57 protein-coding genes and 1 pseudogene (1 of these 58 cut by a window edge) are annotated in these 55,316 nt (G+C 71.2%); 36 read left to right on the top strand and 22 right to left on the bottom strand.

All coding sequences use genetic code 11. The annotated features are described in order from the left end of the window. Positions 1–81: 81 nt before the first annotated feature. The 4 genes from ABD999_RS08775 (at position 82) to ABD999_RS08760 (ending at position 4,017) form a co-directional block, all read left to right on the top strand. Positions 82–2,052, top strand: a complete 1,971-nt coding sequence (locus ABD999_RS08775; RefSeq protein WP_271278840.1) for a hypothetical protein — start codon at positions 82–84, stop codon at positions 2,050–2,052. Between the two features lie 14 nt (positions 2,053–2,066). Then, positions 2,067–2,609 carry a hypothetical protein gene (locus ABD999_RS08770; protein ID WP_271278839.1) on the top strand — a complete coding sequence of 181 codons (543 nt, stop codon included), beginning with the start codon at positions 2,067–2,069 and terminating at the stop codon, positions 2,607–2,609. Continuing rightward, a complete protein-coding gene (locus tag ABD999_RS08765; protein WP_148034108.1) occupies positions 2,602–2,916 on the top strand; it encodes a hypothetical protein in 315 nt (104 codons plus the stop codon). Before ABD999_RS08770 ends, ABD999_RS08765 begins: the two co-directional genes overlap by 8 nt. Before the next feature lie 150 nt (positions 2,917–3,066). Next, positions 3,067–4,017 (top strand): NAD(P)-dependent oxidoreductase, encoded by a 951-nt coding sequence (locus ABD999_RS08760; protein ID WP_271278838.1) that lies wholly within the window; start codon positions 3,067–3,069, stop codon positions 4,015–4,017. On the opposite strand, the gene ABD999_RS08755 is transcribed toward ABD999_RS08760, so the two are convergent. Then, entirely contained in the window at positions 4,012–4,446 is a 435-nt protein-coding gene (locus ABD999_RS08755; RefSeq protein WP_271278837.1) for an ATP-binding protein, read from the bottom strand. The two genes, ABD999_RS08760 and ABD999_RS08755, sit on opposite strands and share 6 nt — an antisense overlap. A gap of 321 nt (positions 4,447–4,767) precedes the next feature. Between ABD999_RS08755 and ABD999_RS08750 the strand changes: the two genes are divergently transcribed. Then, positions 4,768–5,595 carry a helix-turn-helix domain-containing protein gene (locus tag ABD999_RS08750; RefSeq protein ID WP_271278836.1) on the top strand — a complete coding sequence of 276 codons (828 nt, stop codon included), beginning with the start codon at positions 4,768–4,770 and terminating at the stop codon, positions 5,593–5,595. After that, the gene (locus ABD999_RS08745) at positions 5,586–5,792 is read left to right on the top strand and encodes a DUF397 domain-containing protein (RefSeq protein WP_271278835.1); all 207 of its coding nucleotides are present in this window, start codon (positions 5,586–5,588) and stop codon (positions 5,790–5,792) included. Before ABD999_RS08750 ends, ABD999_RS08745 begins: the two co-directional genes overlap by 10 nt. Positions 5,793–5,947: 155 nt before the next feature. Here ABD999_RS08745 and ABD999_RS08740 read toward each other — a convergent pair whose 3' ends face one another. Further along, entirely contained in the window at positions 5,948–6,691 is a 744-nt protein-coding gene (locus ABD999_RS08740; protein WP_271278834.1) for an MBL fold metallo-hydrolase, read from the bottom strand. Positions 6,692–6,995: 304 nt separating this feature from the next. Between ABD999_RS08740 and ABD999_RS08735 the strand changes: the two genes are divergently transcribed. From ABD999_RS08735 to ABD999_RS08725, 3 genes are read left to right on the top strand one after another with little or no spacing between them, the layout of a single operon-like run. Beyond that, entirely contained in the window at positions 6,996–8,120 is a 1,125-nt protein-coding gene (locus ABD999_RS08735; protein ID WP_271278833.1) for an acyl-CoA dehydrogenase family protein, read from the top strand. Next, positions 8,117–8,956, top strand: a complete 840-nt coding sequence (locus tag ABD999_RS08730; protein ID WP_271278832.1) for a phosphate/phosphite/phosphonate ABC transporter substrate-binding protein — start codon at positions 8,117–8,119, stop codon at positions 8,954–8,956. The genes ABD999_RS08735 and ABD999_RS08730 overlap by 4 nt, the downstream gene beginning before the upstream one ends. Further along, on the top strand, positions 8,953–10,152 hold the full coding sequence (locus ABD999_RS08725; RefSeq protein ID WP_271278831.1) for a ferritin-like domain-containing protein: 1,200 nt from the start codon (positions 8,953–8,955) through the stop codon (positions 10,150–10,152). Before ABD999_RS08730 ends, ABD999_RS08725 begins: the two co-directional genes overlap by 4 nt. Positions 10,153–10,159: 7 nt before the next feature. Here the strand turns inward: ABD999_RS08725 and ABD999_RS08720 are convergent, their stop codons facing one another. From ABD999_RS08720 to ABD999_RS08700, 5 genes are all read right to left on the bottom strand, one after another. Then, the gene (locus ABD999_RS08720) at positions 10,160–10,546 is read right to left on the bottom strand and encodes a TraR/DksA family transcriptional regulator (RefSeq protein ID WP_271278830.1); all 387 of its coding nucleotides are present in this window, start codon (positions 10,544–10,546) and stop codon (positions 10,160–10,162) included. Positions 10,547–10,641: 95 nt separating this feature from the next. Next, complete coding sequence (locus ABD999_RS08715) at positions 10,642–11,754, bottom strand: winged helix DNA-binding domain-containing protein (protein WP_271278829.1); 1,113 nt, start codon at positions 11,752–11,754, stop codon at positions 10,642–10,644. Between the two features lie 265 nt (positions 11,755–12,019). After that, positions 12,020–12,781, bottom strand: a complete 762-nt coding sequence (locus ABD999_RS08710; protein ID WP_271278828.1) for a ComF family protein — start codon at positions 12,779–12,781, stop codon at positions 12,020–12,022. After that, positions 12,778–13,755 (bottom strand): DNA-processing protein DprA, encoded by a 978-nt coding sequence (gene dprA, locus ABD999_RS08705; protein ID WP_271278827.1) that lies wholly within the window; start codon positions 13,753–13,755, stop codon positions 12,778–12,780. The genes ABD999_RS08710 and dprA overlap by 4 nt, the downstream gene beginning before the upstream one ends. A 482-nt stretch (positions 13,756–14,237) precedes the next feature. Continuing rightward, positions 14,238–14,720 carry a DoxX family protein gene (locus tag ABD999_RS08700; protein WP_219551256.1) on the bottom strand — a complete coding sequence of 161 codons (483 nt, stop codon included), beginning with the start codon at positions 14,718–14,720 and terminating at the stop codon, positions 14,238–14,240. Positions 14,721–14,997: 277 nt separating this feature from the next. On the opposite strand from ABD999_RS08700, the gene ABD999_RS08695 reads away from it, so the two are divergent. After that, positions 14,998–16,218, top strand: coding sequence for an erythromycin esterase family protein (locus tag ABD999_RS08695; RefSeq protein WP_271279926.1), 1,221 nt, complete (start codon positions 14,998–15,000; stop codon positions 16,216–16,218). 78 nt (positions 16,219–16,296) lie between these two features. Then, complete coding sequence (locus ABD999_RS08690) at positions 16,297–16,986, top strand: DUF998 domain-containing protein (protein WP_271279927.1); 690 nt, start codon at positions 16,297–16,299, stop codon at positions 16,984–16,986. Here ABD999_RS08690 and ABD999_RS08685 read toward each other — a convergent pair. Beyond that, positions 16,926–17,615, bottom strand: coding sequence for a DUF899 domain-containing protein (locus tag ABD999_RS08685; protein WP_271279928.1), 690 nt, complete (start codon positions 17,613–17,615; stop codon positions 16,926–16,928). The two genes, ABD999_RS08690 and ABD999_RS08685, sit on opposite strands and share 61 nt — an antisense overlap. A gap of 121 nt (positions 17,616–17,736) precedes the next feature. Here ABD999_RS08685 and ABD999_RS08680 point away from each other — a divergent pair, with 121 nt between their 5' ends. From ABD999_RS08680 to ABD999_RS08660, 5 genes are all read left to right on the top strand, one after another. Continuing rightward, the gene (locus ABD999_RS08680) at positions 17,737–18,768 is read left to right on the top strand and encodes an aminoglycoside phosphotransferase family protein (RefSeq protein WP_271279929.1); all 1,032 of its coding nucleotides are present in this window, start codon (positions 17,737–17,739) and stop codon (positions 18,766–18,768) included. A gap of 191 nt (positions 18,769–18,959) precedes the next feature. Beyond that, entirely contained in the window at positions 18,960–19,565 is a 606-nt protein-coding gene (locus tag ABD999_RS08675; RefSeq protein WP_219551266.1) for a 2'-5' RNA ligase family protein, read from the top strand. 82 nt (positions 19,566–19,647) lie between these two features. After that, positions 19,648–22,464, top strand: coding sequence for a helix-turn-helix transcriptional regulator (locus tag ABD999_RS08670; RefSeq protein ID WP_271279930.1), 2,817 nt, complete (start codon positions 19,648–19,650; stop codon positions 22,462–22,464). A gap of 66 nt (positions 22,465–22,530) precedes the next feature. Further along, positions 22,531–22,659: a hypothetical protein gene (locus tag ABD999_RS08665; protein WP_271279931.1), complete on the top strand. Its 129-nt coding sequence runs from the start codon at positions 22,531–22,533 to the stop codon at positions 22,657–22,659. Positions 22,660–22,721: 62 nt separating this feature from the next. Then, positions 22,722–26,699 carry a S8 family serine peptidase gene (locus tag ABD999_RS08660; protein ID WP_345482646.1) on the top strand — a complete coding sequence of 1,326 codons (3,978 nt, stop codon included), beginning with the start codon at positions 22,722–22,724 and terminating at the stop codon, positions 26,697–26,699. Positions 26,700–26,740: 41 nt separating this feature from the next. Here ABD999_RS08660 and ABD999_RS08655 read toward each other — a convergent pair whose 3' ends face one another. Continuing rightward, positions 26,741–28,141 (bottom strand): M1 family metallopeptidase, encoded by a 1,401-nt coding sequence (locus ABD999_RS08655; protein WP_219551271.1) that lies wholly within the window; start codon positions 28,139–28,141, stop codon positions 26,741–26,743. Between the two features lie 237 nt (positions 28,142–28,378). Between ABD999_RS08655 and ABD999_RS08650 the strand changes: the two genes are divergently transcribed. Next, the gene (locus ABD999_RS08650) at positions 28,379–29,374 is read left to right on the top strand and encodes a glycoside hydrolase family 11 protein (protein ID WP_271280542.1); all 996 of its coding nucleotides are present in this window, start codon (positions 28,379–28,381) and stop codon (positions 29,372–29,374) included. A 49-nt stretch (positions 29,375–29,423) separates the two neighbouring features. Here ABD999_RS08650 and ABD999_RS08645 read toward each other — a convergent pair whose 3' ends face one another. Both ABD999_RS08645 and ABD999_RS08640 read right to left on the bottom strand, forming a co-directional pair. Further along, positions 29,424–30,314, bottom strand: a complete 891-nt coding sequence (locus ABD999_RS08645; protein WP_345482645.1) for a hypothetical protein — start codon at positions 30,312–30,314, stop codon at positions 29,424–29,426. Further along, positions 30,311–30,763, bottom strand: coding sequence for a MarR family winged helix-turn-helix transcriptional regulator (locus ABD999_RS08640; protein WP_148034062.1), 453 nt, complete (start codon positions 30,761–30,763; stop codon positions 30,311–30,313). The genes ABD999_RS08645 and ABD999_RS08640 overlap by 4 nt, the downstream gene beginning before the upstream one ends. 63 nt (positions 30,764–30,826) lie before the next feature. Between ABD999_RS08640 and ABD999_RS08635 the strand changes: the two genes are divergently transcribed. From ABD999_RS08635 to ABD999_RS08620, 4 genes and pseudogenes are all read left to right on the top strand, one after another. Beyond that, a complete protein-coding gene (locus ABD999_RS08635) occupies positions 30,827–31,948 on the top strand; it encodes an FAD-dependent oxidoreductase (RefSeq protein ID WP_271278427.1) in 1,122 nt (373 codons plus the stop codon). After that, positions 31,849–32,076, top strand: a pseudogene (locus tag ABD999_RS08630) (hypothetical protein); the annotation flags it as partial. The gene ABD999_RS08635 and the pseudogene ABD999_RS08630, both read left to right, overlap by 100 nt. A gap of 129 nt (positions 32,077–32,205) precedes the next feature. Continuing rightward, a complete protein-coding gene (locus ABD999_RS08625; RefSeq protein ID WP_271278453.1) occupies positions 32,206–32,706 on the top strand; it encodes a hypothetical protein in 501 nt (166 codons plus the stop codon). Next, entirely contained in the window at positions 32,703–33,077 is a 375-nt protein-coding gene (locus ABD999_RS08620; RefSeq protein WP_271278428.1) for a hypothetical protein, read from the top strand. The genes ABD999_RS08625 and ABD999_RS08620 overlap by 4 nt, the downstream gene beginning before the upstream one ends. A 32-nt stretch (positions 33,078–33,109) precedes the next feature. Here the strand turns inward: ABD999_RS08620 and ABD999_RS08615 are convergent, their stop codons facing one another. Further along, entirely contained in the window at positions 33,110–33,709 is a 600-nt protein-coding gene (locus ABD999_RS08615) for a dihydrofolate reductase family protein (RefSeq protein WP_271278429.1), read from the bottom strand. Positions 33,710–33,882: 173 nt separating this feature from the next. Between ABD999_RS08615 and ABD999_RS08610 the strand changes: the two genes are divergently transcribed. Further along, positions 33,883–34,356 (top strand): hypothetical protein, encoded by a 474-nt coding sequence (locus ABD999_RS08610; RefSeq protein WP_271278430.1) that lies wholly within the window; start codon positions 33,883–33,885, stop codon positions 34,354–34,356. Here the strand turns inward: ABD999_RS08610 and ABD999_RS08605 are convergent, their stop codons facing one another. After that, entirely contained in the window at positions 34,357–35,511 is a 1,155-nt protein-coding gene (locus ABD999_RS08605; protein WP_271278431.1) for a hypothetical protein, read from the bottom strand. 147 nt (positions 35,512–35,658) lie between these two features. Between ABD999_RS08605 and ABD999_RS08600 the strand changes: the two genes are divergently transcribed. Both ABD999_RS08600 and ABD999_RS08595 read left to right on the top strand, forming a co-directional pair. After that, entirely contained in the window at positions 35,659–36,813 is a 1,155-nt protein-coding gene (locus ABD999_RS08600) for a DUF418 domain-containing protein (protein WP_333485733.1), read from the top strand. 63 nt (positions 36,814–36,876) lie between these two features. Continuing rightward, positions 36,877–37,476, top strand: coding sequence for a TetR/AcrR family transcriptional regulator (locus ABD999_RS08595; RefSeq protein WP_271278432.1), 600 nt, complete (start codon positions 36,877–36,879; stop codon positions 37,474–37,476). Positions 37,477–37,480: 4 nt separating this feature from the next. Here ABD999_RS08595 and ABD999_RS08590 read toward each other — a convergent pair whose 3' ends face one another. From ABD999_RS08590 to ABD999_RS08580, 3 genes are read right to left on the bottom strand one after another with little or no spacing between them, the layout of a single operon-like run. Next, positions 37,481–38,686 (bottom strand): CoA transferase, encoded by a 1,206-nt coding sequence (locus ABD999_RS08590; RefSeq protein ID WP_345482644.1) that lies wholly within the window; start codon positions 38,684–38,686, stop codon positions 37,481–37,483. Beyond that, positions 38,683–39,834, bottom strand: a complete 1,152-nt coding sequence (locus ABD999_RS08585) for an acyl-CoA dehydrogenase family protein (RefSeq protein ID WP_148034054.1) — start codon at positions 39,832–39,834, stop codon at positions 38,683–38,685. Before ABD999_RS08585 ends, ABD999_RS08590 begins: the two co-directional genes overlap by 4 nt. 32 nt (positions 39,835–39,866) lie before the next feature. Further along, positions 39,867–40,661, bottom strand: a complete 795-nt coding sequence (locus ABD999_RS08580) for an enoyl-CoA hydratase/isomerase family protein (RefSeq protein WP_271278434.1) — start codon at positions 40,659–40,661, stop codon at positions 39,867–39,869. Positions 40,662–40,756: 95 nt separating this feature from the next. Here ABD999_RS08580 and ABD999_RS08575 point away from each other — a divergent pair, with 95 nt between their 5' ends. Then, entirely contained in the window at positions 40,757–41,554 is a 798-nt protein-coding gene (locus tag ABD999_RS08575) for an acyl-CoA thioesterase (protein WP_271278435.1), read from the top strand. Here the strand turns inward: ABD999_RS08575 and ABD999_RS08570 are convergent. Beyond that, positions 41,538–42,086, bottom strand: a complete 549-nt coding sequence (locus ABD999_RS08570; protein WP_271278436.1) for a YceI family protein — start codon at positions 42,084–42,086, stop codon at positions 41,538–41,540. The genes ABD999_RS08575 and ABD999_RS08570 overlap by 17 nt on opposite strands. 59 nt (positions 42,087–42,145) lie before the next feature. Here ABD999_RS08570 and ABD999_RS08565 point away from each other — a divergent pair, with 59 nt between their 5' ends. The 6 genes from ABD999_RS08565 to ABD999_RS08540 all read left to right on the top strand — a co-directional run bounded on the left by ABD999_RS08565 (position 42,146) and on the right by ABD999_RS08540 (position 47,781). Continuing rightward, positions 42,146–42,574, top strand: a complete 429-nt coding sequence (locus tag ABD999_RS08565; RefSeq protein ID WP_271278437.1) for a GNAT family N-acetyltransferase — start codon at positions 42,146–42,148, stop codon at positions 42,572–42,574. A gap of 75 nt (positions 42,575–42,649) precedes the next feature. Further along, positions 42,650–43,471 carry a hypothetical protein gene (locus ABD999_RS08560; RefSeq protein ID WP_271278438.1) on the top strand — a complete coding sequence of 274 codons (822 nt, stop codon included), beginning with the start codon at positions 42,650–42,652 and terminating at the stop codon, positions 43,469–43,471. A gap of 25 nt (positions 43,472–43,496) precedes the next feature. After that, positions 43,497–44,234, top strand: a complete 738-nt coding sequence (locus tag ABD999_RS08555) for a hypothetical protein (RefSeq protein WP_271278439.1) — start codon at positions 43,497–43,499, stop codon at positions 44,232–44,234. Positions 44,235–44,332: 98 nt separating this feature from the next. After that, positions 44,333–44,740, top strand: coding sequence for a DUF2267 domain-containing protein (locus ABD999_RS08550; protein ID WP_148034047.1), 408 nt, complete (start codon positions 44,333–44,335; stop codon positions 44,738–44,740). An 80-nt stretch (positions 44,741–44,820) separates the two neighbouring features. Continuing rightward, the gene (locus ABD999_RS08545; protein WP_271278440.1) at positions 44,821–47,319 is read left to right on the top strand and encodes a molybdopterin oxidoreductase family protein; all 2,499 of its coding nucleotides are present in this window, start codon (positions 44,821–44,823) and stop codon (positions 47,317–47,319) included. Positions 47,320–47,322: 3 nt separating this feature from the next. Continuing rightward, positions 47,323–47,781: a hypothetical protein gene (locus ABD999_RS08540; protein ID WP_271278441.1), complete on the top strand. Its 459-nt coding sequence runs from the start codon at positions 47,323–47,325 to the stop codon at positions 47,779–47,781. Positions 47,782–47,796: 15 nt separating this feature from the next. Here the strand turns inward: ABD999_RS08540 and ABD999_RS08535 are convergent, their stop codons facing one another. After that, positions 47,797–48,930, bottom strand: a complete 1,134-nt coding sequence (locus ABD999_RS08535) for an L-talarate/galactarate dehydratase (RefSeq protein WP_219545588.1) — start codon at positions 48,928–48,930, stop codon at positions 47,797–47,799. A gap of 149 nt (positions 48,931–49,079) precedes the next feature. Between ABD999_RS08535 and ABD999_RS08530 the strand changes: the two genes are divergently transcribed. Continuing rightward, entirely contained in the window at positions 49,080–50,297 is a 1,218-nt protein-coding gene (locus ABD999_RS08530; RefSeq protein ID WP_271278442.1) for a serine hydrolase domain-containing protein, read from the top strand. On the opposite strand, the gene ABD999_RS08525 is transcribed toward ABD999_RS08530, so the two are convergent. Further along, complete coding sequence (locus tag ABD999_RS08525) at positions 50,287–51,000, bottom strand: SIR2 family NAD-dependent protein deacylase (RefSeq protein ID WP_271278443.1); 714 nt, start codon at positions 50,998–51,000, stop codon at positions 50,287–50,289. The genes ABD999_RS08530 and ABD999_RS08525 overlap by 11 nt on opposite strands. Before the next feature lie 138 nt (positions 51,001–51,138). Between ABD999_RS08525 and ABD999_RS08520 the strand changes: the two genes are divergently transcribed. The 4 genes from ABD999_RS08520 (at position 51,139) to ABD999_RS08505 (ending at position 53,482) form a co-directional block, all read left to right on the top strand. After that, the gene (locus ABD999_RS08520; RefSeq protein WP_271278444.1) at positions 51,139–52,071 is read left to right on the top strand and encodes a hypothetical protein; all 933 of its coding nucleotides are present in this window, start codon (positions 51,139–51,141) and stop codon (positions 52,069–52,071) included. Between the two features lie 66 nt (positions 52,072–52,137). Then, a complete protein-coding gene (locus ABD999_RS08515) occupies positions 52,138–52,887 on the top strand; it encodes a MerR family transcriptional regulator (protein ID WP_271278445.1) in 750 nt (249 codons plus the stop codon). Continuing rightward, positions 52,884–53,315, top strand: coding sequence for a hypothetical protein (locus ABD999_RS08510; RefSeq protein WP_271278446.1), 432 nt, complete (start codon positions 52,884–52,886; stop codon positions 53,313–53,315). Before ABD999_RS08515 ends, ABD999_RS08510 begins: the two co-directional genes overlap by 4 nt. Before the next feature lie 2 nt (positions 53,316–53,317). Further along, a complete protein-coding gene (locus tag ABD999_RS08505; protein WP_271278447.1) occupies positions 53,318–53,482 on the top strand; it encodes a hypothetical protein in 165 nt (54 codons plus the stop codon). On the opposite strand, the gene ABD999_RS08500 is transcribed toward ABD999_RS08505, so the two are convergent. From ABD999_RS08500 to ABD999_RS08490, 3 genes are all read right to left on the bottom strand, one after another. Further along, complete coding sequence (locus ABD999_RS08500; RefSeq protein ID WP_271278448.1) at positions 53,479–54,105, bottom strand: TetR/AcrR family transcriptional regulator; 627 nt, start codon at positions 54,103–54,105, stop codon at positions 53,479–53,481. The two genes, ABD999_RS08505 and ABD999_RS08500, sit on opposite strands and share 4 nt — an antisense overlap. Continuing rightward, on the bottom strand, positions 54,102–54,713 hold the full coding sequence (locus ABD999_RS08495) for a DUF998 domain-containing protein (RefSeq protein WP_271278449.1): 612 nt from the start codon (positions 54,711–54,713) through the stop codon (positions 54,102–54,104). The genes ABD999_RS08500 and ABD999_RS08495 overlap by 4 nt, the downstream gene beginning before the upstream one ends. A 71-nt stretch (positions 54,714–54,784) precedes the next feature. Continuing rightward, positions 54,785–55,316, bottom strand: the final stretch of a protein-coding gene (locus ABD999_RS08490; protein WP_271278450.1) for a glycoside hydrolase family 9 protein. It continues 1,976 nt past the right edge of the window; only the last 532 of its 2,508 coding nucleotides appear in the window; its start codon lies beyond the right edge, outside the window; it ends in the stop codon at positions 54,785–54,787.

Raw genomic sequence — 55,316 nt, 5'->3', positions numbered from 1 at the left:
TATCGGTCGTGACCGGAGAATCCAACGAGCGGCCGACCCAGGAGTACGCTGGCCCTGCCGTCAGTGTGCATCCCGCCGTTCGTGCTGGAGGCCCGCATGAGCTCTCCGGATCCACGCCCTCATCTGGGCGGGGATTACTCCGGCATCGACCCCGGCTTGATGGACCTTTTCGAGCCGGCTCTCGGCCGTACGGGCGCGACCATCGAAAGCAGTGAACCGCAGATCAGGCGTACCCTTCAGCAGTTCGACCTGGATACTTCATACCTGACCGCGTTCAGAGAAGCCGCCAACTGGATCAGCGCGAAGCGTCCTGAATTACGCCGGCGCAAGGAGACCATCTCCGCCGAAAAGGCGGACTGGGGTGCTCCCGGCCAGGCTGTCAATGGGATGGTCGCGTTCGACGAGGCCCGCTACAGCAAGGCCTTCAACGATCCCCATGTCTACGCCGCTGTCAGCCACCTTTCCGCCGACGGCAAGATCAGCGACTCCGTCCTCGCTGCGCTGGAAAAGCGAGCGCAGGACCCGGAGTTCGTCACGAAGCTCATGCATGCCCTCGGCCCGGAGACTTACCTGGCGCTCATGCGCAGGACGGTGTCTCAAAGGGATGAGAAGCGCCTTGAAGCCGCTCTGAGCAAGGCTCTCGGCGCGGCGAGTCCCCGCCTGGGCGCCGACTGGCGGAAAAGCTTGACGGCCGACCTCGATCGGGAGGAGTACTTCGCGCTCGCGCGGGCGCTCAAACATGGGACGTTCGACCACGGCTTTCTGCTGTACGTGGCCAGGAAAGTGGATTCAGCGTCGCGGGCCGAAAAGGATCCGTGGTTCGCGGGCCGGCAGGTGAGAACGCCTTTGCCCGAGGCGATGTACCAGTCCGCGATGAAGGACGTTTTCGAGGCGCTGGGCCGGCATCCGAAAGCGGCCCAGGAATTCTTTGCCTACGACCGGTCGGCGCTGAGGTTCTACGTGATGGAGAAGCCGCTGAAGGACGGTGGTGTGGCGCTGGGCCGGGCGCTGGAGGCGGCCACGATGACGTTCCGCGACCATGCGGGCACCGCCCTGGACCCGTCGCGCGGCTACCTCTCGGCCGGACTCGCCTCCGACCTCGTGCATCTCCAATTTGAACGGATCAAGGCGGACGAGCGCCCTTCCTTGGTGGCTGCCGGGTCCATCGGGCGGATTCTGGCGGCGTACATATCCGACGTGAACCGGGTTGCCTTTGTCGGCCTCGAACAACCAGGCGTGTTCATGGAGGACTATCCGAACCTCCCAGGGCGGGAGGACTGGGGAGCACGGTTCAACAAAGGCGAACTCCGCGCCGTGATGCAGGAGGCGTTCAAGGAGGACGAGAAGGCATTCGGAGTGGTGACCTCGGCTCAAACGGCATGGAGCGACAGACTCCTCAACCATGGCGCAGGTCAGGTGGCCGCAGGTCAGGGCGCCGACAGCTTGAACACCGCAGGGCTGGAGATCGGTGCGGGATTCGGCCTGATCACCGACGCGGCCGGTCTCGCCCGTATCGAGAAGGGGCACGAGCTCGACGAGACCCAGAAACGGAACATGAAGATCCTCACGGCCGTGGTCAACACCGGTCTGGCTATCCCGCAAGCAGGGTCATGGCCCATCGGGGCGAGTGTGACGGGCGCGTGGACCGGCATGATCGAAGACGCTGTTCAGGGCAACGCGCGAAAGGAAGCCGTATTCGCCGCCAACAGCACCGTCGAACAGACTCGGTTCCTCGTCCATCAACTCACTGCTCAGGCCATGTTCGACCATGGTCTTTTCGGAGCGGCCGACCCACCCGCGAAGACTCACCCATGGGCGTCACTCAGCGACGTCGAACCCGGTGACGATCCGCGCAGCGCACCGAACAACTTCCTCAAGCCAGACGGCAAGACGCTGATGTCGTTCGACGAGATGAGCGCCGGCGATGGTCGACGCTACGACGCCTACCACACCTGGCTCTATAAACGTCCTGAGGACAACCCGTGGAAAACACTCGGAGTTCAAACCGCTCTCGACGACGGTTACACCACCGGATTCGTGCGGTATCAGTGATCAAAGTCAGTCGGATGGCCATCCTGGGATGCGCCCTCATCAGTGCTTCCGCTTGCATGGGCGGAACCAGCAAGGTCGACGCCACCCCGCTGCCCACGGTTTATGCCCCACCCTACATATGCGATCATGTTCCCAAAGTGGCGGTCGAGCGGGTGACCGGAGTCGTCGATCCACTCGTTACCGGTTCTCTCCCTCTCCCGGGTGAGGACCGCCCCGTCGTGGGCGCTTGCTCTGCCTTCGAGCCGACCGGCGAGCGTCGGGCAGTACTCCGCATCATGCTTGACACCGGCGGAAGTCGTGGCCAGATAGAGAATCAGTTGCGCGACGGAGTCTCCGAGCAACTACCGGAAATCGTCCCCGACGGCTTCGGCTTCTACACAGTGGACCCGAATGAGGAAACCCGGGCGGGCGCGATGCTGGTGAAAGGCAAGGCGCGTTTGTCGATCGAACTCGTGAAGGGCGTCGAGGGCCGCGACAACGCCGCCGACGTCGTGGCCCTCATGAAGCTCATCGCCCCCAAGCTCATCCCGGCCGCCGGCACCGAGGAGAATGGCTGACCTGATGACGGACATGGTGCCCAACCCGCTCTACGAAGCATTACGCGAAGCAGAGCAGAAGATCACCCCGCTCATCGAGAACGCGACCCGGGCGATCGAGCAGTCCTACAAGGAGTTCCACTCCGGCCGAATCTGGGTGGGCCCGACGGCCAAGCTTTTTGACGCCCAGCTAGAACTCCACCGCTCCCGCGTGGTCCGCGCCGGTGCCGACATTCTGGAGGACATACGCGAGAAGATGGCCGGTCTGCCGCGCCAAGTGGACGAGAAGCAGGCGCTGGCCCTCACGCGGCAGTACGACTTACGGTAACGGCCGCGCTGACGAGTCCGCTTCGGGGCGGCTGTCGAGACGGTTTACCTGCGCTGACCTGGGAGAAGTTCCAGGTGAGCGCGGATGCCGAGGAAGTCCGCGCGATCGCCTCGGCGGACGGCCGGACCCACAGTCGCTCAAGGAGTTTCGATGACCGACTCGACGACGAACCGGTCCAGGCCGCGGGTCGGCTGGATCGGGACCGGTCGCATGGGAGTCGCCATGGCCGCGCGGCTCGCCGACGCCGGTGTGGACGTGACCGCCTGGAACCGCACCATCGCCAAGGCTGAGCCGCTCAAGGAGCACGGCGCGTCGGTCGCGGAGTCGCTCGCCGCGTTGCGCGACCGGGACGTGGTGTTCACGACGGTTTCCACGTCGTCCGTCCTCGAACAGGTGCTGTTCGGCGACGACGGGCTGCTCACGGGCGACGCGGCGCCGGGAGTAGTGGTCGACTCCTCGACCGTGTCCGTGGAGTCGTCGGCCGAGGTGCGCCGGGCCTGTGCGGCGAAGGGCGTCGCCTACCTGGCCGCGCCGGTCAGCGGCAACCCCAAGGTGGCGCGGGCCGGCGCGCTCAGCCTGGTGGTGTCCGGTCCCCGGGAGACCTATGACCAGGTCGCCCACCTGCTGCGGTCGCTTGGCAGGTCCGTCACCTACGTGGGGGAGGGCGACACCGCCCGGCTGGTGAAGATCGCGCACAACCTGATGCTGGGCGTGGTGACCCAGACGCTGGCGGAGATCACCGTACTGGCGGAGAAGGGCGGCGTCCCGCGGCACGCCTTCTTGGCGTTCCTCAACGACAGCGTCATGGGCTCGGCGTTCACCCGCTACAAGTCCCCGGCGTTCGTGCACCTCGACTACACGCCGACGTTCACGCCACCCCTGCTGCGCAAGGACTTCGACCTGGGCCTTGCCGCCGCCCGCGCCCTGGACGTGCCGATGCCGGTCACCGCCCTCACCGCCCAGCTCGTCCAGGCCAGCGTCGGCACCGGCCGGGTGGACGAGGACTTCGCCATCCTGCTCGACCTGCAGGCGGCAGCCTCGGGGCTGGATCTCAAGCCGGAGGACGTCGCGGTGGACGACGGTCTCGGAGACCGTTCATGACCGCCATGTCTGGATCACCTCAGTTCGTACGTGCTCGGCCACCCGGAACCAGACCGATCCGCCGGTCGTGTCCTGATCCGCGCCCCACGCGGTAGCGAGCAGGTCGACCAGCCAGAGGCCGCGGCCACCGTCGTCGTCGGCGTCCGGCACGCGCATCGTCCGCGAGCTGGTGGTCGATCCACTGTCGCGCACCTCCACGCGGACGCCTTCGGCCTCGCAGGACACCTGTACGGTCACCGGACCGGCCTTCGTGCTTCCCGAGTCCGAGTGTGTGACCGCATTGGTGACGAGCTCGCTCAGCAGCAGCACCACGTCGTCGAGGAGCGGGGCGGCCATGCGCCCTTCCAGCAGAGCACGTGCCCACTCCCTGGCCTCGGAGACGGACCTCTCCTCTCCGGGGAACTGCCGCAGCCCAGGACCGGTCAGCATGCCATCAGGCCGGGAAGCTCCGTGAGGCCTGATGGGGACACCTCCAGCCAGGTGACCGAATCTCTCGTACTGCTCGCCCGCTGTCATCTACCGCCTCCCTCGACGCTTCCGCCCTCCGGGGATTTCTGACAGGCCCAAAAGGTGAGGCTCGGCCTTTCCCTGAGCGGAAGGTTCGCGTCTAGACTGCCTTTTCGTTATTAGGGCGGTGAGTGGTTCGGAAGTCCGAAACAGAAAGGCTCATGACACTCTCTGGTCTGCCCTGGACTGGATAGGGCGCGAAATCCAGCGGCAGGCAATTCGTCTATTTCAGGAGGAAATTCGATGGATGTTGTGCCGTCTCTCGATCCCGGGTCCCCGAGAGTCCGCTTCGGCGCCGAGCTGCGCCGCCTGCGGGAGGCCGCGCAGCTCTCGCAGGCCGCGGTGGCTTCTCGCCTCGGCTGCACCCAGACCCAGGTGAGCCGCTTGGAGAAGGCCACCCGGAGCCCGTCGAAGTCAGACGCCGAGCGACTGGACCGGCTCTTCGGTACGCCCGACGGTGTTTCCTTCACCAGGCTCTACCAGCGCATCGTCGCCCAGCCCGGCGGCCCGGTCTGGTTTCGCAGCTGGGTCGAGGAGATCGAACCCACGGCCCGCATCCTCCGCTCCTGGGATCCCCTCCTGATCCCCGGCCTCCTCCAGACCGAGGCCTACGCTCGGCACCTCTTCAGCCAAGCTCCGCAGATCACCTCCGACGAGGTGGAAGAACGTGTCCAGGCCCGCATGCGTCGCAAGAGGATCCTCGACCGGGACAGCCCTCCGCTCATCCTCGTGCTCGTCGACTCGGGCGTACTGTTCCGCAAGGTCGGCGGAGCCGAGGTGATGCGCGACCAACTCGACTATGTGTTGCAAATCGCTCAGATGCCGACCGTTTCCATCCAGGTAGTCAGCCCGGACTGCCTAACAGGTCTGATGGGCGCCTTCACTATCGCGGAACTTCCGGACGGGCAGCCGGACGCCATTCACGCGGAGTCCTCTGCAGAAGGACAAGTCACCACAGATCTCGATTCCGTGACCGCGATGTGGAACCGCTACGAGGCGATTCGGCTCTGGGCCTATCCTGAGCACGCATCCCTCCAAATGATCCAGAAAGCGAGATCCGAATGGACCTGAGCTCTGCCGTATGGCGGAAGTCGTCCCGTTCGGGAGACAGCGGTGGCCAGTGTGTGGAGGTGGCCTCCAACCTGCCCGGAGTGGTCGCCGTGCGCGACAGTAAGAACCCGGACGGCCCCAAGCTGACCTTCACCCCCGCCGAGTGGAAGGCGTTCCTCAGCGGCGTCAGGGCCGGAGAGTTCGACTCCCTGGGCTGAACCGCCAGCCGCGATTTCCATCACCCCCTGGCAGTCACCGGTGCGACGTCTCCATGCACGCGAGGTCACCACATGAGAACGCTTCTTGGGGTCGGTGCGGCGGCGTTCGACCTGGATGGCCTGGGCGGCAAATCGGCGTCACTGCTGTCGAAGCCTCAAGAAAGATCGATGGTGAGACCGGAGGTGGCGATGCCGATCTCGCCGTCGTATTCGGCCTCAGCAGCGGCTCGCGCGGCTGTGGCGTCTGTGCCTGGCTGCAGGTGAGTCAGTAACAGGTGTCGGGCATCGGCTTCCTTGGCTTGCCGACCTGCCTGGCGGGCGCTCGACAGGTGGCGCCGCGAACCATGCGGGACCCGGTCCACGAATGTGGCCTCGGCCAGGAGCAGGTCAGCGGTGCGCGCCAGGTCAACCACATCAGGGCTCGGGCCGGTGTCCCCGGTGTACGTGAGCACTCGCTCGCCCGCTGTCAGCCGTATGCCCGCATTGGGCACCGAGTGCGGCAGTAGACGGGTCTGCGCGCGGAACGGGCCGATGGCGATCTGGTCGCCGGCGTTGAACTCGTGCAGGACATAAGCGTCGGTCAGCATCCCCGGGCGGTCCAGCGCGAGCACCGCATCCAGGGCGCTGGGCAGCGAGTACACCGGCAACGGCGCCGGTGGGTCATCACGTAACGCACGCGCACGCAACAGCGGGTTCAGGTCGGCACAGTGATCGGGATGTCCGTGACTGATGAACACCGCGTCGACCTGATCGGCGGTGATCCGTTCCAGCAGCCGCGGCACCGTCGCATATCCAGGGTCGACGAGCAGCCTGAACCCGTCGTGCTCCACGAGGTAACCGCTGCAGGCCTGGCCCGCCGCCGGCCACGCGCCGCATCCGCCAAGGATTGTCAGCAGCATCCATGAACTCTAACGGCCGGCTCACCAACCATGGCGCGCCCGCATCAGCCGTGCGCGTTCGCAGAGGGATGGTCGGCGTGCCTGAGCGCTTGCGAATCGGCCAAGCCGTAACTTTGCGCTGGTCGTACGTCATGGTCGAACCCCGAGCAAGATCCGGGAAGGCCGATGAAAGCTAATCGACAGCGTCCGGCACGCCCAGCCGGCCGCACCCTCGTCAGGCCGGACAGGTCCAGCGGGCGCATCGCACGCTGAGGGAACAGCTGCTTCCTGGCGGAACACATCGAGAATCAGTGAAAGGGACCGCATGCACACCGTTGTCTCCGGAGTGATCGCGGACGTGGTCGCTCCCTCCGCGGCCCAGGCCGACCGGACCGGGGAGTTCCCCCGCGCCGCCGTCGAGGCCCTGGCCAAGGCCGGGCTGCTCGGCCTGACCAGCAGTGCGGAGGTGGGCGGCGGCGGAGAGGGGCTGAGGGCCGCCGCCGAGGTCATCACCGAGCTCGCCTCCGCCTGCGGATCCACCGCGATGATCACTCTCATGCACTACTCGGCCACCGCGGCGATCGAGGCGCACGGCCCGGCCGAGGTGCGCCGGGCCATCGCGGAGGGCCGCTACCTGGCCATGCTGGCGTTCTCCGAGGCCGGTTCGCGCAGCCACTTCTGGGCGCCGCTGAGCACCGCCGAGGCCGACGGGGACGAGATCCGGCTCGACGCGCGCAAGAGCTTCGTCACCGCGGCGGGCGAGGCGGACGGCTACGTCTGGTCGAGCCGGCCCCTGTCTGGTGACGGCCCCATGACGCTGTGGCTGGTGCCCCGCGACGCGGCCGGGCTGAGGGTCAGCGGCTCCTACGACGGTCTCGGCCTGCGCGCCAACGCCTCCAGCCCGATGGCGGCCGAAGGGGTGCGCGTCCCCGCCGCCGCCATGCTGGGCGCGGACGGGGACGGGCTCGACATCGCGCTCACCACCGTGCTGCCCACCTTCCTGGTGCTCAACGCCGCCTTCTCCCTCGGCGTCATCGAGGCGCTGGCGGCCAAGGCCCACGAGCACCTGGCCACGACCAACCTGGCCCACCTGGGGCAGCGGCTGGCGGACCAGCTCCCGGCGAGGTCCTCCTACGCCCGCGTCCGCACCAGGGCCGACCAGACCCGGGCGTTCCTGAACGACACCCTCGCCGCGCTCGAATCCGGGCGTGAGGACGCCATGCTGCGGGTCCTGCAGGTCAAGGCCGTCGCGGCGGAGGCGTCGGTCGAGATCGGCGACGAGGTCATGCGGCTCTGCGGCGGGTCGGCGCTGCGGCGGGACCTCGGCATCGAACGGCACTTCCGCGACGCCCTCGCCGCCCGGGTCATGGCTCCCACCACGGAGGCGCTGCACGACTTCGTGGGCCGCGTCTCCTTCGGCCTGCCCCTGCTCGACGGGGACGCGTCGTGACGCTCGTCATGGGAGCGGTGGCCTACGACGCGAAGGTGGTGCCGATCTGGACCGGGTTCCGCTCCTGGCTCCTGTGCAACGGGCTGCCGTTCGACTTCGTGCTCTACTCCAACTACGAGCGTCAGGTCGAGGATCTCGTCGCGGGACGCGTCCACGCCGCCTGGAACTCGCCGCTGGCCTGGGTCCGCGCCCGGCGGCTGGCCGCCGCCGCCGGCCGCTCGGTGCGTCCCCTGGTGATGCGCGACACCGACCGCGATCTGCGCTCCGTCGTGGTCGTACGCGCCGACTCCGGCATCACCTCCCTGGACGACCTCAAGGGGCAGGTCGTGGGCACCGGAGCCGTGGACTCGCCGCAGGCCACCCTTCTGCCGCTGCATCACCTGCGCATGGCGGGGGCGCGGTTCGAGGTACGTCGCTTCGAGGTGGGGGTGGGCCTGCACGGCGACCACATCGGCGGCGAGCGTGACGCCGCCCGGGCGCTGCTGTCGGGCGAGGTGGCCGCGGCCTGCATGGTCGACGCCAGCCACCTGCTCTTCAGCCGCGAGGGCACGCTGCCTCCCGGCGCCACCCGGATCCTCGTCGGTACGGCGGCCTACGACCACTGCAACATGACCGTCGTCGACTCCGCGCCGGAGGAGCCCGTCCGGCTGTTCGGCGAGCTGCTCACCGGCATGTCCTACGCCGACCCGGAGGTGCGCCCGCTCCTCGATCTGGAGGGTCTCACCGCCTGGGTGCCGGGCCGTACGAGCGGATACGGCGAGCTGGAGGCCGCGGTGGACGCCGGCGGCTTCTACGACCTGGCCGGCCGGATCACCGCCGAGGGTTACCGGCCGTGACGGTCCGGGCCCTCGACCTGCGGGACGTGGGGTTCGACCGGGGGGCGCACCTCCTGCTGCGCCGGGAGCTGGCGCTGCTGCCCGTCGGCGGCCGGCTCGCGGTCGCCGGTACGGACGAGGCGCTCGTCGTGCACCTGGCCGCGTGGTGCCGCAGGGAGGGCCACGACCTGCTCCCTGGCGACGAGCGTGACGGCCGGGTGCGCGCGTGGGTGGTCCGCGGCCGGGCGGGGCACGACCGGTGGGCCGGCGCGGAACGGGCCGGTGGATCGTCACCCGCCGGCCTGGTCGCCCGGCCCCCCGCGCACTGGGGGCTGGCGGCCCGTGGGGCCCTGGTGGAGTCGGGCGGCCCGGCGGTCCGCTTCGACTTCGACCGCAAGGAGACCGTGTGGTCCGAGCTGGCGCCGAAACTGTATCTGCAGGCGGTGGCCCGGCAGTGGGATCCGGTGGCGGCGGTCGACTGGGACACCCCGTTCGAGCTGCCCGCCGAGATCGAGGCGGCGGTCGTCCAGGTGATGACCTATCTGGTGGAGAACGAACAGGCCGCCCTGGTCATCCCCGCACGGCTGCTGGCCCGGGTGCACCCGCACTTCCGGGAGGTGATGCAGCTGCTGGCCGTGCAGGCGGCGGACGAGGCCAGGCACGTCGAGGTGTTCACCCGCCGGGCGACGCTGAAGGGCGAGGAGCTCGGGACCTCCTCCGCCGGCGGGCGCGCCTCCCTGATGACGCTGCTGGCCGAGCCCGACTTCTCCCTCGCCTCGTTCCTGCTGTCGGTGCTCGGCGAGGGCAGCTTCCTCAACCTGCTGTCCTTCCTCGACCGGTACGCGCCCGACCCGGTCACGCGGCGGATCGTGGCCCTGGCCCACCAGGACGAGGCCCGTCACGTGGCCTTCGGCATCGCTCACCTGGAGGAGCAGGCCCGCGCCGATCCCGCCTTCCGGGGCACGCTCAGAGGAGCGATCGAGCGGCGGCACGACGCGCTGGCCGACACCGCCGGCATCAACGCGGACGTGCTCGACGCCCTGACCGTGCTGGCAGCCGGTGAGTGGAGTCCCGCCGCGATCGCCCGGGGGCACGCGGCGGTCCAGCTGCTCCAGACGGAGATGCTCGAAGGGCGCAGGAACCGCCTGGTCCGTCTCGGTTTCCCGGCTGACGAGGCCGCCGACCTGGCCGCCCTGCACACCCGCAACTTCATGTGAGAGCGGGTCAGCGGCGGCGGGAGGCGCACTTCACGCAGGTCTTGATGGCCGGGAGGATCTTCAGGCGCTCGATGGGGATGCGTTGCCCGCACCTCGCGCACGTCCCGTAGGTGCCGTCGCGTAGCCGCTCGGAAGCGAGGTCCAGCTCGGCGAGGTGGGTCAGGGCCTGATCGAGAAGGGCCTGGACGTGGGCCCGCTCGAACGCCGTGGACGTGCCCTCGGGGTCGTGCTCGTCGTCGGAGGCCGTCAGCGCCGACGAGGTGACGATCTCGTCACGGTCGCGGCCCAGCAGGGCGATGCGCTCCGTGGTTCTGCGGCGGTCGGCGTCGAGCAGGTCTCGTATGGTCGCCTGCTCGGAGGGGGAAAGCGCGGCGTCCCGATCGTGTTCGGCCATCACGGCTCCTCACCTTCCCCACCAGATTATTCGCCGCCCCTCCCTGGAGATGACCTGGGCTGGCGCCATCGCCCGCGAAGACCACGGCCGCCGGGTCACGGCCAGCGCACCTCCGGGGTGCGTTCCATGAACCGCGCGTACGGCTCGAACGCCCGCTCGACCTCCGCCCGGTCGCTCCCGCCGAGCGGTGAGAGCGGCTGAACGGCGATCCGTACCCCGCTCTTCGTGAGGGTGCGTGTCCAGGTGGCCACGACCCGGCCGGCGCGCACCACGGTGGACCGGAAGACCCCGTTGCCACCGGGGATGATGGCCGCCTTGTGCTCGTCGGCGACCATGAGGGAGCGGTCCTTGTAGCCCAGCAGGTATTCGTCGAACCCCGGCAGCACGAGCACCTCGTCGTCGCCGGCAGGGGGAGGGGCGGTGTCGAGGAGCGCGGCGTCGACGTACGTCTCCACCCCGTCGACGGTCACCCGGGCCAGCGCGTCACCGGCCACGGCGATGCCGCGCTTGGCGTCGGCCGCGGTCAGGCCGGTCCAGCCCGCGAAGTCCTGCCGGGTGGTCGGTCCGTGGCCGCGGAAGTAGCGCAGGGCCATGGTGCCCAGCGCCTCGTCGCGCTCCGGCCGGTGCGGGTCGGGGACCCACTCGTCGAGCAGCACGAAGCTCTGCTCGTTGCCGAGGTTGGGGGCGATGCACAGCAGGCCCCGCTGGCTGGCGTACCACAGCAGGTGGTAGCCGCGCTGGCCCCCGGTGTCGATGCCCTTCTCGGCCAGGACGGCCAGGCACTCCGACCGGCTCAGCCGTCCGCCGCCGGCCAGGGCCGCGCCCAGCACGTCCATGGCCTGGACGGCGGTCTCCTCCGAGAGGCCGAGTTGTTCGCGCCGCCTCGCCGCGCCGTTCAGCACCCGGACGCCCATCAGCTCGACCATCCAGCGGGCGTCGCGGGACGGGACGAAATGGATGGTGCCGCGCATCGGCCACGTGCGCAGCGCCTCCCGCCGCTCCAGCGCGGCGGTGACGTCGGCGGCGGTGTGTCCGGGCAGTCGCGCGCCGAACGACCACAGCCCGCTGGCCAGGTCCTGCGCCTGCATCGCCCCGAGCCAAGTCACCACCTCGGCCACGCCCGCCGCCCCGCCGGCGCCGCCGGACGACGCCCGGAGCAGCAGGCTGGACATCCGCAGGCCGAGCACCTGCTGGGGGGAAAGTTCCACTGGTTAACGCCTCCTCGCGCTCACCGTAGCCTTCGCCACCGACAATCAGGCCTACGATGCGCGCCCGCGTCCTCGACGGCCCGGGGGCACCTGAGGTCGCCGAACTGCGCGAGGCGTACCGCGAGCTCTGCGCCCCTGCCGCCCAGCCTTCATGACGATCGCTTGGCACGGTGAACTTGAAGATCAATTTCTCGGTTGGGCGAGAACGCTCCCACGGTTTCCCGTCACGTTCAGTTCGCCGCCGCTCCCGCGACTTCGCCGGCAGTCAGCGCCACCGAGCGCGAGCCAGAGTGAGCCCGTACACGTTCACCGCGCCGCTCGCCTTGAGCCGCATGGCCACCGCGTTGAGGCTACTACCAGCGGTGAAGACGTCGTCGTAGACCATGACGCGTCGGCCTCGCACACGAGCCGGGTCCGGCACACGTAGCGCGGCGTACAGCTCATTCGCCGCGATCTGACGCTCGATAAGGGAGGTCGTGTCTCGCATTCGGGGAGTGGCTCGCGTCTTTTCGATGAGCGGCGGGTCTAGCACGAATGGGAGATCCTCATCGTCTTCGAGGATCGCCCGTTCGATGACGTACCCAGTGTGATCATTGCCTTTGCGAGCCTGGTGTGGCTCACGATAGGCGGGCATCGGGATGATGGCGTCCACCTCGTCGACGAGCTCGGGGTGGGTGTAGAGGTGGCCTAAGATGATCCGTGCGAAGATCATCCCCCACCCGTATGCTCCGCGCTTCAGTCGGAGAACTCCCTGCTCCAGGGTGCCGGCCTTGACCCCGACGACAGCCGTCCACTCGAAAGCACGCTGTGGGTCGCTGCAGAGCCTGTTGGAGCAAGCGAGCTCGCCACCCCGCAACACCTGGTGGCAGATCCGGCAGTTGGGTTCGTTCGGCGGCCGGAAGCTCTCCGATGCGCACTCGTGGCAGATGCGGACGTGCCCTGCCTGCAGGTAGGGACATTCGCCGCAACTGCCGAACCCGGCGGGGGGTGGGCCGTCGCCATAGGCCAGCCGCCCTGGTCTGGTCACCACAGCGCCCCGGGCGATGGCGCCTCCAGTTTCAGATCTTCGAAGTCGAGGGTCATCTGAGCGCGGGACTCGTTGACCGCTTGGATCCGATCCGGGCTGGACAGGCTCTTCACGACATCGTCCACGTCCTCGACCATGAGCGCCCCGCGCTTCTTGACGTACTCCTGTGCCCACGGCTGAGCCTCGGTGAGACTACGTAGCAGGAACACCCTTTTGCCATGCTCCAGCGCCAGCCGCGCCTGCATCTTCGCCCCGGACGTGCTTGCGGCTTCGATCACCACCGTGCCTTGCGCGATGCCGGACATGGTGACATTGCGGCGGGGAAAGGTATGGGTCGCGCCGTTGGCTTCCGGCCAGAACTGGGAGACCACGGCTCCGTTCTCGGCGATCCGGTCGGCCAGGGCGCGGTTCTCGGCCGGGTAGCAGCGCAGGATGCCCGTCCCCACGACCGCGATCGTCCTGCCGCCGGTATCGAGCGCTGCAGTATGCGCCGCGGTGTCAACGCCTCGGGCGAGGCCGGACACTACGGTGACCTGACGTTCGGTGAGCAGGCCGGACATCCGGCGTGCCCGGCGTAGTCCGTCCTCGCTCGCCTGGCGGGTACCGACGACGGCCACGCTGCGTAGGTCCGCTTCGCGGAGTTCGCCCCGGACGAACAGGAACGGTGGAAGGTTGAAGATCAACCGGAGGGTGGCGGGATACTCCTTGTCCACGACAGTGACGAGTCGAGCCCCGCTGTCGGCCGCGAGTTCGGCCTGCTGAACGGCAGATTCGACGTAGCGATTGAGCTCCTGGGCGCTGTTGGTGATGAGGGCTCTGGCTTTGGTCGCCTCAGGGGAGGACTCGATGATGTTGCCCGACCATAGGCGGGCCAAGCCGTTGGGACGTTGAGCCTCTCGCGCGATGAGGTACCAGCTGACGCCTTTGACCATGCATATCGCGAGCAGTCGTGACTGCTCTTCAGTGATCCGCATCCTACTCTCCAAACACATGTTCGAATGCGTGTCTTATGGTACTGCAGATGCTTATGCCGCCCGAAGATATGTCCATATTGCCAAGTAGTACTAGATATCTGACGAGCTGCATCGATGATCGATATGGCGGCAAGCCATGATCGATATCGGCTAGCCAGTTTTGATGTAGCTCAGAGACATTGAGTTCTTACGGTGAGTATACGAACGATGTGTCTGGCGGCCCGTGCCTACCGAAAATGTCATCCGCGTGCCGCATGACGACGCTCACCAGACGTTGTCCGCCCGCCTGGCCGATCTCCCCACCGCTGCCTCGGTACTCCGTGAACCCGTGCGGTTCACGGTCTCCGCGAACTGATGGAGCTCCGTGTCAGAGCCGGGGCCGGATGCTCAGGCGAGGTGGGGCCCAGCAGCCGGACGCGGGCTATGTCTCAAGCAGAACGGTGCCTCCCGGAACCGGTCCGGGAGGCACCGTCGGGGAGGGGTCAGGCCGCCACGTGAACGCGCTCCGTGCGGCGCTCGCGGGCCGGGACCAGCCGGGCGCCCAGGGCGCGGGCGCCGATGACCATGGCGGCGGCGGCCAGGACGATGTCCTTGAAGATGTACTGCGCCTCCAGGGTGGGGGCGCCGGGGAACAGGTCGGTGAAGAACAGTGCGTACGGTGCGAAGAAGCCGGCCAGTGCGCCGGTCATCACGACCAGTCCGGTCTTCAGGAGTCTGCCGGTCACCAGGGTGAGGCCGATGAAGACCTCCATGCCGGCGATCACGAGCTGGGCGGCGTAGCCCGACAGCATGCCCAGGGACAGCTTCTCCAGCGTGGCCACCGAGAGGGCCTCGGCCGGGCTGACTCCTGGGAAGAACTTGAGCGTGCCGAAGGCGACGAAGACCAGGCCGAGGCTGACGCGCAGGATGTCGATGCTGTGCCTGGACAGCCAGGTGGTCAGCTTTGAGGTCGCGTTCTCGATCATTTCTTTCTCCCCGTCGGTGTCGTTTCCGTCTGGATCCAGACTGGCGAGACGGTCGGCGGAGAACATCCGGCGACGGGAGGCAGTCGGTCTACGCCTTCACAGGTACGGCGGGTCACGCGCCTACTGCCTCACGCCTAAGGGTCCGCCCTAGGGGGAGGTCCGGTCCGATCCCCTAGGGCGGCGGGCGTACTTCGCGATGGGACGCCCGGCGGACGCGCCGGCGCCGGGCCGAGCAGGACTCTGGGCTCACCGTCCCTTCGCAGAAACGGGAGTCATCATGGTGCGCTTGCTCATGGCAGGTGTCCTGGCCGTCGATCCGCACGTCGTCGACTGGATCGACAAGAACGCCCAGCAGCAGGTCACCAGGGAGGCGATCGGCGCGGCCACCGTCGTGGGCCTGGGGGAGTCCAGCCACGGCACCCACGAGGAGGCCACGATCAAGTTCGGCGTCCTGCGCTTCCTCGTGGAGGAGATGGGGTTCCGCTCGATCGCGTGGGAGGAGGACTGGACGACGAGCGTGCGGGTCAACCGGTACGTCCTGACCGGCGAGGGCGACCTCGACGCGCTCATGGGCGAGCTGACGACGACGTGGCGGAACCGCGAGGTGCGCGACGTGCTCGCCTGGCTGCGGGCGTACAACGCGGGCCACGACGACAAGGTGCGGTTCGTCGGCGTGGAGTACTACGCCACCCGCTCCCTCGCCTACGACGCCGTCTCCTCGTACGTGACCGAGGCCGCCCCGCAGCGGCTGGGCGAGTTGCGGAGGCACCTGCGGCCCATCCGGCCCCGCCACGAGGACGCCGGGGCCAACCTGAGGTGGTACATGGGGGTGACCGACAAGCGGCCCTACATCCGTCACGCCCACGCGGTGTACGAGCTGGTCGAAGGGCTGCCCGGGAACGACCGGCAGCGGCTGGCCCTGCACCACGCCCGTCAGATCCTCTCCTGGTACGAAGCGTTCAGCCTGCCCTTCGAGGACGTCTACGCCTACCGCGACGCCCGCGCGGCCGAGAACCTGCGCTGGTGGCAACGCCGCACCGGCGACAAGGTGGCCTACTGGGCGGCGAGCGCGCACACCGCCGCCGCGCCGGGCCTGCGGATGGTGCTCGGCGGCGAGGCGGTCGCCTTCGACAGCGCGGGCTCCTACCTGCGCCGCTGGTACGGGGACCGCTACCGCTCGATCGGCGTGCTGTTCGACCACGGGAGGCTGAGCACCGGGGACGGTTGCGGCGTGGCCCCGGCGCCGGTCCCGCGCCCCGACCCCGGCTTCGCCAACCGCGTGTTCGGCGACGTCGGCCGCGCCCGGTACGTCGTGGACCTGCGCGCGAAGGCGCCGGAGGCCGTGCGCGAGTGGCTGCGCGCGCCGGCGAAGGTACGCGGTTACTCGGACTACGTCCCGGCGGCGGCGCAGAATTCGTACATGGAAGGCGGGTCGCTGGCGCAGTGGTTCGACGTGGTCATCCACCGGCAGGTGATCACTCCCTGCACGCCCCTCTAGGGTCGGCGCCCGTGTCCATCCGGCGCCTACCCGTTCGTCGTCATGCGGTACGCACCCTTTCGTGAAAGGACCGGACCCATGACCGCCCAACACCGCCGAACCACGCTCCTGCTGAGCTGCGGCGCGCTCGCCGGGATGCTCTTCCCCGTCGTCTCGTTCGCGCAGGCCTTCACCCGCGCCGGCTTCGACCTGCCCCGGCACGCGCTGAGCTCGCTGACACTCGGCGATCTCGGCTGGCTCCAGATCGCGAACTTCGTGGTCACGGGCTTGCTGGCCGTCCTCTTCGCGGCCGGCATCCGGCGGGCGCTGCACCCCGGACGGGCGGGCACGTCCGGGCCGGCGCTGGTCCTCGTCTACGGCGTGGGCATGATCGGCGGCGGGATCTTCGCCCCCGACCCCGCCCTGGGCTGGCCGGTCGGCGCCCCCGAGGGTCTTCCCGGGCATCTCAGCGTGAACAGCCTCCTGCACACGGTCTTCGCGGCCGCGGCGTTCCTGTCCCTGATCGCAGCCGGGCTCGTGTTCGCCCGGCGGTTCGCCGGTCAGGGACGCCGCGGCCGGACGGTGTACAGCGCTGCGACGAGCGTCGCCACGTTCGTCCTCACGGTGCCGCCGTGGAGCGAGGACAGCGCGAGCCTGCGGTTCGCCGCCGCCGCGGTGATCATCTCCAGCTGGCTCGCCGTCGTCTCCTGGTGGTTGCGCGCCGGGCCTCAGGCGTTGTCGTCGCCGTACTGCGCCGCGATGTCCTCGGAGGAGGCCCAGCGGCTGTAGGTGGGCGACTGCGGCCAGCCGCCGGGCGAGTCCTGCCACTCCTCCTGCCGTCCGTACGGCAGGAGGTCGATCAGCGCGAAGGTGTGGGTGAGCTGCTCGGTGCCCCGGCCGTTGGTGTGCCAGGTGCGGTAGACGGTGTCGCCGTCGCGCAGGAACACGTTGACGGCGAAGCCTTCGCCGGGCGGCGCGCCGACGTCGGCGCCGAACGGGCTGTTCGCGGTGGAGTACCAGGTCATCTTGTTGCCGACCCGCCGCTTGTAGGCGAGTGCCTCGTCGATGGGGCCCTGGGTGACGATGACGAACCGGGCGTCGTAGTCGTCCAGGAACTCCAGCCGGGTGAACTGCGAGGTGAACCCCGTACAGCCCGGGCACTGCCACTCCTTGCCAGGGAACCACATGTGGTTGTAGACGATCAGCTGGCTCTTGCCTTCGAAGACGTCCACCAGGCGGACGGGTCCGTCCTCGCCCTCCAGCGTGTAGTCCGGCATCCGCACCATCGGCAGGCGGCGGCGCTGGGCGGCGATGGCGTCGAGCTCCCGGGTAGCGGCCTTCTCCCTGACCCGCAGCGCTTCGAGCTCACGCTGCCAGGTGGCGGCGTCGACGACGGGCGGTAGTGCTTTCGTGTCCATGTCTTCTCCCTGCTTGCCGTGTCCGAAAGAGGTAGACCTGCCCCGGCCGTCGAATTCATCGGCAGGCGTTCCTCACGTTTCGGTAGGAATGCCGCCAACCGCGATCCTTTAGGGTGCAGGCGTGGAGAGGATCTTGGCGGCGGCCGCGGCGGTCCTGGGCGAGGAGGTCAGCGGGCCGGTCGATCTCGGCGGGAGTTCGCGCAGCCACGTCCTGAGGTGTGCGACCCCCGGCGGCGGCACCGTGGTGGTCAAGGCGTACCGGGAGGTCGCGGGGTTCGCGGCCGAAGCGGCCGGGCTGCCGTTCTGCGGCGGGTCGGGGCCGCGGTTGCTGGCGGTGGACCCGTCCTTCCCGCTCGTCGTGATGTCGGATCTCGGCGTCGCGCCGAGTCTGGCCGACCTGCTGCTCGGGGAGTCGGCGGAGGCGGCGAGGGACGGGCTGCTCGCCTGGGCCAGGACGTACGGGCGGATCGCCGTGGCCGGCGCGGGGAGGCGGCGGGAGTGGGAGCGGGCGCGGGCCGTCTACTCCGGGGGCGAGGCGAGACGGCGTCTCCTGAGTGGTCTCGGAGAGGTGTTGCCCTCGGTGCCCGCGGGCCTCGACGCCGAGCTCGCGGCCCTGGAGGCGGACCAGGAGCGGTTCCCGGTCTTCTCGCCGGGTGACATCTGCCCGGACAACAACCTGCTGACAGCGGGCGGGATGCGCGTGCTCGACTTCGAGAGGGCCGGATACCACTCGGCCTTTCTCGACGCGGCCTACGTGCGCATGCCGTTCGCGACGTGCTGGTGCGTGTTCCGGCTGCCGCCCGGGCAGGCGGCGGAGATCGAGGACGCGTACCGCGAGGAGGTGGTCGTCGTCCATCCCGAGCTGGCCGACGACGGACTCTGGGCGGCGGGGGTGCGGCAGGCCGTGGCCACCTGGACCATGTTCATGACGTGGGCCATGCTGCCGGGGGCGCGTGAGCGGGACCGGCCCACGCATTCCACCCGGACGCCCGTGCCCAGCAGGCGCCAGCTGCTGCGCCACCGGTGGGGCTACCTGCTGGAGCATCTGGACGCGGGCGAGTTCCCCGCTGTTCAGGAAGCCGTACGGGCGTGCCTGGAGACCACCGCGCACTGGGAGGTCGCCGAGCTGCCCTACTACCCCGCCTACCGGTAGGCGGGCGGTCTCTCCTGTCGCGCTACAGCATCGTCTGGCGCAAGCCACAGGACTGAGCCGGGCCGGGCGAGCGATTGGCCGTCCTTCGCGCGCGCGGCTCCGATATCGTGACCACGCTACGTGAGCAGATCGGCACGTTTAGACACGTTCAACCCCGCTCGGGCTCTGCCCGCCCCCACCGAGGAGGATGTGTGAGCTCACTCCCCACGCGTATGGCCGACCGCTGGGAGAGACGGCGACCGCAGGACCGGCTCTACTGGCAGGTCCTGCTGGGGGATGACCCGGGCGCGCGGGCCATCGTCCAGGAGGCCCACGACCGCCTGGCCGGCGTGCCCGGTCTCGATCGGGTGCCGCCCGAGTCCGTGCACCTCACCACGTTCGTCGCCGGCCGCTCGGACGAGATCACCGGCGACCAGGTACGGGTGATGGCCCAGGAGGCGGCGGGCCAGCTCGCCAGGGTCGAGCCGTTCACCGTCACGCTGGGCCGGGTGCTGTACCACCCCGAGTCGGTCGCGCTGGAGGCGCGGCCGGTCGAGCGGCTCCGGCCGCTGCTCGAAGCGGCGAAGTTCGCCACGCGGGCGGCGACGGGCCGCGACGGCGTCCTGGACCACGAGCCGTGGACTCCCCGGGTCACGCTGGCCTACAGCAACTCCGACGGCCCCGCGGCCCCCGTCATCGACGCGCTAGGGGAGCGGCTGCCGGACCGTGAGGTGACGATCCGCAGCATCCACATCGTCGACCAGGAGGCGGCGCTGAGCTGGCGCCCGGTGGCGGAGGTCCGGCTCGGCGCGTCATGAGGTCGTCCTGGAAACCGCCCATAGGGTGACGATTGATCTGTGAAAGCGCGTGCAGTTGAATACTCGGGTGCGAGCTGGCCGAGTGATCTCCCCGGTTCTGGTGGGCAGGGAGAAGGAGCTCGCCCGGCTCGTCGCGCTCGTAACCACCGCGCCCGCCGTGGCGGTGATCGAAGGCGAGGCCGGCATCGGCAAGTCGCGCCTGGCCGCCGAGCTGCTCGGCGACCCGGCGGTGGCGGGGATGCGGGTGCTGAGCGGGTCGTGCGTGCAGATCAGGGAGCCGTTCCCGCTGGGGCCGATCGTCGAGGCGCTGCGCGGGCGCGCGCCCGATCTGGCCGGGGCGGAGCTGACGCCGGTCGCGGGAGCGCTGCGCGACCTGCTGCCCGAGCTCGCCGGGGTGCTGCCCGAGAAGCCCCGGCTGCCCGACGACCGGGCGGCCGAGCGTCACCGGCTCTTCCGGGGGCTCGCCGAGGTCATGGCCGCTCTCGGTCCCGCCGTCCTGCTCGTGGAGGACCTGCACTGGGCGGACGGGCAGACGGTCGAGTTCCTCACTTACCTGATGTCCGTGCTGCCCGGCACGCTCCGCGTGGTGCTGACGTACCGGGGCGAGGAGGCGCCGGCGGCGGTGCGCGCGATCACCGCGCGGACGGCCGACGCGATCAGCGTGGCGCACCTGGTGCTGCCGCCGCTCGACGCCGCCCAGACGCGGATCATGGCGTCGGCGATCCTAGAGGCCGACCAGGTGACGGCCGAGTTCGCCGAACACCTCCGCGCGCGGGCGTCCGGCCTGCCGCTCGCGGTGCAGGAGCTGCTGGCGCTGCTGCGCACGCGGGGGACGCTCATCAAATGGGAGGGCGGATGGGCGCGGCGCGCGCTCAACGAGCTGGACGTGCCGAGCGGCGTCCGCGTCACGGTGCGCGAGCGGGTCGCGCAGCTCTCCGACGGGGCCAAGCGCGCCGCGGAGCGGGCGGCCGTGCTGCGCACGCCGGTGCCCATCGAGGTGCTCGCCGACGGTGACGCCGGGGCGATCGACGAGGTGCTCGGCTCGGGGCTGTTCGCCGAGACGGGCGGCGCGGTGGGGTTCCGGCACGTGCTGGCGGCGCAGGCCGTCTACGAGGCGATCCCGGCCGGCCGCCGCCAGGCGCTGCACGCCGCCGCCGCGGATCTCGTACGAGGGCTTCGACCGGTGCCGCTGGGCCGCCTGGCCCACCACCTGCGGCACGCCGGACGGGCCGAGCAGTGGGTGGAGACCGCCATCGAGGCGGCCGACCAGGCGTCGAGGCTGGGCGACGACGCCGAGGCCGCGCGCCTGCTGGAGGACGTGCTGCGCGACACCGACCTGCCGGCGGCACGGCGGGCGGAGCTGACGGTGAAGCTGGGCTGGGCCGCGCTGGAGCTGCTGCGCCCGCCGCCCGTCGCCGACCTCATCACCGGCGCGCTGGAAGGGGATGTGCCGCGCCCGCTCCGCGGCAGGCTCCGCTTCCTGCTCGCCCTCCACCTGGAACGCACGCGGACGGACATCGCGCGCATCGGCGACGCCTTCGCCCAGGCGGTCGAGGACCTGGAGGAGGAGCCGGGGCTGGCCGCCTGGGCCATGGTGGGAGTGGGCCGCCCGCCGAGCGACCTGCCGCCCGCCGAGAGCAGGGCCTGGCTGGAGAGGGCGCTCGCGACCCTGCCCGCCGTCGGCGACCCCGCCATGCGGATGCTGGTGCTCGGCAAGATCGCGATGATCTTCGTGGTGATCGGCGATCCGCGCTGGGACGGGCTGGCGGAGGACCTGCTGCGCGAGACCGGCGGGCGCGGGCTGCTGCGCCGCGAGGTCAACGCCTACCGGTCCATCGGGGGCGCGGCCCTGTTCAGCGGTCACCACCGCAAGGCCCGCCGCCTGCTGGCCGCGGCGATCGAGGACGGGGCCGAGCCCGATCTCCGCGGGCGGCTGGAGCTCCGCTGCCTGGTGAACCTGGCCGCCGCCGACTACTTCGACGGCTCGTGGGACGGGCTGGCCGCGCGGCTGGAGGAGCTGCGCGGCCATTTCGGCGACGAACCGCACGAGCGCATCCTGGTCGACATCGTGGCCGCCTGCCTGGGCGCGGTGCTCGGGCGGCAGGAGGCGGCGCTGCCGCCCCTGCTCGACGCGATCGCCATGGCCCAGTCGCGCGGCCAGTTCGACGACCTCGTCCTGCCCATCAGCATGCTGCTCAGGCTGGCCGCCGCGCGCGGCGAACCGGAGCAGGCGATCGCGACGGCCGCCGAGGCGGCCGCCCATTGGGAGGCGGGCGGGCTGTGGCCGGTGGCCGTCCGCGCCCTGCCCGCGCTGACGGAGGCGCTGCTGGCGGCCGGCCGTGCCGCGGAGGCGGCGGACGTGATCGACAGGCACGCGTCCCAGTTGGCCGGGCTCGACGCGCCGCTGGCCGGACCGGCTCTCGGCCACGCCCGCGGCCTGCTGGCCGCCGACGGGGGGCGCGGCGCCGAGGCCGCGCGGGAGTTCGCCGCGGCGGCCGAGGCGTTCGAGCGGATCCCGGCGCTGTACGAGGCCGCGCAGGCGCACGAGCACGCGGCCGCCTGCCTGTTCGCCCTGGACGACCCCGAGGCCGCCGTCCACCTGGGCCGGGCCGTCACGCTGTACGGCGGGCTGCGCGCCCGGTGGGACCTGGACCGGGCCACGGGGCTGGGCCGCCGGTGGGGAGTCCGGCCGCCCGCGCCCGCGCAGAACGGCGGCGACCAGGCGCTGTCGGCCCGTCAGGAGCAGGTGGCCCGGCTGGCGGCGGAGGGGCTGACCAACCAGGAGATCGCCAAGGAGTTGTTCCTGTCGCCGAAGACGGTGGACAAGCACGTGAGCGCGGCCATGCGCAAGGTCGGGGCGCGGTCACGGACGGAGCTCGCCCGCCACCTGAATTCCTAGATTGGGGATTTTTCCCCATAGGGCTCCCCATACCCCATTCCGCCGGGCTGTGGCGACACTTGCGGCATGTCCGAAACCACCTCCGAGCCCGGCCCCGACGACCGCCAGGAAGAGGCGACGGAGCCGCCCGAGCCGCCCGAGCCGTCAGAGCCGCCTGAGCCGCTCCTGCCGCCCGACGGCTTCGAGCCCGCCTGACCACCCCCTCCAGAAAGGCCACCATGGCACTGCCCCGCCCCCCGTTAGCGCGCCGCGCAGGCATGATCCTGACCGCGGCCACGATGCTCACCACGGCGCTGGCCGCCACCCCGGCGTCGGCCGCCGACGGGACCACGCCCACCCCCGCTCCCGCCGCGCAGGCCCGGACCCAGACCGTCACCCTGTCGGGCGTGCGCGCCGGCAAGGTCGTCGTCACCCTGATCACCGGTGACAAGGTCCAGCTGAGCCGGTCGGAAGCCGGCAAGTATCGGGTGGAGACCGCCCCGGGCACGCGGGACGAAGGCCGCCGCGTCAACCTGTTCACCCAGTTCACGCCCGACGGCGTCTTCGTGCTCCCGGACGACGCGGTCTCCGCCGTCCAGGCGGGGCTGCTCGACAAGCGGCTGTTCGACGTCAAGTATCTGGCCGAGAACGGGTACGCCGACGACGCGACCAAGCGGGTGCCGGTCATCGTCCAGTATCCGGAGGACCAGGCCGAGGCGTCACTCAAGCGCTCGGCCGCGGCCATCCCCGCCAGTGAGCCCACCGGGACGCTGGAGAGCATCCACGCCTCCGCCCTCGACGTCGACAAGGCCGAAACCGGCGCCTTCTGGGCAGCCGTGCGCGAGCGGCCCGACGCCAGGCGGGGCCTGGCCGCGCCCGGCACGCTGGGCGGCGGCATCGCCAAGCTCTGGCTGGACGCCAAGGTCAAGGCCGACCTGGACGTGAGCGTGCCGATGGTCGGCGCGCCCCAGGCGTGGGAGCGGGGGCACGACGGGACCGGCGTGACGGTCGCCGTCCTGGACACCGGCGCCGACGCCGCCCACCCCGACCTGACCGGGAGGATCGCCGACAGCCGGTCGTTCGTCCCCGACCAGCCCGTCCAGGACGGGCACGGCCACGGCACCCACGTCGCCGCCACCATCGCCGGGACCGGCGCGGCCTCGGGCGGCAGGCACAAGGGCGTCGCCCCCGGCGCGCGGCTCGCGGTCGGCAAGGTGCTGAACGACAACGGCGAGGGCATGGAGTCGTGGATCATCGAGGGCATGGAGTGGGCCGCGCGCAGCGGCGCCAAGGCCGTCAGCATGAGCCTCGGCGGCACGCCCACGGACGGCACCGACCCGCTCAGCCAGGCCGTCGACGACCTGACCGCTGAGACCGGCGCCCTGTTCGTGGTGGCCGCGGGCAACCTCTACAACGAGGAGACCGTGAGCGCCCCGGGCGCGGCGGACGCGGCGCTGACCGTGGCCGCGGTCGACAAGGACGACCAGCTCGCCCCGTTCTCCAGCCGCGGCCCGCGCGTCGGGGACTCCGGGCTCAAGCCCGACATCGCGGCTCCCGGCGTGAACATCGTGGCCGCGCGGGCGGCGGGCACGGCCATGGGCGCCCCCGTCGACGAGCACTACACGGGCGCCAACGGCACCTCGATGGCCACGCCGCACGTGGCCGGCGCCGTCGCCATCATGGCGCAGCGGCACCCGGACTGGACGGCCCAGCAGCTCAAGGCCGCGCTGATGTCGACCGCCAAGGACGACGGCTTCACCGTGTACGAGCAGGGCGCCGGTCGGCTGGACCTGGACAGGGCCACCGGCCAGCGGGTCTTCACCACCGGCGGCGGCGTCGACTTCGGCCTGCTCGAAGGATCGGGTGAGCCGAAGACCGGCGAGGTCTCGTACACGAACCTGGGCGACCAGCCCGTCACGCTCGCGCTGAAGGCGGAGATGAGCGGTGGGGCGAAGGTGGGCGTCGCGGACGCGACGCTGACGATCCCCGCGGGCGGCACGGCGGGCACGACCGTCACCCTCGATCCGGCCGGGCTGGAGCTGGGCAAGTACAGCGGGGCCGTGATCGCCGAGGCTGATGGCGTCCGCCTCACCACGCCCATGGGCGCTGTGCGCGACGTCCCCAAGTTCGACCTCACGATCCGCACCCTGGACAGGGACGGCAAGCCGCGCACCCCGACGGCCATGAGCGTCGTCGACGTCGACGGGACCAAGGGCGAGCTCGGCCCGCATCGCGTGCACGACGTGGGCGTTATCGTGACGCGGGTGCCCGCGGGCACCGTGAGCGTGCTGCAGGTGCTCGACTGGGTGGACGGCGACGACCGCGCCAACCGGGGCTGGCTGTTCGAGCCGGAGCTCACCGTCACCGGCGACACCGAGATCACCCTCGACGCCCGCGAGGCGTCCCAGATCCGCTTCACCACGCCGAAGACCGCGGAGCCGCTGAACAACAGCTACGAGGTCTTCTTCCAGCGGACTCTCCCCAGCGGGCAGATCTACGGCGGCACCCTGCTCAACGGGGCGCCCGTCGGGGCGTGGGAGAAGGTGTGGGCGCTGCCGACCAAGAAGGTCACCAAGGGCGCGTTCCGCTTCACCGGGCAGTGGGAGCTCGGCGTGCCCGAGGTCACGATGACCGCGCGGACGCCGAAGCGGCTGTCGCTGAACCCGGTCTCCAGGGTCCACGTCCTCGACCGGGCTGAGCTGCACCCCGGATACGTCCCCTTCGAGGGCACGCGGGACCTGCGGGTCGTCGACGCCGGCAAGGGCCGTCCCGAGGACCTCGCGGGCAAGGACCTGCGCGGCGCGCTCGTCCTGATCGACGCCGAACCGGCCGAGGGGTCGCTCGGGCCGCAGTGCGGTCTCCAGATCGAGCGCGTCGGGCCGATCAGGGACGCCGGCGCCGCCGGCATCCTCGCCTTCAACGAGCGGCCGGCCTCCTGCCCGATCCCGCTGGCCCTCGCGCAGAAGCCGTTCAGCGGGCCGCTGCTGCCGGTCAACCTGCCGATCGCGTACGTGTCCCACGCCGAGGGCGTGAAGGTGCGCGAGGAGGCCCGCCGGGGCCGGGTCACCATCCGGGTGGAGGGCACGCCGCACACCCCGTACTCCTACGTGTTCAAGCCGTACGCGGACGGCCGGATCCCGGACTCCATGCACTACAAGGTCACCGACCGCCAGCTCCACCGCGTCGACTTCGACATGCACGCCGGGCCGTACAGGAAGGCCTCGGTATGGCGGAGCACGTGGCGCACCGACGACGTGACCTACACGGGCACCGGCACGGACGCGGTGAGCTGGTCACTGCCGCTGCCGCAGCGCAGGCACCAGTGGGTCTGGCCGCTGGACCGTACGATCGTGCACTCGACGGGCATGTCGGCCCTGACCACGCCCGATCCGGCGGCGGAGACCGAGGAGTCGCGCTACCGCGTCGACGTCTTCGACAAGCCGGGACGGACGACGCAACGGTGGTTCACCACCCCGAGCACGCCGGGCGCCGCGACCGCCTCGGAGAAGGTGTTCAAGCTCGCCGACCCGAAGGCCGCCCCGCTGGAGAAGCTGGTGGTCGGGGTGCCGTGCGCGATCTGCGTGCACGACGGCAACCTCTGGGTGACCCCGTCCATGGTCAGCGGGGTCGGGGAGCGGCGTGACGACGGCGTGGCCTTCGGGGACCTCCAGCCGCGGTACGAGATCCACCTGTACCGCGACGGACGGGAGATCCCGAACGCACCCGTCGAGCCCTTCGCCACCCTGCCGCGTTACCCGCTGCCGGAGGGCCAGGGTGTCTACCGGCTGACGGCCAGGAACGACCTGCAGGACGTCGAGTGGACGTTCACCGCCCCGCCGGGCGAGGACCACGCCAAGCCGGGTCTCAACTGCTACGCCTGGTGGATCGACGGCCCGGTGGAGCACTGCCGCACCACCCCCGCGGTGTACGTGAGCTACGACCTCGGTGACAGCCTGTCCACCGGGAACACGGTGGCCGCCGGCCGCAAGCACACCTTCGAGCTGGAGGCCTACCACGGGCCGTCGGCCGCGAAGATGCCCGCCATCGCGGGAGTCCGGCTCTGGACGAGCACCGACGACGGCGCCACCTGGCAGCCCGCCGATCTCAGGCGCGGCCGGGACGGCGTCTACACCGCCGGGGCCAGGTATCCGGCCTACCGCGCCACCAAGGGCGCGGTGAGCCTGAAGGTCGAGGCGTGGGACGCGGCGGGCAACCGCGTCAAACAGACCACGCTGCGCGCGTTCGACCTGCGCTGACCCCTCGCGCCGGCGCCCGTCCCCGGTGGGGCGGGCGCCGGCTAGTCCTCGGGGCTGGTCCTGGAGTCGAGCCAGGCGTCGATCAGCTCCGTGAAGTCCTCGCCCGTGTGCTCGTTGACCCAGGCGGTGAACGACGCCCGGTCCTGGCCGGTGTTGCGGTGCTCCTGGACCCAGGCGCGGGTCATGGCGAAGAATCTGTCGTCGCCGATGCGCCGCCTGATCTCGTGCAGCATCACCGCGGGGCCGTAGTAGACGTTGTGGTCGGCGAACCGCTCGGGCCGGTAGTCGCCCGGCGGGCCCGCCAGCCGGCGCGCGAACCTCTCCTCCAGGCGCAGGTCGTCCATGTGGTCGTCCATCGAGCCCGGGCTGTGGTCGGCGGTCCACTGGATCTGGAAGTACATGGCGAAACCCTCGTTCAGCCACACGTCCTTCCAGGTGCGCGGGCCGACGCTGTTGCCGAACCAGTGGTGGGCCAGCTCGTGCAGCACCACCTCGGGGCGCAGGTAGTCGCCGCCGAGGGCGATCATCTGCTGGGTCTCCATGCCGGAGTCGCTGGTGGCGACCAGGCCCGCGCTGGGGAACGGGTAGGGACCGGCCTTCTTCTCCATCCAGCGCAGCAGCTCCGGCATCCGGCGTATCACCGGCAGGGCATGCCTGTCCTCGCGGCGCACCCAGTAGGTGATGGGGAGGCCGCGCGGGCCCTTCGCCCGGTGCATCCGGTACTTGTCGACGGTGAACAGGGTCAGGTAGCTGGCGACCGGGTCGGTCGACTTCCAGCGGTAGGTGACCTTGCGCCCCTTCTCGGTCTTGCCGCCGTACGTGCCGTGCGCGACGCCGGCCCAGCCCTTGGGCACGGTGATGGCGACGTCGTAGAGCGCCTCGTCCGACGGGTGGTCGTTCACGGGGAACCAGGTGAACGCGCCGAAGGGCTCCTGCAGCGCCCAGGCCGAGCCGTCCGCGGACGAGCGCAGGCCGAGCCGCGCGAGGTCGTAGCGCATCTGCCCGGAGTTGTGGGGTTTCGGTACGCCGTGGTAGCGGATCACCACCCGGGCGGACTTGTTCGCGGCGAGGGTGGCGCGGAGCGGGATCGTCAGGTCGTCGCCCCTGCGCCCGGGCTTGGCGGTCTTGCCCGCGACGGTCACGTGGTCGATCTTCAGGGCGCGGCCGAAGTCGAGCCTGATCTCCTTGATCGGCTTCACGGCCCGGACGGTGAGGGCGGCGGTGCCCGTCAGGCTCCGGCGGTCGGGCTGCCAGCCCAGTTTCAGCCCGTAGTGCAGGACGTCGATCGACGGGTTGCCGTATGCGGGGAACACCGGGTCCTTGACCGGTTGCGAGCGCCCTTTGGCGTAACGGGCGGGTTCGCCGGGAGTGGCCGCCGAGGCGGTGCCGCAGCAGGTGGCGGTCAGCGCGCCGACCAGGACCAGTAAGGGTAATCTCCGCATTCGCGACATCATAGTGATCACCGCCGGGGTCGGCGGGGGATTGCTCGTCCTGCGGGTGCCGGTGAAACTTTCACTCTCTGGATGGAGTTCCGATAGGCCAGGTAGAGCCGGTGGCCAGGTGGGAACCTGACACGCCGTCTCCGATATGTTTCGGGAATCGTTGACAACTTTCGGGGCCGGATGAACACTGTCGCCAGTTCGCATCACGCTCTCCGCCTTCGCGAGGAGGAAGCACACATGAACGGCGCCCCCGCCCCCCCGAGGACCCGCAGACGCGGCGGCATCACATCCTTCGTCCGCCGATCCTGCGCCGTAGCCGCAGCGCTGGTCATGGCGGTCGCGATGCCCGGCATCGCGCACGCCGCCCCGATCACCTCCAATCAGACCGGCAACAACAACGGATACTTCTACTCGTTCTGGACCGACAGCCAGGGAACGGTCTCCATGGAGCTGGGTTCCGGCGGGAACTACAGCACCTCATGGCGCAACACCGGCAACTTCGTCGCCGGCAAGGGCTGGAACCCCGGAGGACGCAGGACGGTCAGCTACTCGGGCAGCTTCAACCCCTCAGGCAACGCGTACCTGACGCTCTACGGCTGGACGAGAAGCCCGCTCGTCGAGTACTACATCGTCGACAACTGGGGCACCTACCGGCCGACCGGCACGTACAAGGGCACGGTCACCAGCGACGGCGGCACGTACGACATCTACGAGACGACGCGCTACAACGCCCCCTCCATCGAGGGCACCAGGACATTCCAGCAGTACTGGAGCGTACGACAGTCGAAGCGGACGGGCGGCACCATCACCGCCGGCAACCACTTCGACGCCTGGGCCAGGAACGGGATGAACCTCGGCAACCACGACTACATGATCATGGCCACCGAGGGATACCAGAGCAGCGGAAACTCGAACATCACCCTGGGCAGCACCGGCGGCGACCCCGGCAACCCCGGCAACCCGGGCGGCGGCTGCACCGCGACCCTGTCGCAGGGCCAGCAGTGGAGCGACCGTTACAACCTCGGCGTCTCGGTCAGCGGTTCGAGCAACTGGACCGTGACGATGAACGTGCCGTCACCCGCGAGGATCCTCTCCACCTGGAACATCAGCGCCAGCTACCCCAGCTCTCAGGTGCTGACCGCCAGGCCCAACGGCAGCGGCAACAACTGGGGGGTGACGATCCAGCACAACGGCAACTGGACCTGGCCGACGGTCTCCTGCAGCGCGGGCTGACCTCGTACCCCGTGGCGCGGCGGCCCGGCGGCCGCCGCGCCGCTGTCACTCACGGAGGCGCGACCGCCCGCAGGGCCTCCCGGTCGGCCGGGGCGGCGTCGGCGACGAACCACGCGGCGACCCTGCGGAACACCTCCTCCTCGGTGTCCACGTCGAGCAGCAGTTCGGGGCCGATGAGCGCGGCGACCTCCTCGAACGCGTCGCCATGGTCAGTCAGCTCCCACCCCGGCCACCGGGCGGGCAGGTCGCGCGGGTCGAGCGAGCAGTCGAGCGACCACCAGTCGAGCCGCCGGCCGGGCGCGTCCACGTAGAGGCCGTTCCAGGGGACGTTCTCCAGCGCCGCGAACGGGACGGCCTCCTCCTGCGGGGTCAGCAGCACGCCCGGTCCGGCGAGCAGGGGCTCGGCCAGCCCGGCGGCCCACCAGCCCCCGAACGACAGCCGCTCCCCGTCGCGGGCGGCGATGAGGACGTCGGCGACGGCGGACAGGTCGTCCTCCGCGGGCGCCTGGGCCCAGCGGGCGCGCGGCGTCGGTGTCTCGTCGAGGTAGAGCACGGTGTCGTACGGGAGCGCGAGGTAGTCCATGACCTGGTGCAGGCCGCGAGCGGCCCAGGTCACCGTCCAGCCCGGCCAGAGGGCCGCGACGAGCCGCAGCCAGGCGCGGACCTCCAGCACCGAGGTGTGCCGGTCGGGCCCCGGGATCCACTGGTCGGTGTGGACGAGCAGGCGGCGGGCGGGCAGGTCGAGGAGCGCGACGCCCTGCCACCAGATCGAGTTCATCCAGTGGTCGCGGTGACCGCCCCGCTGCTCGCGGATGAAGGCGAGCATGCGGTCGGGGCCGCGGAGGAGGTCGTGGTAGAGGGTCTCGGCCGCCCTGTCGCGCGACCAGACGCGGTGACCGGACCCGTCCACGATGACGTAGTGCGCGTGGCCGCCGCTCATGCCGGCTTCCCGCGCAGCTCCCTGGTGGCCGCGCGGTGGGCCTCGCCGACGCGGGCCAGCATGTCGAGCAGCAGCGGCGCCTGCTCCGGGGTGTAGTGCGCGCCGAGCGTCGCCAGGTGCCGCCTGGACGACTCGCAGGCGGCCTCGTAGTCGTCGAGCCCGCCCTCGACCAACTGCACGGTGACCATCCGGCGGTCGCGTTCGCCGCGCACCCGCCGCACGTAGCCCGCCTTCTCCAGCCGGTCGATCAGCCGGGTCGTCGAGGCGGACGGTAGCCCGAGCTCCTCGGAGAGCGCGCCCGCGGTCATGGGCCCGCGCGTCTCCAGCAGGATGGCTGCGGCGACGTCGACCGGCTGCAGGCCGAGCCGGTCGGCCACGGCCTCGTTGTGCAGCAGGACCGCGACCAGGAACTCGCGGAAGATCGCGTCCTCGGGTTGCTTGTGGGGCACTTTCCCAACCTACTCCACCCCGGAGTATCTTCGAATCGAAGATACTCCGAGTTGGAGAAAGATATGGACATCCTTGTCATGGGAGCAGGCGTCGGGGGCCTCGCCGTCGCCCGGGTGCTGCTCGCCGCCGGGCACCGGGTGCGCGTGTACGAGCGGGCCGCGGAGTGGCGCACCGGCGGCGCGGCCTTGATGATCTTCAGCAACGGCGCCGCCGTGCTGCACGACCTCGGCGTGAGCCTCGACGACGTGGGCGGGCGCGTCGACCGGATCGACGCGATGACCGCCGGCGGCCGGCTGCGCGTCAGCATGGACATCGCCCACGCCGCCGCCCACCACGGTTTCGAGACCAGGGCCGTCTCCCGCCGCGACCTCATGGAACTCCTCGCCGACGGCGTGCCCGGCGACCTCGTCCGGTACGGCAAGGCCTGCCAGGACGTCACCCAGGACCACGACCGGGTGACCGCGACCTTCGCCGACGGATCGACGGCCACGGGCGACCTGCTCATCGGCGCCGACGGTCACCACTCGGCCGTGCGGCACCGGCTATGGGGCGACGCCGGAGTCCGACCGGCCACCTTCGGCACCTGGCAGGGCCTCAGCCCGATCGACATCGAGCTCACCCGTACGCACCGCCACCTCATGATCACCGGACGGGAGGGCGCGTGCGGCCTCATCCCCGCGGGCAAGGGCATGCTGCAGTGGTGGTTCGACGTGCCGTGGTCGCCCGGCGACCGGCGGCCCGCCGCGCCGCTGGCCGAGCTGCGGCGCCGGTTCGGCCACTGGGCGTCACCGGTGCCCGAGGTGCTCGCCGCCGCCACCGAAGCCGATCTCACCTTCTTCGGCCACCACTGGCGCAAGGTCGGCCCGGTCTGGGGGAAGGGCCGCGTCACCCTGCTCGGCGACGCGGCCCACATCATGCCGCCCACCCTGGGCCAGGGCGCCAACCAGACCCTGGAGGACGTCTGGGTGCTCGGGCGCGAGCTGGCCCGGGACGGCGACCCGGCGGTACGGTTGCGCGCCTACGAGAAAGCCCGATACCCGCACATCTCCCTGGTTTCCCGGATGGCCAAGCGCAACCCGGCCAACTGGCGCATCCCACCGCTTCTCGGCAGGCTGATCCCGGAGACGTCCCAGACCGCCATGCTCGCCTGCTACAGCAACCGCCTCACCGCGCGATCCCGCTGAGGTGCAACCTTCCGCCCGGCGGACCGCGCCTGCTCACCGGAGACCCTCATCTCGCGGAGGACCTGCTGCAGAGCGTCCTGGCCAACGTCGCAGGGCAGTGGTCGAAGCTCGACAGGAAGGGCAACCCCGAGGCGTACACCCGCAAGGCGCTCGTCAACCAGTACATCTCCTGGACGCGCCGCGCCCGCCCGGAGTTACCCAGCGCCCACCCGCCCGAAGCGGGCGTCTCCCACGACGAGGCCACGCTGGACCGCATCATGCTCCGCCGGGCGCCGGCCCAGCTGACCCGCAAGCAGCGGGCCGTGATCGTGCTGCGCTTCCGGGAGGACCTGACCGAGGCGGCGGTCACGGCGCTGGCGGCGACGACGGCGGGCGCGGTGGCGGTCTGGCCGCACCCCGCCGGCATCGTCGCGACACAGGGGCAGGACGTGCCGGACCTGCGGGGCAAGGTCGGCGCGATCCGCTACGCGTACCAGACGCCGTGCGAGGTCGACGAGATGACGCGGCGCGCCGACCGCAGTGCCGTGGAGTGGCGGGTGGTCACCCAGAAGGGGACGTACCGGCTGCCGCAGGCGCTCACCTCCTCCAAGAAGGACCCGCGGGTGCCGGTCGCGATCAGCCGGGACGGGAGGAGGCTCGCCTACTACAGCCGCGACGCCGGGGCGCACGCGATCAGGGGCATGGCCGGAGGCGAAGAGGTGGTCTCCCCTGTCAAGGTGGCGGAGGAGCGGATCGGCGCCGGATCCACCTGTGGGTGACGCCGGTGACCGGAGGCGGCAAGCCGGTGCGGTTCGACGGCGTGTTCATCATGTTCAGCGAGCTGGCCCCGGACGGCCGCACGGTCGTCGCCGTCGAGTTCGACGAACTCAAGCCGGGCAGACTCACCCTGCTCGACGCCAGGACCGGGCGGACCCTGCGCAAGGTCTCGATGCGTGGCCTGCCGCCGGGCGACCGGATCGACGGGACCGGCATCTGGCTGAACCGGAACGAGGTCACGGTGGTCGCGGGCAGCCGGGAGCTCGTCGCGTACGCCCTCGATGTCACCACGGGGCGCACGCGGCGCCTGGCCTCGTACGGAAACGAGCGCAGGTCCCTGACCCTGCCCGGGGTCAACCGGGACTTCAGATAGCCGGGCGGGGCGGCGCGCGCCCCGCCCGTCCGCTACCTCACCGGCCGGTACGTGAGGTGGGTGACGAGCGCGGTGCGGGAGGGCTCGCCGAGCGGTTCGAGGTCGATGTCCGCCAGGCCGTCGAACAGCCGCTCGCCGCGGCCCAGGAGCACCGGCGCGACGTGCAGGCGCAGCTCGTCGATCAGCCCCGCCGCCAGGTACTGGTTCACCGTCATGCCGCCGCCGGCGATGGCGACGTCACGGTCGCCCGCCGCCTCGCGCGCCAGGCGCAGGGCCTCCTCGGGACCGCCGGTCACGAAAGTGAACGTGGTGCCGCCCTTCATCGGCAGCGGCTCGCGCTCGTGGTGGGTCAGCACGAAGACCGGCGCGTGGTACGGGGGCTCCTCGCCCCACCAGCCGCTCCACTCCAGGTCCCAGGCGCCGCGGCCGGGGCCGAACATGTTGCGGCCCATGATGAAGGCGCCGGCGGCGGTGATGGCCTCGATCTCCGCCTTGTGGAGCTCCGGCTCGTCGACCATCCACCGGGTCAGCCGCCCGTTCTCTCCCTCGCCGAACGGATTGTCCAGGCTCTGGTTCGGCCCGGCCACGAAGCCGTCGAGGGACATCGCCATGTCGCAGATGACTCTGCTCATCTCATCGCCTTTCAGTTCCAGGCGCTCCTTCTCGCGCCTGCCACCGGGTGGTCGGAGCCGCCCGGCGGTTCTCTACATCCGGCGGGGGAGCATGTTCCCCCGTGCGGGGGAGGCCGGGGCCGGGAGGCCCGCCGATCCTGGAAACACCGAACTCGAACTCCAGGGAGCTGCCCATGACCGTGCGCCAGGCGCGCTGGCCCGCGTACACGACGGCGGTGCTGTTCCTCGGCTACGCCGCCGGCAAGGCCGTCTACGCCGCGCAGGGCAAGCTGGGTTTCCCCGGCGGCCCGGTGGTTCCGGCGGCCGACTACGAGCGCTACGCCCGCGAGATGATGGACGTGGCGGCCGCGCAGTGGATGGCGGCCGCCAACGGCCTGCTCGGCGCGGCCCTGGTCCTGCTGACGGTGACCGGGCCGGGCCGCCGGGTGCCACGCGCGCTGATGCTGCTCGTGCTGGCCGTCGCGCTGGCGGGCGTCGGCGCCGGAGCCGTGATCATGGTGGCGGACGGGTTCGTCGGCATCGGGATCGGCTGGCAGTGGCACCACGGCGTGATCGGGATCGCCGCGCTGGGGCTCCTGGCCGCGACGACCCACTCCTATGCGCGCGCGACCCGGCCGGGGCATGCCGAGCTGACCGGCCGGTCGTGATCAGACGGGTTTCGCCACGTCGGACGGCAGGAGCTGTTCGGTGAGCAGGCGGCGGACGTTGGCGGGATCGGCCAGCCAGGGCCGCAACAGCTCCCATCCGTGGAAATATCCGAACATGTACGGGCTCATCGCCGACGGCCGCAGCAACGGCAGCGCCCTGGCGATCTCCGCGTCGTCGTACAGGCACCAGCGGGCCAGATAACCGGCCAGCTCCTCGTCCGTCCGCCCCTCGGCGGCGAGGAAGGCGACGTTGCCCCACACTCCCCACAGCGCGTTCTTGACCAGGTGGATCGCCGCGAAGTCGCTGCCGTCGGGCCGGATCCCCAGCTCGGCCAGGACGTTGTCGGTCAGCCACGCCTGCGCCTCGTCCCCCGGGAAGAGGATCTCCTCGGCGCACAGCCCGAGCCCCTCGCTCAGCGCGAACGACGGGGCCAGCATGAACCGGACCCGCTGGTCCGTCCGGGTCGCCCCCAGGTCCTTCAGCATCGACTCGGCGATGTGACCGGGATGGCCCTCGTGGGCGACGACGTAGAACAGGTCGGCCACGTTGAACGGGATGCCGGTGTTGATGAAGATCACCGACTTGAGGTCGCCCGCGTAGTGCCCGGCGGCGTGGAAGTGCGCCTCCGGCACGAGGTGGCAGCCGACGACCTCGTCCGGCGGCAGCGGGACGATCGCCTCCGTCCGGGCCCGGGTCTCTGCCACCGCCTTGTCCACCAGCGCGGGCAGCCGGTCAATCTGGTCCAGCGCGTGAGCCGACTGCCAGGCGTGCAGCCGGTCGGACAGCGAGCCGGCGGCCCTGGGCAACGCCGCGTCCAGCCGGTCGTGCGCCTCCTCGAACACGAGCTCGGGCACCCACCGCGGCCGCAGCCCCAGCACGAGCTCGCCGTAGTCGGTCAGCGGGAGCCGCTCGCCGTCCAGATAGCGGGCCACCGCGCGCATCGCGACCACCTGGGCCCGCAGGTAAGGGGTCAGCTCCCGGTCCAGTAACCGGTCGGCGCCGGCGATCAGGTCGCCGGGCGGCCGGACCGGCTCCGCCTGTGCCCGCTTGCTCCACTCGGCCGGCCCCCGGTAGACGAGCCCGGCTCCGTTCAGGTGCCGGTTGAGCCGGAGAGCGAGCATCGCGTATTCCTGCTGCCATTCCTGTTCGTCCATGCCCGCCACGCTAGTGGCACCGAACGCGCCCGGGCCGAAGGTGCATCTAGGTCTACCCCTGTCGTATTTCTAGCCGGATTCCCCGCGGGTGATCGCGTCCGTAGCGTCGGGGCCACGAGAACGTCATCGGAGAACGGGGTGCTTCCTGTGTTGCAGACGTCCGAACCGGCCAGGCCGGCGACCACGGCCAGGGCCCTGGCCCCCGACCTGGCGCGCGGTTTCATGCTGCTGGCCATCGCGTTCGCGCACGCGCCGCTGTTCGTGGTGGCCGTCGACCGGGGCTCCGCCGCGGCCAACGCGGTCTCCGAGTTCTTCCACGTGCTGTTCGTCAACAACCACGCGCGGCCGATGTTCGCCTTCCTGTTCGGCTACTCGCTGGTTCAGCTCCTGAACAGCCGGACCAGGCGCGGCGCCGACTGGGTGACGGTCCGCAAGCTGCTGCGCCGCCGGGGGTGGTGGCTGATCGCGATCGGGTTCGCGCACGTGGCGCTGCTGGTGCCGATCGACATCCTGGCGCCGTACGGGCTGGCGGCCGTGGTGCTGACCGGGATGCTCCGGCGTGGGGACAAGGCGCTGCTGTGGACGGCGGGGACGCTCATGGTGCCCGCCACGGCCGTGGTCGGGTTCGCCATGTGGGTGGCGCTGATGCAAGGGCTCTCCACCTTCTCCCTCGGCACCATCGCCGCCGGGGCGCGGGGCTTCGGCGAGCTGTTCGTCACCAGGATGGCCGGCTGGCCGTTCGGCCTGGTCCTCGGCACCGTCATCGTGCTGCCCGCGGTGCTCTTCGGGATGTGGGCGGCCCGGCGGCGCATCCTGGAGGAGCCGGAGCGGCACCGGCGCCTCCTGGTCCGCTTCACGGTGATCGCCACGGTCGTCTCCGTCGCCGGTTCCGTCCCCGCCGCGCTCATCCAGACCGGCCTGTGGACCGGGGCGTCCGGCCCGGCCGTGGTGGCGGCCTCGATCGCGCAGCCGCTCACCGGATACTTCGGCGGCATCGCCATGGCCTGCGCCGTCGGCCTGATCGCCCCGCTGGCCGCCCGCGGCCGTGGTCCCCTGATCACCGCCGTCGAAGCGCTCGGCCGCCGCTCGATGAGCCTGTACCTGTTCCAGTCGATCGCGTTCGTCGTGGTGTTCTTCCCCTTCGGGCTCGGCCTGCAGGACGACCTCGGCATCGCCGGCGCCACCGGCGTGGCCGTGGCCACCTGGCTCGTCTCGCTGCTGATCGCCGACCTGATGCGCCGCGCCGACCACCGCGGCCCCGCCGAGATCCTGCTGCGCCGCCTGGCCTACCGCCGTACCTGACGCCCTGCGAGTACGACGAGAGCCTTCCGGAGGGTGATGGTTTCATCACTTAAGGTGATGGTCATGGATGCGGAGACGGACCGGCTGATCGGCGTGGCGACGAGGATGTTCGCCGAGGTGGGATACGACTGGACGTCGATGCGGATGATCGCCGAGGCGGCGGGGACCGACGTGGACCGGCTGGTCGAGACGGTGGGCGAGAAGCCGGAGCTCTACCACGAGGTGATGGTCCGCGCCGTCAACGCCGAGCGGGCGGCCATGGAGCCGGTGCTCAGGTCCTTCGTCCCCGGGGTCCAGGGGGCGCTCGACCTGGCCGACGCCTATCTCGACTACAACATCGCGCACACCGACTATCTGTCGCTGTGGCTGCACCGCTGGACGGGCGACGCCGCCGACACGCCCGACTTGGAGGGCATGTTCTCGCGCCCGCTCGCCTTGGAGGTGGCGGAGACCATCCGGGAGCTGACGCCGGACGACGTGGACGGCGACCACCTCGTCTGGACCGTGGTGTGGTGCGTCTACGGGTTCCTGTCGGGCGGCATGCGCCACGTGTCGCCCGACTGGCCGCAGAAGCGGGGCGAGCCGGTCCAGCCGGGCGTGGTGGAGTCCTTCCGCGCCTACCTGCACACGCTGATCCGTCGCATGATCGCGCCCGCCGGGTGACGGGTCAGCCGATCGCGCCCTGGTCGCGCAGCGCCGCGAGGCGTGCCGCCGAGTAGCCGAGCTCCTCCCGCAGCACCTCGCCGGTGTGCTGGCCGACGGACGGCGCCGGGCGCGGCGGGCCCTGCTCGCCGTCCACGACCACCGGCGAACCCGCCGAGAGGTGCGGGCCGACGCCGGGCTGGTCGAGCATCCCCAGGACGGGGTTGCCGGCCAGCAGCGCGTCGGGGTCCGCGGCCAGCTCCTCGAACGTCCGGTACGGCGCGTACAGCAGCCGCCTGGCCGACAGCGCCGCGTCCACCTCGGCGAACGGCCGTCCCGCGAACCACGGCTCCAGCAGCCCGCCGATGACCGCGCGGTGCGCGTACCGGTCGGAGTCGCGGCGGAAGTCGGCGCCGAGCGCCCGCTCCACGGCCTCGACCGCGGCGGTCAGTCCCGTCAGGGCGAGCAGGTCGGACCAGTGGCGTGAGGTAAGCACCACGAGCATGACGCGCCGGCCGTCGGCGGTGCGGAAGTCGCGCCCGTAGCCGCCGTAGAAGTGGTTGCCGTCCTTCGTCCGCGGCTCGCCGCCGAGCTGGGCGTCGGCGAGATAGCCGAGGTTGGCGACCATGGACAGCGCCACGTCGCGCAGCGCCACCGTGATGCGCCGCCCCTCGCCGGTCAGCAGCCGGTGGCGCTCGGCGGCCAGCAGCCCGGTCGCCAGGTAGAGCCCGGCCGCGATGTCCCAGGCCGGCAGCACGTGGTTGACCGGCCCCGCCTCCCCGGCCGGCCCGGTCACCGCGGGCAGCCCGGTCTCGGCGTTGACCGTGTAGTCGACCGCGGTGCCGCCGTCGCGCCTGCCGGTGAGCAGCGCGTGGATCAGGTCCTTGCGGCGCTCGCGGAGCTTCTCGTACGAGAGCCCCGGCAGATCGGCGTTGGCCACCACGACGCCGCGCCGCTCGACCAGGTCGGCGATGACCGCGCGGCCCTCGTCGGAGCGGAAGTCGACCTCGACGGCCCGCTTGCCCTTGTTGAGCCCGGTCCAGTAGAGGCTGGTGCCGGACGGGCCGAGCGGCCACCGGGAGCGGTCGGCCTGGCCGCCGATCGGCTCCACCCGGACCACGTCGGCGCCGAGCTGCGCCAGCGTCATCCCGCACAGCGGCGTGGCCACGTATCCGGACAGCTCGACGACGCGCAGACCTTCCAGCGGGGCGGACATTCCGGCCGGGGTCACGCGCGTGCCCCGCGCATCAGCTCGCGCCCGACGATCAGCTTCTGGATCTCGCTGGTCCCCTCGTACAGGCGCAGCAGGCGCACGTCGCGGTAGATGCGCTCGACCGGCACGCCGCGCATGTAGCCGCTGCCGCCGTGCACCTGGACGGCCAGGTCGGCGACCCGGCCCGCCGACTCCGTGCAGAACAGCTTGGTGGCGGACGGCGCGAGCCTGCGGTCCTCGCCGGTCAGCCAGAGCCGGGCGGCCTCGGCGGCCATCGCCCGTCCGGCCATGCACAGGGACTTCTGCTCGGCGAGCATCGCCTGCACGAGCTGGTAGTCGCCGACCGGCCGGCCGCCCTGCCGGTTGTGCGCGGCGAACGCCACCGACTCGTCGAGCGCCCGCTCCATCAGGCCGACGGCCATCGCCGACATGTGCAGCCGGCCGCGCGCCAGCACGGTCATGGCCGCCCGGAAACCGGCGTCGACCTCGCCGCTGACCAGCGCGTCCGCGCCGACCCTGACCTCGGTGAACGTGACGTCGGAGGTCCAGGCGCCCTCCTGGCCCATCTTGGCGTCCTTGGGCCCCACCGCCACCCCGGGAGCGTCGGCCGGCACCAGGAACACCGCGATGCCGCTGCCCGCCGCGTCCGCGGGGCGGACCCGGGCGAACACCACGAACAACCCGGCGATCGGGGCGTTGGTGATGAACCGCTTGCCGCCGTCGATCACCCAGCCGTCGCCGTCGGGCGCCGCCGTGGTCTTCAGCCCGGACGGGTCGGAGCCCGCCTCCGGCTCCGTCAGCGCGAACGCCGCGGTGACCTCGCCCGACGCCAGCGACGGCAGCCAGCGGCCCTTCTGCTCCTCGGTGCCGAACCCGACCAGGACCTGGCCGGCGATGCCGTTGTTGGTGCCGAACATCGACCGGAACGCGAGACTGGTGTAACCGAACTCGAAGCCGAGCCGGACGTCCTGGGTGATGTCGAGCCCCAGCCCGCCGTACTCGGCGGGGATGGCGTAGCCGAACAGGCCCATGTCGGCCGCCTGGCGGCGGAGGTCGTCGGGGATCGCGTCGGAGTCGGCGATCTCCTGCTCTCTCGGCACGACCCGGTTGCGGACGAACTGGCGTACCTGCTTGAGGATCTCTTCGAACTCGTCGGCTGCGACCATGCTCCTGACCTATCGAATAATGTTCTGCCGTGTCAACGGTTGTGGTAGTCGCCGGGCCGCTTCTCGCGGAACGCGCTCATGGCCTCCGCGTAGTCGTCGGTCGCCTGCACGATCGCCATGTGGGAGGAGATCAGGTCAAGGCTGGTGCGCAGGTCGGTGCGCATCGACTGGTGGACCGCCCGCTTGATCATCGAGATCGCGATCGGCGGCTTGGCCGCGATGCCCCTGGCGAACTCCATCGTCTCCGCCATGAGCGCCTCGTCGTCGTAGACCCGGTTGACGATGCCCAGCCGCAGCGCCTCGTCGGCGTCGACGAAGTCGCCCGTCATCAGCAGCTCCATCGCCTTGGCCGGGCCGACCAGCCGGGGCAGGAAGTACGCGCCGCCGTCGCCGGGGACCAGGCCGATGCGGATGTAGCCCTCGGAGAACCGGGCCGACCGGGCGGCGAACCGCATGTCACACATGAGAGCCATGTCCATCCCGGCGCCGACCGCGACCCCGTTGACCGCGGCGATCAGCGGCTTGTCCAGGTCCTCGACCGCCCGCGCGACCTTGTGGACCCGGTCGGTCAGCATGCGCTTGCGCTCGATCGGCGTCGCCTCGATCTCGTCGAGCGCCTTCAGGTCGACGCCGCTGCAGAAGCCCTCGCCGGTGCCGGTCAGCACGACCACCCGGACTCCCTCGTCGTCCTGCGCCTCGCGCAGCGCCCGCGCCCACGCGTCGATCATCGGCCAGGTGAACGCGCCCAGGGAGCGCGGGCGGTTCAGCCGGATCACCGCCACCCCGCCGTCGACCTCGTAAACCAGCTCGTCCTCGGCCTCGGCCACCGGACACTCCTCTCATTCCGGACAACCCGCCGAGCTTCTCACAGCGGCCACCCCCGGCTCGCGCCAGGTCCGCCGCGTCCTCTACCGTCTGCCTCATGCCGACCTTCAGTCCCGTGGCCGCTCCCACCGTGCTCGACCTGCTGACACTGGAGAAGCTCGAAGAGGACCTCTACCGGGGCACGACCGTCTTCGAGGAACCGTTCCCGCTGTACGGGGGACAGGTGGCCGCGCAGGCGCTGGCCGCGGCGGGCGACACGGTGGAGCCCGACCGGTTGCCGCACTCACTGCACGGCTACTACCTGCGCAGCGGCGACGCGGCCCGGCCGACCGTGTTCCGCGTCTACCGTGACAGGGACGGCCGGTCGTACTCCGCCCGGCGGGTGGTCGCCATCCAGAACGGCAAGGTCATCTTCAACATGTCGGCGTCCTTCCACGTCCCCGAGTCCGGCGCGGACGTGCAGATCCACCCCGCGCCCGACGCGCCGGACCCGGACGGGCTCGAACCCGTGCGCCTGCCCCGGTTGTTCTCCATGGACAGCCGGCTGCCGCCGCAGCCGTACGAGGCGGCCGAATGGCCCACCCGGTTCTGGGCCCGCTGCACCCAGGACCTGCCCGGTGGTCAGCTCCTGCACGCGTGCGTGCTCACGTACCTCTCCGACATCTCCAGCGGGGTGACCGGCGTCCCGCACGGGGAGGGCGCGCGTTCGGGCTCCAGCCTGGACCACGCGGTCTGGTTCCACCGGCCGGCCCGCATGGACGAGTGGGTGCTGATGGACCTGGTGCCGCACACCGTGTCGGCCGGGCGCGGCTGGTACACCGGCACCATCCACACCCGCGACGGCCGGCTCGCCGCCAGCATCACCCAGGAGACGCTCTTCAGGAAGCCGCGCTGACCAGCTCGACGTCGAACCGCACCTCGACGTCGTCGTCCAGCTTGAGCGCGCCGAAGAACGCCGAGTACGGCTTGACGCCCCAGAGGCTCTGCTTGACCGTCGCGCTGCCCCGCACCCGCTCGCCGTCGAAGCGGCAGTCGAGGGTGAGCGGCCGCGTCTGGCCCGCCATCGTCAGCTCGCCCTCGACCCTGAACGACTCCCGCGTCCCGGTGACCTGCCGCGACCGGAACGCGATCGCCGGGAACCGGCCGGTGTGGAGCACCTTCTCCTGGATGTTGCGCGCGATGTCGCGCCGGTCGGAGTCGGTGAGCGGCTTCACCCCGCCCGTCCCCGACACCACCCGCAGCGACCCGGCCTCCACCTCGACGCTCACCCGGCTCGCCCCGGGGTCGTCGAGATCGACCACGGCCTCGCCGCGCCATCGGTCCGCCTCGATCGTCAGGTCATGACCGGCCTTGGCGCCCAGACCGGTACGCCTCGTCTCGACCAGCAACTGCCCCGTCTCCGGACCCAGCGTGTATGAATCCCCCATACCCCGCACGCTACCCACCGTTGCCACGACAAGACCGACGGCTTCCGTAGGGTCGTGGCATGAGTGTCGTGATCGAGGCCGTGCGTGAGGCGAGTGACGAGGTCGTGGCGGCGTTCGGGCGGCTGCTGCCCCAGCTCTCCGCCGGGGCGGCGATCGACCGGGAGGCGGTGGAGCGGGTGGTCGGCTCCGAGGGGAACACGGTGCTGGCCGCGCGGGCCGGGGGCGTCGTCGTGGGCCTGCTCACGCTGGTGGTCTACCCGCTCGCCTCCGGGGTGCGGGCGCGGATCGAGGACGTCGTGGTGGACGGGGCGGCGCGCGGCCAAGGGGTGGGGGCGGCGCTCACCGGGCGGGCGCTGGAGCTGGCCAGGGAGCGGGGGGCGCGCACGGTCGACCTGACGTCCCGGCCGGAGCGGGAGGCGGCGAACCGGCTGTACGAACGGGCGGGGTTCCGGCGGCGGGATACGGCGTCGTACCGGGTCATTCTCTGAAAGGGGCTGGAACGGCTGGGTCGCATGATCGAAAAGCCTGGGTCGCTGTGGTGAAATTTCAGCAGAATACGGGATATGTCGTTTTCAGCGGGCGACGATCCGCCATCCCGGGACGACCACGCTCGCGAGCCCGTGGGGGAGGGGCGGGGCGGGAGGTTCAGGAGGGTGCTGCGGCGGGCCGGTGGGAGGTACGCGCCCGCTGACTTCGGGGTTCCCCCGTACGCGCCGGACGGGCCCGCGCCGCGGTTGTACGCGCCGGAGCGCGAGACCGACAGGAGGCGGCGGGGTGCGCTGGCGGTCGGCCTGGCCGTCACCGCGGCCGTGCTCGCCGGCGGCGGGGCGGTGGTCGCGGCGATCACGTACCAGCTGCACGCGATCCCGGCGCCGCCCGCCGATCCCCCCACGCTGACGCCGCACCACACGACGGCGGCCCCGGTGGACACGCGGCTGAGCCACGAGGAGTTCGGCGACCGTGACCTGGGCCGCGAGCTCACGGCCGCCAAGGTGGGCGGCTGGGACCACCCCACCTGCGACCCCGTGGACGGCAGGGGCCGCGTGCTGGGCAGGAACCACTGCGACCACGCCGCCCAGATCGCCTACTCCGCCCGGGACGGGAAGCTCCGGGCGGTCCAGCTCCTGCTGGCCTTCCCCACCGAGCACCGCGCCCGGGCCGCCGCCGTCAGCCTGTCCAAGCGGACGTCGGACGCGATCCGGTGGCGGCGGGGCGGCACGCATGCCAAGTACGCGTACGGCAAGGCCGGTGTGGCGGGCGCCGGCCCGTACGTGGTGGTCACCGTGGTCACCGCGACCGGCCGGGCCGGCGGGCAGGCGCCGGCGTTCCACCGCGTGCTCCACTCGGACACCGTGCACCGTTTCGCGGCTCTGAACAGATCCTGAAGGTCGATGCCCTACCGTGCTCACCGTGAGCCGGAAATCAGCGATCACGAGCGTCCTGGCCCTCCTCCTGGCGATCATGCTCGCCGCCTGCGGCGCGACCGGCGGCGGCGGCGCGGAGCGGCAGTCCCCGGCCGCGCGCTCGGCCACGCCCGAGAGCGCGCCCGCCGAGCCGACGGGCTGCCGGCACGGCGAGCTCATCCCGGCGGTCGACATCCCGGCCGTGCACGCGGACCCGGTGGTGATCCCGGAGGTACGGATCGGCGGCGAGGTCGTCCCCGAGGTGACCATCCCGGGGGTGGACCTCCCCGCCCAGCGGATCCCCGCCCAGTGCACCGAGATCAAGCCCGCGCCCGGCGGCTGCCTGGGGGCCGCGTCGATCCCGCCGGTGTCGATCCCCGCCGTCGAGATCCCGCCCGTCGAGATCCCCGGCCTGGACGCGGGCGGCATCAAGCTCGACCCGGTGCGCGCCGAGGGCGCAAGCGCGCCCGCGCAGCACGCCGAGGGCGTCTCGACGCCGGAGGTGTGCCAGGCCGAGCCGAAGGACGGAGGCGTCGTCCTGTCCGTGGTCAGGCCTCCCCTCGTCCGGGCGCCGCTGGTCCGGCCGCGTCTGATGCGCGGCAACCTGATCAGGCCGTACGCCTGCAACGACCGGAACGAGTGCGTCCCGGCCGTCGAGGTGCCCGCGCTGGAGGTGCCCGCAGTCGAGGTGCGGGCCGTCGAGATCCCCGCCGCCGAGATCAGGGCGTACGAGGTCGGCTCCTAGATCGTCAGTGCTGGTGGAGCTTTACCGATTTCTGGTGTCAGCCCCTCTGTGATGGTCCGGTGACCGGGTAGCCGCTGGTAAGGACAAAGGGGGAAATCATGAGACATGACGACTTCGTTGGCCAAGTACAGGCCCGAGCCCGTCTGGGCGACCGGGCACACGCCGAGCGGGCCATCCGGGCGTCGCTGGAGACGCTCGGCGAACGGCTGCCGGAGAGCCTGGCCGACAAGCTCGCAGCCCAGCTGCCACACGAGATCGGCGAGAACCTGCGCCGCACCGAGGTCTACGGCGGCCTCGGCACCGGAGAGCACTTCGGCCGCGAGGAGTTCATCCGCAGGGTGGGCGCCAGGGCCGGGGTCGACGATCGAAGAGCGGTGTTCCTCGCCCGGGTGGTGTTCGAGGTCACCGACGAGGCCACCCAGGGCCGCATCATGACCAAGGTCCGCGAGAGCCTCACCGAGGAGCTGCGCGAGCTGGCCACCGCGGGCAGCCAGGGACACCTCTGACAGGTCCGTGTTCCCGGCGCCGGACAGGGTAGCTGCCCCGGGCATCCCCCTGACCGAGCGTCGTGGAAAGGACCGCCGACATGTCCGATCGCATCGCAGATCCGTGGGGGAGGCGCACCCCCTACGGCCCGCCCTCGGCGGCCGAACGGGTGGCGGCGTCGCTGCCCGGACCGGTGCGCCGGGTGCTGCCCCGGGAGATCGGACAGCGCGCCACCTGGCCCGTACGGGTGGACATGTTCCTGGAGGAGGGCGTCGCCGAGGCCGACGTGGACCGCTGGGTCCGGGCGGCCTCGATCCTGCACAGCAACGGCGACGCGATGGACATCGCGGTCGCCGGAGGACGGATCGTCGGCGTGCGCGGGCGCGCCGGCGACCGCGTCAACCGGGGCAGGCTCGACCCCAAGGACCTGTACGGCTGGCAAGCCAACAACAGCCCCGACCGGCTCACCCAGCCGCTGGTCAGGCAGGACGGCCGGCTGGTCGAGACCGGCTGGGACGACGCGATGGGCCGGATCACGGCCCGCTCGCGCGAGCTGCTCGACGGGCCGGGCGGCTGGGGCCACTTCGGCTTCTACACCAGCGGCCAGCTGTACCTGGAGGAGTACTACACCCTCGGCGTGATCGGCAAGGCCGGCATCGGCACGCCGCACATGGACGGCAACACGAGGCTGTGCACCGCGACCTCGGCGGCGGCGCTGAAGGAGAGCTTCGGCACCGACGGCCAGCCCGGCTCCTACACCGACGTGGACCACTGCGACGCCATCGCGCTGTGGGGGCACAACGTGGCCGAGACGCAGACCGTGCTGTGGATGCGCATGCTCGACCGCCGCCGAGGCCCCCGCCCGCCCGCGCTGATCGCCGTCGACCCGCGACAGACCGCCGTCGCCCGCGAGGCCGACGTGCACCTGGCCGTGCGCCCCGGCACCAACCTGGCGCTGATGAACGCGCTCGTCCACCGCTTGCTCGACAAGGGCTGGTACGACGAGCGGTATGTGCGCGCCCACACCCTCGGCTTCGACGAACTGGCCGAGACGGTGCGCGACCGCACGCCGGAGTGGGCCGCGGAGATCTGTGACGTGCCCGTGCGCGACATCGAACGCGCGGCGGAGATCATCGGCACCTGCCGCAGGCTGCTCTCCACCGTCCTGCAGGGCTTCTACCAGTCCAACCAGGCCACCGCGGCCGCGTGCCAGGTCAACAACCTCCACCTGCTGCGCGGCATGCTCGGCCACCCGGGCGCGGGCCTGTACCAGATGAACGGGCAGCCCACCGCGCAGAACACCCGTGAGACCGGCGCGGACGGCGACCTGCCCGGCATGCGTAACTGGGACAACCCCGCACACATCGACGAGCTGGCCCGGCTGTGGAACGTCGACTCGTCCGTCATCCCGCACTGGGCGCCGCCGACGCACGCCATGCAGATCTTCCGCTACGCCGAGCAGGGCTCGATCAAGCTGCTCTGGATCTCGGCCACGAACCCCGCCGTCTCCCTGCCTGACCTGGCGCGCATCCGCCGCATCCTGGCCCAGGAGAACCTGTTCGTCGTCGTCCAGGACATCTTCATGACCGAGACGGCGATGCTGGCCGACGTGGTGCTGCCCGCCGCCACCTGGGGGGAGAAGACCGGCACGTTCACCTGCGCCGACCGTACGGTGCACCTGTCGGACAAGGCGGTGGACCCGCCCGGCGAGGCCCGCTCCGACCTGGACATCTTCCTGGACTACGCGCGCCGCATGGACTTCCGCGACAAGGACGGCGCCCCGCTGATCAAGTGGCACGACCCGGAGTCCGCGTACCGGGCCTGGCAGGCCTGCTCGGCGGGGCGGCCGTGCGACTACACCGGCATCACGTACGAGCTGCTGCGCGGCGGCGGCGTGCAGTGGCCGCTCGGCACCGAGCGGCTGTACGCGGGCGGCAGGTTCAACACCGACCCTGACTACTGCGAGACGTACGGGCACGACCTGGTCACCGGCGCCGCCCACGGCGAGGAGAGCTACCGGGCCAAGGAGCCGCGCGGACGCGCGTTCCTGAAAGCGGCCCCGTACCAGCCGTCGCCGGAGGTGCCCGGCGAGGAGTATCCGCTGACGCTGACCACCGGCCGCACCGTCTACCAGTTCCACACCCGGACCAAGACGGGCCGGGCCCCGCAGCTCGCGGCGGCGGCGCCGGAGCCGTGGGTGGAGATCAGCCCGGCGGACGCCACCGAGCTGGGGGTCGGCGAGGGCGACCTGGTGCGGGTGGAGTCGCCGCGCGGCGCGCTGGAGGCCAGGGCGCGGGTGTGCGGCACCCGTAGGGGCACGGTGTTCGTGCCGTTCCACTACGGCTACTGGGACCGGGACGAGTCAGGGCCGGGCGACGGGGCGGCGCGCGCCGCGAACGAGCTGACGATGACGAGCTGGGACCCGGTGTCCAAGCAGCCGATCTTCAAGGTGGCCGCGGTCCGGCTGAGCAAGGTGGCCACGGCGGAGGGTGCGGTGTCGGCTGCGCCCACCGTCGGCAACCGGCCGGCCGACCCGCGCGTCCCGGTCACCGCCGGCGGGCCCGCCGCCGAGGCGGACGAGCACGTCGAGGAGGAGTGAGCCATGCATCTCGCCCACTACCTGGGGCTGCTGCACCGTTCGCAGACCGAGCTGGCGTCCGCCTTCCGTGAGGTCGGGGAGCAGCACAAGGACGAACCGGACGTGTTCCACGTGTGCGAGCGGCTGGCCGCCCAGTGCGACGCGCACGCCGGTCGGCTGCGGCCGTTCGCCGAGTGCTACTCGGAGGAGTCGCCGGACGAGCCGGAGCGGCTGCACTCCACCCTGTTCTCCGGCTCCCGCACCGGCGGGCTCGGGCTGCTGCGCGACCTGCACGACCTCTACCTGATGGCGGCCGAGTGCGACATCTCGTGGACGCTCATCGGCCAGGCCGCGCAGGGCGCCAGGGACCGGGAGCTGCTGGGCGTGGTCTCCGTGTGCGAGAGCGAGACCGCCGCCCAGATGCTGTGGCTGCGCACCCGGATGAAGCAGGCCGCGCCGCAGGCGCTGGTCGTCGCCGCCTGACCCCCGGCCCGCCGATCAGGCCGGGCGGGTGAACTCGCGCCGCTCGGCCGTCCACCCGGCCGCCTGCTCGCTCAGCGTGAGGCCGAGCCCCGGCCGGTCGGGCACGAGCATGCGCCCGTCGCGGATCTCCAGCCGCTCCTCGAACAGCGGCTCCAGCCACTCGAAGTGCTCCACCCAGGGCTCCTGCCCGTACGCGGCAGCGAGGTGCAGGTGGATCTCCATGGCGAAGTGCGGGGCGAGCTGCACCCGGTGGTGCTCGGCGAGCGCGGCCAGGCGCAGGAACGGGGTGACGCCGCCGATCCGCGGCGCGTCCGGCTGCAGGATGTCGGCGCCGCCCGCGCGCAGCAGCTCGGCGTGCTCGGCGACGCTGGTCAGCATCTCGCCGGTGGCGACGGGCGTGTCGAGCGCGGCGGCCAGCGCGGCGTGCCCGGCGTGGTCGTGCGCGTCGAGCGGCTCCTCGATCCACACCAGGCCGAACTCTTCCAGCGCCCGCCCCATCCGGGCCGCCGCCGGCCGGTCCCACTGCTGGTTGGCGTCGACCATCAGCGGCACCTCCTCGCCCAGCAGCTCGCGCGCCGCCCGCACCCTGGCCAGGTCGGCCCGCCCGTCGGGCTGGCCCACCTTGATCTTGATGCCGCCGATGCCGCGCTCCAGCGCCGCGGCGGCGTTCTCCAGCACCCGCTCGATCGGGGCGTGCAGGAAACCGCCCGAGGTGTTGTAGCAGCGCACCGAGTCGCGGTGCGCGCCCAGCAGCTTGGCCAGCGGCAGCCCGGCCCGCCTGGCCTTCAGGTCCCACAACGCGATGTCGAAAGCGGCGACGGCCTGGATCGACAGCCCGCCGCGGCCCACGGACGCGCCGGCCCACACCAGCTTCTCCCACAGCCTGGGGATGTCGTTGGCGTCCTCGCCGATCAGCTCGGGGGCGATCTCGCAGGCGTGCGCGTACTGGCCGGGGCCGCCCGCCCGCTTGGAGTAGCAGAACCCGATCCCCTCCAGGCCGCCCTCGGTGGTGATCTCGGCGAACAGGAAGGCGACCTCGGTCATCGGCCGCTGCCGCCCGGTGAGCACCTTGGCGTCGCTGACCGGTGTGTCGAGCGGCAGGTAGACGGACGACAGGCGGACCCGGGCGATGCGGTCGAGGGGATTCATGAGGGGATCATACGAATCCGGTTGTCATGGCGCGGGGATGACAGGTGTCATGCCCGGCCGGTGACTGAGCGGACTGGCCCCGGCGGCCCATGATCGACCAGGCTCGTGCGTGACGTTGACGCCGAGTCCGGAGGTAGCAGATGTCGATCATGACACGCGTGCTCGCGGGGGTGAGCGCGCTGGTCGTGGCCGGGGCGGTCGCCGTTCCCGCCCAGGCGGCCGCGCCCGGCGGGGGCGAGCTGCGGGAGTCGCTGGACGCCGTCCACGAAGCAGGCATGTACGGGGTCTACTCCGCGGTACGCGACGGGCGCGACACCTGGAAGGGCGCCTCCGGCGTGGCCGACGTGCGCACCCGGCGGCCGGTGAAGCCCGACATGGTGCACCGGGTGGGCAGCATCACCAAGACGTTCACCTCGGTCGCGGTGCTCCAGCAGGTCGAGCGCGGCACGGTCGAGCTGGACGCGCCGGTGAGCCGCTACCTGCCGGACCTGGTCCCCGGCGACCGGATCACGGTGCGCATGCTGCTCAACCACACCAGCCACATCGCCGACTACATCCCCGGCGCCTTCCCCTCGCTGCTGGAGGGCTCCACGGCCAGCCTGGACGAGCACCGCTTCCGCCGCATCGAGCCCGAGGAGCTGGCGCGTCTCGGTCTCCAGGCCGCGCCGACGGGGCAGCCGGGGGCGACGCCCGGCTCGTACTCCAACACCAACTACATCCTCGCCGGACTGCTGCTGGAGAAGGTCACCGGCACGGACGCCGAGGCGTACATCACCCGCCACGTGATCCGCGAGGCCGGGCTGCGGCACACGTCGTTCCCGCGCACGCCGCGCATCCCCGGGCCGAGCTCCGGCGCGTACGAGTCCATGTACGGGCTGATCGACCCGCCGCGTGACTACGGCGTCTACGACATGTCCTGGGCGGGGACGGCCGGGGCCGTCGTGTCGACCATGGACGACCTCAACCGCTTCTACCGCGCGCTGCTCCGGGGCGAGCTGCTCGGCGACGCCCAGCTCGCCGAGATGCGCCGGACCGTGCCCGTGCTCGCCGGGGGCGGCGTCATCGAGTACGGTCTCGGCCTCTACGCGCTCGACCTGCCCTGCGGCCGCTTCTGGGGCCACGACGGCGGCGTCTTCGGCATGATCACCCAGTCGCTGTCGAGCCCCGACGGCAGCCGCCAGATCTCCGTGGGCCTGAACCGCGCCAAGTACCAGACCGTCGACGAGAACGGCCAGATCGTCCCCCACCCGATCGACGCCGCCTTCGTCGGCCACCTCCTGCTCGCGCTCTGCGGGCCGGGCCAGGCCAGGACGCTGTCGACGCCCGTCACCCCGTTCCCGGCGGACCGGCTCCAGCTCAGCCGATGAGCCGCGCCACCAGCCGGGGCACCGCCTCGCCGATCGGGTCCCTGATCACCTCGTCGGCCAGGTCGTCGTACGGGGTCGGCCCGGCGTTCACGATGACCAGCCGCGCCCCGTTGCGCTCGGCCAGCGCGGCGAGCGACGCGGCGGGCATCACCTGCAGCGACGTCCCGACGGCGACGAACACCTCGGCCCGCTCGGCGGCCTCGGCCGCCTCGGCGATCACGTCCTGAGACAGGTTCTCGCCGAACATGACCGTGGTCGTCTTCAGGATCCCGCCGCACTCCCGGCAGGCGGGATCCTGCTCGCCGGCGTCGATCCGGTCCAGCGCCTCGTCCAGCGTCGAACGGTCGCCGCATCCGACGCACACCACCCCGAACATGTTGCCGTGCAGCTCCAGCACCCGGTCAGGGCTGGATCCCGCCCTCTGGTGCAGGCCGTCGACGTTCTGCGTGATCAGCCGATCGAGCCGCCCGGCCCGCTCCAGCTCCACCAGCGCCCGGTGCGCGGCGTTGGGCTCGGCCGTGCGCGCCGGGCTGCCCCGGCGGAACGCCCAGGACCGGCGCCGGATCTCGGGATCGGCGAGGTAGTAGCCGATGGTGACGAGCTTCTCGTGGTCGGGGTCCTGGCGCCACAGCCCGCTGGGACCGCGGTAGTCGGGGATCCCGGACCCGGTCGAGATGCCGGCCCCGGTCATGACGGAGATCATCACCCCATGGTAGGGACAACCGGTAGTTCGGCATCAGCTGTGCCTGTTAACGGCCCCGAATAGTGACTATGTGAGAAATGAACTGCTTTCATGTCTATGTCCGATAAGTCTTACGTGTAGGGCTTCTGTGTCATGGGCATGACCATCACGCTCAATGCGACTCATTTCACCATCAGTCCGATTCGGGGGAACGGCTCGATGTATATAAACGGAATTCGCACCATCATCGGAGGCGCCGTTCTCTCGGCCGCCGCGCTCGCGGTCGGAGCGCCGGCGGCCGGCGCGGGGGCGAGCGTACCGTGCTCCGGGCGCGCACTGGTGAAGGCGATCGACAACGCCGCGTCGGGCGCGACGCTGCATCTGACGCCCGGCTGCAGATACGTCCTGAACGACTTGACCGGCCCGCTTCCGGCCATCGACGCGCCCCTCACCATCCGCGGGGGCAACAGCACGATCCAGCGGGACCCGGCGGCGGACGCGTTCCGCCTGTTCACCGTCAACAGCGACTTCAACCTCGACCGGGTCAAGCTCCTCGGCGGTGACGCGAGGACCTCCCCAGGGGGATTCGGCGGAGCCGTCGCCGTCAACAGTGGGACCACGAACCTCAACAGAGTGTTCATCCGGAACAACACCGCCACCTTTTCCGGTGGTCTCGGCGGCGTCGCCGGAGCCGTCGTCAACGTGTCGAACAGCAATATTCAGAACAACACCGCGACCAGGAACGGCGGCGGCGCGGCCAATGACGGGAGAATGACGTTCATCGACACCGTCGTCAACAACAACCGCGCCGGGGAGAAAGGCGGAGGAATAGCCAGCGACGGAATCCTGGTGGTGACCGGAAGCGTCGTCAACGACAATACGGCCGGCACCGCCGGAGGGGGCGTGGCGAATTTCGGTCCCGGCACCGCGTCGATCATCCGCAGCATCGTCAACGGCAACACGGCGAACAACGCCCCGGGAGGCATCGACAACGAGGGCGCCCCCGGCGCCGTGACGCTGACGCGGTCGATCGTGCGGGGCAACACCCCCACCAACTGCGCGCCCACGTTCGTACAGGGGTGCGTCCACTAGGCTGATCGAATCCCCCCGATCATCCCGGCTTGACCTTGACGTAGCGTCAAGGTCTCTAATGAGGGCATGCGGATCGGCGAGCTCGCCGCGCTGGTCGGGGTGTCCACCCGGACCGTGCGGCACTACCACCAACTCGGGTTGCTGCCCGAGCCGGCGCGGACGGCCGGCGGCTACCGGGACTACCGGTTGCGCGACGCCGTGCTGCTCGCCCGCGTCCGCCGGCTGGCGGAGCTGGGGCTGTCGCTGGACGAGATCCGCGACGTGCTCGCCGACGACCGGGGCAGGGACCTGCGCGAGGTGCTCCTGGAGCTGGACTCCGACCTGGCCAGGCAGCAGGAGCTCATCGCGGCGCGGCGGGTCCGGCTGGCGGCTCTGCTGGAGGAGGGGGAGCTGCGGGCCGACTCGGCGGTCTCCCCGGACATGGCGGCGGTGCTGCGCGACCTGGACACGGAGGGGTCGACGTTCGCCGAGATGGACCGCGAGATGCTCACGCTCATGGACACGGTCGCCGATCCCGGGATGCGCGACGAGATCGTCGAGCTGATGCGGCCGCTCGCCGAGCCGGGCATGCGCGAGCGCGCGCACGAGCTCTACCGGCGCCTCGACGGGCTGGCCGACGCCGAGCCGGGCGATCCGCGGGTCCGCGAGCTGGCCGCCGACCTGGCCGCGCACATGCCGGACGAGCTGGTGCGCGGGGTGATCGAGCACCTGCCGCCGGAGGGCGGGCCGTGGCTCGACGCCATGCTCGAAGAGCTGACACCCGCGCAGGGCGAGGTGTTCCGGTTGATGGTCGACATGCTGAAGGAGCAGGCGTGAGGGTGCTGCGCAGGATCGCCGGGTTCGACGCCAAGGGCATGGCCAGCCTCGCGCTGTGGGTCGCCCGACGCAGGGACGGCGTGCCGCCCGGCGCGCTGGCGGTGTCCTACTCCAGGGCCCAGTCCGCGACGATGATCCTCCTCCTGGTCATGATGGCCGTCGAGGTCGTGGTGGTGGAGGTGGTGCTGCGCGCCTTCGACGTGCCGGCCTGGATCCGCGTGCCGATCCTGGTCGCCGACCTGTACGGGCTGCTCGTCGGGTTCGCGGTGGTGGCCGCCTGCGTCACCCGGCCGCACGTCGTCACCGGCCGCGAGCTGCGGATCAGGTACGGCGCCTTCTTCGACCTGCGCATCCCGCGCGAGCTCGTCGCCTCGGTGCGCACGGTGCGCTCCTACAACGAGGCCGGCCTGTCCAGGACGAGCGGCTGACCGTGGCGGTGGCGTCGCAGGTGAACGTGGTGGTGGAGCTGTCGGAGCCGGTCACCGCGGTCCGCCCGCTGGGCGCCGAGGCGGAGGTCACCACGGTGCGCTTCTTCGCCGACGAGCCGGCCACGCTGGTGGCGGCGCTGCGCCCGGCCCAGGAGAAGGCGGCCTAGCGCGCGCCGATGGCGTGGTCGATGAAATCGAGGAGCACGGCGGCCTGCTGGTCCAGGTCGACGCCGGGGTCCATCGCCCATGACTCCAGCACGCCGTCGACGCAGCGCACGATGATGTTGGCGACGCCGCGCGGGTCGAAGGACCGCAGCTCGCCGTCGCGCTGGCCCTGGGCGAGGATCTCGGCGATCCCGTCGACCTCCTCGGCGAGTTCGTCCGAGTAGGCGTACGAGCCGTCCTCGCCGCGGTGGTTGGCCATGATCTCGCTCATCGCGAGGAACTCGACGCGATGAGCCTGGAAGAACTCCAGCTGCGACCCGATCCACGCGCGCACCCGCCCGGCGGCCGTCTTCTCGGCCGCGATCCGGGGCTCCATGTGCTGCCAGCCCCGGTCGAATAGCCGGGTCACCACCAGGCGGAGGATCTCGTCCTTGCCGCCGAAGTGGTAGCTGATCACGCTCTTGCTGATGCCGGCCTTCTCGGCGATCCGCGCGAACGAGGTGTGGGCGTAGCCCACCTCGGCCACCACCTCGGCGGCGGCCTCGACGATCTGGGCCCGCCGGGCCTGCTCGATGAAGGACGGCCGCTTCCGTCCCGGCGGCTCGTGGCCCTCCGGCCCGCTCATCCCGACACGTCCGCCGCGTGGGCGAACAGCAGCCCGAGCCAGACCCAGCCCACGACGATCGTGGCGCGCTGCACGAGCCCGGCCTTCGGGTGGTCGGTCTCCCACGCGTGCCCGAAGGCCAGGAAGCCGGCGGTCCCGGCCGCCGCCGTCAGGGCCGAGTACCACTTCCACCCGGTCTCGGGCAGGACGAACGCCGCGATCAGCGCCGCGGCGGGCAGCGCGAAGAAGACCAGCGCCCCGGCGTAGTCGTGCAGCTTGTGCGCCGTCGACACCTCCGTGGGCGTCTCCTCGGACGTTCCCGGCGGGTAGCCCCGCATGGGGTCCATCGGGAAGACGCCCGAGGCGACCAGTGAGAGCCCGAACACCCCGATCACGACGGCGAGCGGCACGCTGCCCAACGCGCCCGCGACGGCGACCGCGCCCGCCGTGATCGCCGCGCCGCACACGATGAAGTTGGCCCCTTGCACCCATCCGCGCGGCCCGAGGGCCAGCGCGCTCACCGCGTGCCGGACCGGCCGGTATCCCGGCCGGGTCCAGCCGTCCAGCACGAACGTGACGACGAACAGCCACGAGCCCAGCGTGCCCAGCCACAGGACCGTCGTGGTCATGAGCCCAGTCCGTCCGTCTTGATTTCAGGTCGCATGGCCTGATTTTAGACCAGTCGGACTGATTTCGCGTTCTAGCGGCAGCGGTCTCCGTTCACGTGGAACACCTCGGGTGACGGGTTCGGGCCGGCGGGGGCGGTGCCGGCGAAGCCGAAGGCGGCCGTGGCGCCGGGCCGCAGCTTGCCGCGGCTCTTCGCGGTCACGACCGGCCCGTCCTGGGAGACTGCCGCGCCCCAGGAGTCACGGACACGCTGGGCGCCGGGGAACGACCAGCGCAGATTCCAGCCGTCGAGCGACTTGCCGCCGGTGTTGCGCACGGTGACGTGCGCGACGAAGTTCCGGCCGCCCTGCGCCGTGTAGCGGACGTCGCAGCCGGCGTGACCGGACCGGTCGGCCAGGAACGCGGAGATCCAGGCCAGCGGGGCGTTCCAGTTGATGGTCAGCTCGTTCGTGGCCCACGACTCGATGTGGTCGACGTAGCAGAACTGCGGCTCACAGCCCTGGAGCAGCCGCTGGGCGACCGGGTCCTGGATGGCCGAGTTCGGCCCGCCGGAGAGCGTGCCGCGTGGCGGGTTGGGCAGCGACGCGTCGAGCTGGCGGGCGTAC

It is taken from the genome of Nonomuraea ferruginea (genome assembly GCF_039540635.1).
In the GTDB taxonomy this organism is placed as follows: domain Bacteria; phylum Actinomycetota; class Actinomycetes; order Streptosporangiales; family Streptosporangiaceae; genus Nonomuraea; species Nonomuraea ferruginea.
Note: the sequence above shows the minus strand (reverse complement) of the source record. Positions and strands in the feature narration are given on the sequence as shown.

Bases quoted from the DNA above. Each gene is read 5' to 3' on its own strand.
- ABD999_RS08770 (WP_271278839.1), top strand. From the start codon at position 2,067: ATGGCCATCCTGGGATGCGCCCTCATCAGTGCTTCCGCTTGCATGGGC.
- ABD999_RS08765 (WP_148034108.1), top strand. From the start codon at position 2,602: ATGGCTGACCTGATGACGGACATGGTGCCCAACCCGCTCTACGAAGCA.
- ABD999_RS08760 (WP_271278838.1), top strand. From the start codon at position 3,067: ATGACCGACTCGACGACGAACCGGTCCAGGCCGCGGGTCGGCTGGATC.
- ABD999_RS08755 (WP_271278837.1), bottom strand. From the start codon at position 4,446: ATGCTGACCGGTCCTGGGCTGCGGCAGTTCCCCGGAGAGGAGAGGTCC.
- ABD999_RS08750 (WP_271278836.1), top strand. From the start codon at position 4,768: ATGGATGTTGTGCCGTCTCTCGATCCCGGGTCCCCGAGAGTCCGCTTC.
- ABD999_RS08745 (WP_271278835.1), top strand. From the start codon at position 5,586: ATGGACCTGAGCTCTGCCGTATGGCGGAAGTCGTCCCGTTCGGGAGAC.
- ABD999_RS08740 (WP_271278834.1), bottom strand. From the start codon at position 6,691: ATGCTGCTGACAATCCTTGGCGGATGCGGCGCGTGGCCGGCGGCGGGC.
- ABD999_RS08735 (WP_271278833.1), top strand. From the start codon at position 6,996: ATGCACACCGTTGTCTCCGGAGTGATCGCGGACGTGGTCGCTCCCTCC.
- ABD999_RS08720 (WP_271278830.1), bottom strand. From the start codon at position 10,546: ATGGCCGAACACGATCGGGACGCCGCGCTTTCCCCCTCCGAGCAGGCG.
- dprA (WP_271278827.1), bottom strand. From the start codon at position 13,755: ATGCGGATCACTGAAGAGCAGTCACGACTGCTCGCGATATGCATGGTC.
- ABD999_RS08700 (WP_219551256.1), bottom strand. From the start codon at position 14,720: ATGATCGAGAACGCGACCTCAAAGCTGACCACCTGGCTGTCCAGGCAC.
- ABD999_RS08695 (WP_271279926.1), top strand. From the start codon at position 14,998: ATGGTGCGCTTGCTCATGGCAGGTGTCCTGGCCGTCGATCCGCACGTC.
- ABD999_RS08690 (WP_271279927.1), top strand. From the start codon at position 16,297: ATGACCGCCCAACACCGCCGAACCACGCTCCTGCTGAGCTGCGGCGCG.
- ABD999_RS08685 (WP_271279928.1), bottom strand. From the start codon at position 17,615: ATGGACACGAAAGCACTACCGCCCGTCGTCGACGCCGCCACCTGGCAG.
- ABD999_RS08665 (WP_271279931.1), top strand. From the start codon at position 22,531: ATGTCCGAAACCACCTCCGAGCCCGGCCCCGACGACCGCCAGGAAGAG.
- ABD999_RS08660 (WP_345482646.1), top strand. From the start codon at position 22,722: ATGATCCTGACCGCGGCCACGATGCTCACCACGGCGCTGGCCGCCACC.
- ABD999_RS08655 (WP_219551271.1), bottom strand. From the start codon at position 28,141: ATGCGGAGATTACCCTTACTGGTCCTGGTCGGCGCGCTGACCGCCACC.
- ABD999_RS08650 (WP_271280542.1), top strand. From the start codon at position 28,379: ATGAACGGCGCCCCCGCCCCCCCGAGGACCCGCAGACGCGGCGGCATC.
- ABD999_RS08645 (WP_345482645.1), bottom strand. From the start codon at position 30,314: ATGAGCGGCGGCCACGCGCACTACGTCATCGTGGACGGGTCCGGTCAC.
- ABD999_RS08635 (WP_271278427.1), top strand. From the start codon at position 30,827: ATGGACATCCTTGTCATGGGAGCAGGCGTCGGGGGCCTCGCCGTCGCC.
- ABD999_RS08625 (WP_271278453.1), top strand. From the start codon at position 32,206: ATGCTCCGCCGGGCGCCGGCCCAGCTGACCCGCAAGCAGCGGGCCGTG.
- ABD999_RS08615 (WP_271278429.1), bottom strand. From the start codon at position 33,709: ATGAGCAGAGTCATCTGCGACATGGCGATGTCCCTCGACGGCTTCGTG.
- ABD999_RS08610 (WP_271278430.1), top strand. From the start codon at position 33,883: ATGACCGTGCGCCAGGCGCGCTGGCCCGCGTACACGACGGCGGTGCTG.
- ABD999_RS08605 (WP_271278431.1), bottom strand. From the start codon at position 35,511: ATGGACGAACAGGAATGGCAGCAGGAATACGCGATGCTCGCTCTCCGG.
- ABD999_RS08595 (WP_271278432.1), top strand. From the start codon at position 36,877: ATGGATGCGGAGACGGACCGGCTGATCGGCGTGGCGACGAGGATGTTC.
- ABD999_RS08585 (WP_148034054.1), bottom strand. From the start codon at position 39,834: ATGGTCGCAGCCGACGAGTTCGAAGAGATCCTCAAGCAGGTACGCCAG.
- ABD999_RS08575 (WP_271278435.1), top strand. From the start codon at position 40,757: ATGCCGACCTTCAGTCCCGTGGCCGCTCCCACCGTGCTCGACCTGCTG.
- ABD999_RS08570 (WP_271278436.1), bottom strand. From the start codon at position 42,086: ATGGGGGATTCATACACGCTGGGTCCGGAGACGGGGCAGTTGCTGGTC.
- ABD999_RS08565 (WP_271278437.1), top strand. From the start codon at position 42,146: ATGAGTGTCGTGATCGAGGCCGTGCGTGAGGCGAGTGACGAGGTCGTG.
- ABD999_RS08560 (WP_271278438.1), top strand. From the start codon at position 42,650: ATGTCGTTTTCAGCGGGCGACGATCCGCCATCCCGGGACGACCACGCT.
- ABD999_RS08550 (WP_148034047.1), top strand. From the start codon at position 44,333: ATGAGACATGACGACTTCGTTGGCCAAGTACAGGCCCGAGCCCGTCTG.
- ABD999_RS08545 (WP_271278440.1), top strand. From the start codon at position 44,821: ATGTCCGATCGCATCGCAGATCCGTGGGGGAGGCGCACCCCCTACGGC.
- ABD999_RS08540 (WP_271278441.1), top strand. From the start codon at position 47,323: ATGCATCTCGCCCACTACCTGGGGCTGCTGCACCGTTCGCAGACCGAG.
- ABD999_RS08535 (WP_219545588.1), bottom strand. From the start codon at position 48,930: ATGAATCCCCTCGACCGCATCGCCCGGGTCCGCCTGTCGTCCGTCTAC.
- ABD999_RS08530 (WP_271278442.1), top strand. From the start codon at position 49,080: ATGACACGCGTGCTCGCGGGGGTGAGCGCGCTGGTCGTGGCCGGGGCG.
- ABD999_RS08525 (WP_271278443.1), bottom strand. From the start codon at position 51,000: ATGATCTCCGTCATGACCGGGGCCGGCATCTCGACCGGGTCCGGGATC.
- ABD999_RS08520 (WP_271278444.1), top strand. From the start codon at position 51,139: ATGACCATCACGCTCAATGCGACTCATTTCACCATCAGTCCGATTCGG.
- ABD999_RS08515 (WP_271278445.1), top strand. From the start codon at position 52,138: ATGCGGATCGGCGAGCTCGCCGCGCTGGTCGGGGTGTCCACCCGGACC.
- ABD999_RS08500 (WP_271278448.1), bottom strand. From the start codon at position 54,105: ATGAGCGGGCCGGAGGGCCACGAGCCGCCGGGACGGAAGCGGCCGTCC.
- ABD999_RS08495 (WP_271278449.1), bottom strand. From the start codon at position 54,713: ATGACCACGACGGTCCTGTGGCTGGGCACGCTGGGCTCGTGGCTGTTC.